The sequence below is a fragment of the Flavobacterium sp. HTF genome (genome assembly GCF_003105115.1).
Taxonomy (GTDB): domain Bacteria; phylum Bacteroidota; class Bacteroidia; order Flavobacteriales; family Flavobacteriaceae; genus Flavobacterium.
In genome coordinates this window covers 1-57,671 of record NZ_QETH01000002.1, presented here as the reverse complement: position 1 = coordinate 57,671, position 57,671 = coordinate 1, and the positions used below count along the sequence as shown (strand labels likewise).

General features: G+C 36.6%; 47 protein-coding genes (1 of these 47 running past the window's edge). 19 read left to right on the top strand and 28 right to left on the bottom strand.

What is annotated here, in order from left to right; genetic code table 11:
* From DCO46_RS01020 to DCO46_RS00970, 11 genes are all read right to left on the bottom strand, one after another.
* Positions 1–1,256, bottom strand: partial view of an arylsulfatase gene (locus DCO46_RS01020; protein WP_116750737.1) — the 5' portion only. The gene continues 397 nt to the left of window position 1, outside the view; the window shows 1,256 of its 1,653 coding nt (coding positions 1–1,256); its start codon is at positions 1,254–1,256; its stop codon lies beyond the left edge, outside the window.
* Between the two features lie 21 nt (positions 1,257–1,277).
* Entirely contained in the window at positions 1,278–2,540 is a 1,263-nt protein-coding gene (locus DCO46_RS01015; RefSeq protein ID WP_116750736.1) for a YeiH family protein, read from the bottom strand.
* Between the two features lie 262 nt (positions 2,541–2,802).
* The gene (locus tag DCO46_RS01010; RefSeq protein WP_116750735.1) at positions 2,803–4,419 is read right to left on the bottom strand and encodes a sulfatase-like hydrolase/transferase; all 1,617 of its coding nucleotides are present in this window, start codon (positions 4,417–4,419) and stop codon (positions 2,803–2,805) included.
* A gap of 29 nt (positions 4,420–4,448) precedes the next feature.
* A complete protein-coding gene (locus DCO46_RS01005; RefSeq protein ID WP_116750734.1) occupies positions 4,449–5,165 on the bottom strand; it encodes a thioredoxin domain-containing protein in 717 nt (238 codons plus the stop codon).
* A gap of 88 nt (positions 5,166–5,253) precedes the next feature.
* On the bottom strand, positions 5,254–6,321 hold the full coding sequence (locus tag DCO46_RS01000; protein ID WP_116750733.1) for a sterol desaturase family protein: 1,068 nt from the start codon (positions 6,319–6,321) through the stop codon (positions 5,254–5,256).
* A 238-nt stretch (positions 6,322–6,559) separates the two neighbouring features.
* Positions 6,560–7,153, bottom strand: a complete 594-nt coding sequence (locus DCO46_RS00995) for a DUF1214 domain-containing protein (protein ID WP_116750732.1) — start codon at positions 7,151–7,153, stop codon at positions 6,560–6,562.
* A 25-nt stretch (positions 7,154–7,178) separates the two neighbouring features.
* The gene (locus tag DCO46_RS00990; protein WP_116750731.1) at positions 7,179–7,730 is read right to left on the bottom strand and encodes a DUF1254 domain-containing protein; all 552 of its coding nucleotides are present in this window, start codon (positions 7,728–7,730) and stop codon (positions 7,179–7,181) included.
* 60 nt (positions 7,731–7,790) lie between these two features.
* Complete coding sequence (locus tag DCO46_RS00985; protein ID WP_116750730.1) at positions 7,791–9,713, bottom strand: arylsulfatase; 1,923 nt, start codon at positions 9,711–9,713, stop codon at positions 7,791–7,793.
* Between the two features lie 112 nt (positions 9,714–9,825).
* Positions 9,826–11,745 (bottom strand): arylsulfatase, encoded by a 1,920-nt coding sequence (locus DCO46_RS00980; RefSeq protein ID WP_116750729.1) that lies wholly within the window; start codon positions 11,743–11,745, stop codon positions 9,826–9,828.
* Between the two features lie 29 nt (positions 11,746–11,774).
* The gene (locus DCO46_RS00975) at positions 11,775–13,247 is read right to left on the bottom strand and encodes a RagB/SusD family nutrient uptake outer membrane protein (protein WP_116750728.1); all 1,473 of its coding nucleotides are present in this window, start codon (positions 13,245–13,247) and stop codon (positions 11,775–11,777) included.
* 16 nt (positions 13,248–13,263) lie between these two features.
* Positions 13,264–16,389, bottom strand: a complete 3,126-nt coding sequence (locus DCO46_RS00970; RefSeq protein ID WP_116750819.1) for a SusC/RagA family TonB-linked outer membrane protein — start codon at positions 16,387–16,389, stop codon at positions 13,264–13,266.
* A gap of 909 nt (positions 16,390–17,298) precedes the next feature.
* On the opposite strand from DCO46_RS00970, the gene DCO46_RS00965 reads away from it, so the two are divergent.
* The 16 genes from DCO46_RS00965 to moaA all read left to right on the top strand — a co-directional run bounded on the left by DCO46_RS00965 (position 17,299) and on the right by moaA (position 32,843).
* On the top strand, positions 17,299–18,771 hold the full coding sequence (locus DCO46_RS00965; RefSeq protein ID WP_116750727.1) for an MFS transporter: 1,473 nt from the start codon (positions 17,299–17,301) through the stop codon (positions 18,769–18,771).
* 17 nt (positions 18,772–18,788) lie between these two features.
* The gene (locus DCO46_RS00960) at positions 18,789–20,381 is read left to right on the top strand and encodes a magnesium transporter MgtE N-terminal domain-containing protein (RefSeq protein WP_116750726.1); all 1,593 of its coding nucleotides are present in this window, start codon (positions 18,789–18,791) and stop codon (positions 20,379–20,381) included.
* Positions 20,382–20,410: 29 nt separating this feature from the next.
* Positions 20,411–21,460, top strand: coding sequence for an MFS transporter (locus DCO46_RS00955; RefSeq protein ID WP_116750725.1), 1,050 nt, complete (start codon positions 20,411–20,413; stop codon positions 21,458–21,460).
* A 108-nt stretch (positions 21,461–21,568) separates the two neighbouring features.
* Entirely contained in the window at positions 21,569–23,785 is a 2,217-nt protein-coding gene (locus DCO46_RS00950) for a molybdopterin oxidoreductase family protein (RefSeq protein WP_116750818.1), read from the top strand.
* Between the two features lie 18 nt (positions 23,786–23,803).
* The gene (locus DCO46_RS00945; protein WP_116750724.1) at positions 23,804–24,373 is read left to right on the top strand and encodes a 4Fe-4S dicluster domain-containing protein; all 570 of its coding nucleotides are present in this window, start codon (positions 23,804–23,806) and stop codon (positions 24,371–24,373) included.
* Positions 24,374–24,383: 10 nt separating this feature from the next.
* Positions 24,384–24,896 (top strand): ubiquinol-cytochrome c reductase iron-sulfur subunit, encoded by a 513-nt coding sequence (locus tag DCO46_RS00940; protein ID WP_116750723.1) that lies wholly within the window; start codon positions 24,384–24,386, stop codon positions 24,894–24,896.
* 15 nt (positions 24,897–24,911) lie between these two features.
* Positions 24,912–25,160 carry a DUF6755 family protein gene (locus DCO46_RS00935; protein ID WP_116750722.1) on the top strand — a complete coding sequence of 83 codons (249 nt, stop codon included), beginning with the start codon at positions 24,912–24,914 and terminating at the stop codon, positions 25,158–25,160.
* A 166-nt stretch (positions 25,161–25,326) separates the two neighbouring features.
* Positions 25,327–26,499, top strand: a complete 1,173-nt coding sequence (gene glp / locus DCO46_RS00930) for a gephyrin-like molybdotransferase Glp (protein WP_116750721.1) — start codon at positions 25,327–25,329, stop codon at positions 26,497–26,499.
* A gap of 167 nt (positions 26,500–26,666) precedes the next feature.
* Positions 26,667–27,413 carry a sulfite exporter TauE/SafE family protein gene (locus DCO46_RS00925; protein WP_116750720.1) on the top strand — a complete coding sequence of 249 codons (747 nt, stop codon included), beginning with the start codon at positions 26,667–26,669 and terminating at the stop codon, positions 27,411–27,413.
* Between the two features lie 305 nt (positions 27,414–27,718).
* Positions 27,719–28,291, top strand: a complete 573-nt coding sequence (locus DCO46_RS00920; protein WP_116750817.1) for a molybdenum cofactor guanylyltransferase — start codon at positions 27,719–27,721, stop codon at positions 28,289–28,291.
* A gap of 7 nt (positions 28,292–28,298) precedes the next feature.
* Positions 28,299–29,078 (top strand): uroporphyrinogen-III C-methyltransferase, encoded by a 780-nt coding sequence (cobA, locus tag DCO46_RS00915; protein WP_116750719.1) that lies wholly within the window; start codon positions 28,299–28,301, stop codon positions 29,076–29,078.
* A gap of 2 nt (positions 29,079–29,080) precedes the next feature.
* Positions 29,081–29,320, top strand: a complete 240-nt coding sequence (locus DCO46_RS00910) for a MoaD/ThiS family protein (RefSeq protein ID WP_116750718.1) — start codon at positions 29,081–29,083, stop codon at positions 29,318–29,320.
* A 9-nt stretch (positions 29,321–29,329) separates the two neighbouring features.
* Positions 29,330–30,406 carry a HesA/MoeB/ThiF family protein gene (moeB, locus tag DCO46_RS00905; RefSeq protein ID WP_116750717.1) on the top strand — a complete coding sequence of 359 codons (1,077 nt, stop codon included), beginning with the start codon at positions 29,330–29,332 and terminating at the stop codon, positions 30,404–30,406.
* Positions 30,407–30,493: 87 nt separating this feature from the next.
* The gene (locus tag DCO46_RS00900) at positions 30,494–30,925 is read left to right on the top strand and encodes a molybdenum cofactor biosynthesis protein MoaE (RefSeq protein ID WP_116750816.1); all 432 of its coding nucleotides are present in this window, start codon (positions 30,494–30,496) and stop codon (positions 30,923–30,925) included.
* A gap of 9 nt (positions 30,926–30,934) precedes the next feature.
* Entirely contained in the window at positions 30,935–31,849 is a 915-nt protein-coding gene (moaCB, locus tag DCO46_RS00895; RefSeq protein WP_116750716.1) for a bifunctional molybdenum cofactor biosynthesis protein MoaC/MoaB, read from the top strand.
* Positions 31,836–32,843 (top strand): GTP 3',8-cyclase MoaA, encoded by a 1,008-nt coding sequence (moaA, locus tag DCO46_RS00890; RefSeq protein ID WP_116750715.1) that lies wholly within the window; start codon positions 31,836–31,838, stop codon positions 32,841–32,843. Before moaCB ends, moaA begins: the two co-directional genes overlap by 14 nt.
* A 239-nt stretch (positions 32,844–33,082) precedes the next feature.
* Here moaA and DCO46_RS00885 read toward each other — a convergent pair whose 3' ends face one another.
* From DCO46_RS00885 to nirB, 12 genes are all read right to left on the bottom strand, one after another.
* Complete coding sequence (locus tag DCO46_RS00885) at positions 33,083–33,643, bottom strand: hypothetical protein (RefSeq protein ID WP_116750714.1); 561 nt, start codon at positions 33,641–33,643, stop codon at positions 33,083–33,085.
* Between the two features lie 250 nt (positions 33,644–33,893).
* Positions 33,894–35,321, bottom strand: coding sequence for a rubredoxin (locus DCO46_RS00880; RefSeq protein ID WP_116750713.1), 1,428 nt, complete (start codon positions 35,319–35,321; stop codon positions 33,894–33,896).
* Between the two features lie 298 nt (positions 35,322–35,619).
* On the bottom strand, positions 35,620–39,135 hold the full coding sequence (locus DCO46_RS00875) for a nitrate reductase (RefSeq protein WP_116750712.1): 3,516 nt from the start codon (positions 39,133–39,135) through the stop codon (positions 35,620–35,622).
* 296 nt (positions 39,136–39,431) lie between these two features.
* Positions 39,432–39,797 (bottom strand): hypothetical protein, encoded by a 366-nt coding sequence (locus DCO46_RS00870; RefSeq protein WP_116750711.1) that lies wholly within the window; start codon positions 39,795–39,797, stop codon positions 39,432–39,434.
* Between the two features lie 137 nt (positions 39,798–39,934).
* Complete coding sequence (locus DCO46_RS00865) at positions 39,935–41,194, bottom strand: alginate export family protein (protein ID WP_116750710.1); 1,260 nt, start codon at positions 41,192–41,194, stop codon at positions 39,935–39,937.
* Between the two features lie 75 nt (positions 41,195–41,269).
* Entirely contained in the window at positions 41,270–42,748 is a 1,479-nt protein-coding gene (locus DCO46_RS00860; protein ID WP_116750709.1) for an MFS transporter, read from the bottom strand.
* A 166-nt stretch (positions 42,749–42,914) separates the two neighbouring features.
* The gene (locus DCO46_RS00855) at positions 42,915–43,574 is read right to left on the bottom strand and encodes a response regulator transcription factor (protein WP_116750708.1); all 660 of its coding nucleotides are present in this window, start codon (positions 43,572–43,574) and stop codon (positions 42,915–42,917) included.
* A 154-nt stretch (positions 43,575–43,728) separates the two neighbouring features.
* A complete protein-coding gene (locus DCO46_RS00850) occupies positions 43,729–44,052 on the bottom strand; it encodes a hypothetical protein (protein WP_116750707.1) in 324 nt (107 codons plus the stop codon).
* 372 nt (positions 44,053–44,424) lie between these two features.
* The gene (locus DCO46_RS00845; RefSeq protein ID WP_116750706.1) at positions 44,425–46,236 is read right to left on the bottom strand and encodes an ATP-binding protein; all 1,812 of its coding nucleotides are present in this window, start codon (positions 46,234–46,236) and stop codon (positions 44,425–44,427) included.
* 6 nt (positions 46,237–46,242) lie between these two features.
* On the bottom strand, positions 46,243–46,827 hold the full coding sequence (locus DCO46_RS00840) for a DUF4202 domain-containing protein (RefSeq protein ID WP_116750705.1): 585 nt from the start codon (positions 46,825–46,827) through the stop codon (positions 46,243–46,245).
* A 137-nt stretch (positions 46,828–46,964) separates the two neighbouring features.
* Positions 46,965–47,342: a nitrite reductase small subunit NirD gene (gene nirD, locus DCO46_RS00835; RefSeq protein WP_116750815.1), complete on the bottom strand. Its 378-nt coding sequence runs from the start codon at positions 47,340–47,342 to the stop codon at positions 46,965–46,967.
* 221 nt (positions 47,343–47,563) lie between these two features.
* The gene (gene nirB / locus DCO46_RS00830) at positions 47,564–50,077 is read right to left on the bottom strand and encodes a nitrite reductase large subunit NirB (protein ID WP_116750704.1); all 2,514 of its coding nucleotides are present in this window, start codon (positions 50,075–50,077) and stop codon (positions 47,564–47,566) included.
* Positions 50,078–50,342: 265 nt separating this feature from the next.
* Here nirB and DCO46_RS00825 point away from each other — a divergent pair, with 265 nt between their 5' ends.
* Positions 50,343–51,125: an META domain-containing protein gene (locus DCO46_RS00825; protein WP_116750703.1), complete on the top strand. Its 783-nt coding sequence runs from the start codon at positions 50,343–50,345 to the stop codon at positions 51,123–51,125.
* A 115-nt stretch (positions 51,126–51,240) separates the two neighbouring features.
* Here DCO46_RS00825 and DCO46_RS00820 read toward each other — a convergent pair whose 3' ends face one another.
* Positions 51,241–52,524 (bottom strand): DUF2130 domain-containing protein, encoded by a 1,284-nt coding sequence (locus DCO46_RS00820; protein WP_116750702.1) that lies wholly within the window; start codon positions 52,522–52,524, stop codon positions 51,241–51,243.
* A 138-nt stretch (positions 52,525–52,662) separates the two neighbouring features.
* Positions 52,663–53,547 carry a LysR family transcriptional regulator gene (locus tag DCO46_RS00815; RefSeq protein ID WP_116750701.1) on the bottom strand — a complete coding sequence of 295 codons (885 nt, stop codon included), beginning with the start codon at positions 53,545–53,547 and terminating at the stop codon, positions 52,663–52,665.
* 150 nt (positions 53,548–53,697) lie between these two features.
* Between DCO46_RS00815 and DCO46_RS00810 the strand changes: the two genes are divergently transcribed.
* Complete coding sequence (locus DCO46_RS00810) at positions 53,698–54,405, top strand: class I SAM-dependent methyltransferase (protein ID WP_116750700.1); 708 nt, start codon at positions 53,698–53,700, stop codon at positions 54,403–54,405.
* 111 nt (positions 54,406–54,516) lie between these two features.
* On the opposite strand, the gene DCO46_RS00805 is transcribed toward DCO46_RS00810, so the two are convergent.
* The 3 genes from DCO46_RS00805 to DCO46_RS00795 are packed head-to-tail and all read right to left on the bottom strand — an operon-like array spanning position 54,517 to position 56,450.
* A complete protein-coding gene (locus DCO46_RS00805) occupies positions 54,517–54,795 on the bottom strand; it encodes a putative quinol monooxygenase (protein WP_116750699.1) in 279 nt (92 codons plus the stop codon).
* 2 nt (positions 54,796–54,797) lie between these two features.
* Entirely contained in the window at positions 54,798–55,403 is a 606-nt protein-coding gene (locus DCO46_RS00800; protein ID WP_116750698.1) for an NAD(P)H-dependent oxidoreductase, read from the bottom strand.
* Between the two features lie 60 nt (positions 55,404–55,463).
* Positions 55,464–56,450 carry an aldo/keto reductase gene (locus DCO46_RS00795; protein ID WP_116750697.1) on the bottom strand — a complete coding sequence of 329 codons (987 nt, stop codon included), beginning with the start codon at positions 56,448–56,450 and terminating at the stop codon, positions 55,464–55,466.
* Between the two features lie 115 nt (positions 56,451–56,565).
* On the opposite strand from DCO46_RS00795, the gene DCO46_RS00790 reads away from it, so the two are divergent.
* Complete coding sequence (locus DCO46_RS00790) at positions 56,566–57,411, top strand: AraC family transcriptional regulator (protein ID WP_116750696.1); 846 nt, start codon at positions 56,566–56,568, stop codon at positions 57,409–57,411.
* Positions 57,412–57,671 lie beyond the last annotated feature (260 nt).

Below are 57,671 nucleotides of genomic sequence, written 5' to 3'. Positions count from 1 at the left end.
GCAAGGTCAATAATATGCCCGGTTCCTTTATCAATTCTTCCGGCCTTAATTTTCGATGGAAACCAAGCGATAAACGGCGAACTGAAACCGCCTTCGTGCATATTGTTTTTATATTGCTGTAAAGGAGTATTTGATAAATAAGCCCAGTTTTGTTCCTGATAATCAAATGATCCCGAAGTTCCTACAGGTCCTTCATTACGGACTAAACCTCTTCCTAACGGGTTATAGGTATTAAATCCGCCCTGGGCACCATTATCTGAAATGAAAATAATCAGCGTGTTTTTATCTTTTTTCAAAGCTTTCAGTTTATCTAAAACTTTCCCGACATTCTGATCCATGTTATCTACCATTGCGGCGTACACTTCCATTTTGGCTTTCCAGAATTGTTTTTCGTCATAGGTTAATTTATTCCATTCCGGAACTTCCGGGTCTCTTGGAGAAATAGTCTGGTTTTCCGTAAGGATCCCGTTTTCCTTTAATTTTTTGATTCTTTTGTCTCTCAACACATCCCAGCCTTCATCAAATTTTCCTCTGTATTTGGCAATATCAACGGGTTTTGCCTGCAATGGCCAGTGTGGCGCAGTAAATGCCAGATATAGAAAGAAAGGCTTGTTTTCTTTGTTTTGTTCGTCTAAGAAAGTCACCGCATTATTCACGATTTCATCTGTAAAATAATACGAATCGTCTTTTGGATGCAGTTCTTCGTTATTGCGGATTAATTTGACCGGATAAGGCGTTTTGCCGAAAGGCAAAGGTTTGGTGTCAAAATAATTCGATGCGCCTTTTAAAATGCCGTAAAACTTGTCAAAACCTCTCTGGTTTGGCCATTGTGCTTTGTCTTCTGAGCCAACATGCCATTTTCCGGAAATTAAAGTGCTGTAACCACCTGATCGGAAAACTTCTCCCAAAGTCAGCGATTCTTTATTTAAATAACCCTGGTAAGCGGGTAGTCCTAAATTTACGTCAAAAAAACCAACACCGGCCTTATGCTGATATTGTCCGGTCAGGAGGGAAGCCCTTGTGGGTGCGCAAATCGAATTATTGTAAAATTCGCGTAAGCGCAAGCCTTCATTGGCCAGTTTATCCAGATTTGGAGTTTTAATCTCAGAACCGTAATTTCCTAAATCAGAATACCCCATATCATCCACCAAAATCAGAATGACATTTGGTTTTGAGTTTTCGGCAGTTTTGTTTTGTGCCTGAAGTGCAAATATTGGGAGTAAAAAAAGAGATAGCGTAATAAGTGTTTTTTTCATTGTATTTGAATTTGATACCCTTTATTTGCCGAAAAGCAAAAAGGCAATTAAAAGGGTAATGATGATATTGAAAAACTGAGCCGTTAAAAAAGCATACAAAGGCTTTCTGCTGGTATTAAGAAATAAATCTTTAAAATTGGTTTCCAGGCCAATACTGGTAAAAGCCAGGGCAAACCAAATTCCCTGCAGGTTCTTTAAACTGTCTTTTACTTCCTCTCTGGTTTCGGGTGCAATCAGAAATGAAAAAATCAGGGAAGCAGCAATAAATCCGATTACAAATTTAGGAAAACGTTCCCAAATGACTTTCAGCGTTGGTTTAGAGGCTACAACTTCCGAAGATTTATTATGGGTGTAAGTCCAGTAAACCGAAATTGCAAAAGCCGCCAGTCCCAACAAAACATTCTGTGAAAACTTTACAATGGTACTGATTTTCAAAGCTGTTTCGCCGACCAAAGTTCCGGAAGCCACAACCGCGCCCGAGGTATCGATACTGCCTCCGAGCCAGGCACCGGTTACTTCTTCGGGAAAATTGAAATATTTGGCAATTATCGGCATGAAGATCATCATTGGAATTGCAGTCACCAAAACCATCGAAATGACATACGACAGTTTTTTGGAATCTCCTTTTATGGCGCCCGAAGTTGCAATTGCGGCAGAAACCCCGCAGATTGATACGGCACTCGAAATCATCATGGTTAATTCGTCATCAACCTTTAATTTTCGGCAGAGCCAAAAAGCAAAATACCAAACAGACAAAACCACAATCAAAGCCTGAATTAATCCTAAAGATCCCGCTTTTAAAATATCCGAAAAGATAACACTGGTTCCTAAAAGCACTAATCCGATTTTTACAAAAACTTCTGTAGAAAGTGCAGAACGAAACCACTCCGGAAGTTTGAAGAAGTTTCCGATCACTAAACCAATAATAAGACTAAAAATGACTGCTTCAAGATTGATCGATTTTATTGCTGAATTTCCGGCCAGAATAAGTGCAATCAGGGTTAAAAGATAGACAATCGGAAAAGTAACGAGAAAGTATTTAACTGATTTTCCAATTAAAAAAGCACCAAGTGTTCCGACAGCAATCAGATATAAAAATTGAATTAAAAGGATTTTAAGGTTTGCAAAAGCGAATACTTTCGTAAATAAGTCCGGGCTGTCTGACCAGGCAAAAACAGGAACTTGTGGAAGAAAAATAAATAACGAAATTCCGATAATGATGAATCCCAGAATGACGACGGTCCAGTCTTCGTGAATATTAAATTGTTTGGGTTGAGTTGACATATTTTTGATTATTCTAAGAATTATTCCATTGGCTCCAGCTTTAGCCGGAGGTAACCAATTTGCGAATAGAAAAGACTTTAGCCGAATAAAAAGTTTGGCTAAAGCCTTTTGCCTTCAAATTTTAAACCTCCAGCTAAAGCTGGAGGCAATTTATTATTGATGTCCTGCAAGGTTTCTAAAACCTTGTAGGTATTAATTATTGATATTGTATAAAAAAGTAAACTTACAAGGTTTTCAAAACCTTGCAGGAATGTTTGTTTAATTATAAATCGACAAAGTATTTTTGTTTTCCAAAATCGAATTCATAATACGTCAGATTAGGCCAAAGAGGTTTAATTAATCCTTTTTCCCAATTTTGTAAAGCAGTCTGAAGTTCTTTTACTTTTTCAGGATTTTTAGCAGCCAGATCTGTCGTTTCAGATTTGTCTTTTGATAAATCATAAAGCCATTTTTCATGCGTTATTCCGCTGATGATTAGTTTCCAGTCACCGCTTCTGATCGCTTTTGCATCACCCGAACGCCAGTACAAATCTTTATGTGCTACTTTGTTATTATTGACCACATCAACTAAATTAACCCCGTCATAAATCCTGTCTTTCGGTAAACCGGAATGGGTTACGGCTGCAATGGTGCTAAAAATATCCAGAGTACTTACGGGAGTTTTATAAATGGTATGCGGCTTGATTTTTCCTTTCCACGAAAGTGCAAACGGAACATTTACACCGCCTTCAAAATGAGAAAATTTACCTCCTTTAAGCGGTGCGTTTGTTGTAGCAAAAGTATAATCGGCGCCACCGTTGTCACTGGCAAAAAAGATAAGCGTATTCTCTTCTAAACCTTCTTTTTTTACTTTTTCACGTATTCTTCCAATCGCATCGTCCAAAGCGCTGATCATGGCAAAATACACTCTTTTGTTTTCGTCTTTTACATTCGGGAAACGATCGTAATATTTTTTACGAACCTGAAATGGCGTATGTGGAGCATTAAACGGAACATACAATAAAAACGGTTTGGTTTTATTTTTATCGATAAACGCTTCCGCTTCTTCGGCAAACTTTTCGGTTAAATATGCTTTTTCATCAATAATGGTAGAATCTCTGCGGATTTGCCCGATTCCGACACGCCCTTTGCCCCAGATTGTTTTATCGGTAAAATCTTTGTGATGGTGATTGATAATATCCGGATTATCGTCTTCGGGAGCAAAAAGCGAAAATGCCTGATAAAACCCGTAATGATAATCGAAACCGCGGTCTAAAGGGAAAAATCCTTTGTTGTGGCCCAAATGCCATTTTCCGATAATTCCGGTACTGTAACCCTGCTTTTTGGCTAAATCGGCAAAAGTAATTTCAGATTTCGGAAGTCCCTGAGTAGCAATCGAAGCATCATTGGGATATTCGATTTTTGAGTTAAGTTTCCAGTTATCTGTTTTGATTAAATATTTAAAGGCATAATATTCCAGGTTGTTTTTCGGATAACGGTCTCCCGGCTGATATTCATGTCCAAAACGTTCCTGATAACGGCCTGTGATTAATCCCGCACGGGAAGGCGAACAAATAGAAGACGAAACATATCCGTCTGTAAAAGTCACCCCGGATGCCGCCAAAGAATCTATTTGCGGTGTCGGAGTCAATTTTCCTCCGTATAATGAAATATCATATTTACCCAAATCATCGGCAAGGAGAATGATAATATTGGGCTTTTTTGAAGTACCAGACGTGTCTTTTTGTGCCAGAAAAGCTGCTTTTCCTTCTGCTAATTTTTTATCAGTTTCGACTAATTTCCCATCGGTATTAATCGGCCAGAAAAGAAATGCTGCGATAATAAGTAGCACTGTTAAAACGTATACTACAATTTTGGTTATTTTTTTATAGGTTGCCATTATGGGTTAGTTTTTTTGGAATTAAGCTATTATTTCGAAGCCAAAGCAGTATCAACATCGTTTTTTAAATCGCCCAAACCGTCTTTTTTGAAAACAATTTTACCATTCTGATATAAGATCAGGGTTGGAAAACCTTTGATGGTTTTTAAGTCAGCAATGACCTGCGGGCTGGTTTCTAATTCAATTTCTACTATTTTTAGATTTTCGCCATATTGATTTCTGATCGTTTCTAAAACCGGTTTTACTTTGGTACAGGCTCCGCAATATTTCGATCCGATATCAACCAGAACGGTTTTGTTATCTGCAATGATTTTGTTGTATTCAGTCTGGGTTAGCTTACTTTTAGAATTGGCATAAAAAGGCTTTCCGTTGCCGATCCAGTTGGCAATACCACCTTCAAGACTATAAGCTTCTTTAAAGCCATTTTTCAATAAAGCATCGGCCAGCCAAACGCTTCTTCCGGCCCCAATCGAGTAGGTGAAAACAGGTTTGGATTTGTCTAATTTTGCCACTTGTTCAGCATAATCTTTTGACTCTAAATTGAAGTTTACCGCACCGTTAATATGATTCAGGGCAAATTCTTCCGCGCCTCGTGCATCGATAATCTGCGGTTTTTTTTCAGCCTGAATTTTGCTGTAAAAAACATCTAATGAAACGGTATTGGAACTTTTATTTTGCGAAAATCCTACGATTGTAAAGAGCAAAACTAACGTTGCTATGCTGTATTTAATGCTGTTATTTTTCATAATGGAAAGGGTTTGATAAAAACGGGCAGCGTATTCATGTTTAATTTGAATACACTGCCGCACTTTATATTTTTATTTACATTTTAGATTAAGCCTGCTCTAAAACCGGAGTTTGTTCTGGAGTTTCTATTACATTTTCTACCGGTTTGGCTTTTAATGGAAATGACAATACACCATCGGCAAGAGAACTTCCTTCTTTTTTAGATTTGAATATCGGCCATAAAAATTGTGCGTACCATTCTTCCTGTTTGTATGATTTGGTTCCGTAAGATTCCGGGAATTTACGAGTGATTAATCCCGTTCCGAAAATCATATCCCAAATAAAAAACATGTTTCCGAAGTTTCCTTTAAAGTGTCCAACACCGTCGCCGCTGGTATCTGCGTGGTGTGCGTGGTGTGTTGCCGGAGTAGAAATCAGTCTTTCTAAAACCCATGCAAATGGATGTAAAACTTTGTATTTGTAAAATGGCTTATCCCATGCAATGCTTGAATGCGCGCCCAAAGTGATGATACTTTTAATTACCAAAACAAATAAAGCCGGTAATCCTAAACCTAAATAGGTTAAAGTGGCAGTCAGATAAATTTGAGAAAAGAAAACCGTATATATAAAGTTTTGTCTTGACGCCATTGCCATTCCCATGTATGGAGCAGAATGGTGTGTTCTGTGAAAACGCCATAAAAATGGTACCTGATGATGTAATCTGTGGTACCAGTATTGTGTTAAATCATCGGCAATTGCGATTAGGAAAAATCCTCCCCAAAACGGAACCCATGACAATGCATTAGCAGCATTTGGTAATAAATACGGTAAAGCTGTTAAGCTGAAAAATGCAATTACCGGAGGTAAAAGTAATTTTGGCGCTAAGAAAGAAACAATATCTATTTTGCGTTCTTCACCTGTCCATTCGTCATCATAAAGACCTGCGGCAAATTCGACAATTCCTAAAACTATCATAAATACAATTAATCCCCAGGTTCTAATGTTTTGAAACACTGGTTGTGCAAATTCTAAAAATGGGGGTAAAGTAAGATGTGATTCGGTCACAACGTTATTGGTAAGTTTAAAATACAGGAAAATTGCCACTACCGGCAGACTGTATATAAATAGACTAATGATCAAGTCTCTTGTTAGTTTTTCTTTTTGAACTATTGCCATGATTTCTTATTTTAAAAATTGATTAATTAATACCAATCCTCCGGCTAAAATTACCAGCGGAACTAAAAATACAATTGCGCCAACGACAATCTTTTTTCCTATGATTTCATAATCTACTCGTTTCATATCGCTCTGTGTTTTAATACTTAATGTAAAACTAAATAATTAACTGCTAATTCTATGGATGTAGTAGAGTTTTATTTATTCGTTTTTCATTTATTTTGTTATAAAATGCTTTTTATTTTACTTTTTGAATAATCGGAAGTGTCTCAACTGTTAGATTTTCTCTCAGTTTTTCTGAAGGCAAATACAAACGAATGATTAAAGTCGTTTTTTCGACATTGTTTATGGGCAGCCAGTTTTCTTTTTTCTCTGAACCCGAAAGGTTGATTTTATAAGTAGTACTGTCCGATTCATATTTTACATCTTCCAGATTGTAGCTGTATTTATTGATTGGATTTTTGATTAAAAACCCGTTTTGGTCATACGCAGTAATGCTCCAGTATTTTGCATCGAGTTTTTTTCCGTTAATCACATAGTCCGATTTTGGGTCTAAAGGATTTCCGTCACTATCTGTACTGGTACTTAGATAAATAACCTCTTTTTTGGTTAAGGCATAAGGACCAAAAACAGCTACCTGCGCAATAGTCAGTAAATCGACAGTACTTAGGTCTTTGTCTTTATCAACAGTCTGCCAGTTGCCAATGGTGCGTTGGGAATCACTTTTTCCGGAAGTAATGTTGTAAACACCAATTCCGCTTCCTAAAACAACAGCCAAAAGAACTAATCCAAGTCCGATTGCTATTTTCTTTATTTTTTGATTTAAAGCCATTTTGATTTGATTTTAAAGTTGAAAATTAATTAGTCAGTTTTTCTACTGTTACACCATGCTGCAATTCTGCCAGCGTTTTTACCGGATACGCTTTTGAAACTAAATAACGAAACAGGATCAGGCCTTTTGTAGTCGGGCTGTAAATGATCTTTTCTTTCGGAATATTTTTTAAAGCTTCTGATGTGCTTCCTTCAGGAGCTAAATAATATTCAAATTTTGCTTTCACTTTTTCTTCGTTTTCAACAAAATAATTGGTTGTATTTTCCTGATAAGCCGAAATGGACCAATAGGTTGAATCAGGAACGATACCGGAAATTTTCAAAACATTTTCTTTTAAATCGTAACTGATTGTAGAATACAGGAAATCAGGATTTGGTAAAGGAACAACGCGGCTGTTTTCAGCATTTGGCTGCTCACCAAATCGTGGCGTATTGACATAACCTTCGCTCTTTGAAGCGAATTTATGCTGAACATAATACGGAGTTACCCATATAGTTAAGTAGTAAAAACTTACTGCAATTACTACAAGGATCAAAGCAAAAATGCCTTTCCTGATAAGTGGTTTTGTTGCTGCCATAATTTACTTTTTTTAATATCAGAGCTATTACAGACGTAACAGCTCTGACGGGGTTTTTATTTACTTTTTCTTGTGAATGCGCTGTCTTAACACGTCCTGCCAGTCAATCAAAGGATAGAGATTGTTTTTCTTTGCCTGATTATCAAATTCAGCCTGAAGTTCTTTTAATTTCTCCGGATTCTTTTTGGCTAAATCGACTCTTTCGTTGAAATCGACGTTGAGGTTATAAAGTTCCCAGACATCATTATCAAAATTGCTTGGTTCATCTTTTTGAGATAAAGCATCATTTTGTGTAATATCAATGTAATCAGGATGATGAGGTGCCGAAGCTTTCCATCCGTCCTTATAAAGTGATCTTGATCCAAAAATGTAATAATGCTGTATTTTGTGTCTCGAAGGCGCTTTTGCGTCCGCATAAGAATAGGCCAGGGAAGTCCCTTGTATAGAATCCTGAGCAATTCCTCTGATGGTTTCCGGAGCTTTAATTCCGACAGTTTCTAACGTTGTCGGTAGAATATCAATTACATGCCCGTATTGCGTACGAATTCCGGGAGTTTTGATTCCTTTCGGATAATATACAATTAACGGATTTCTTGTTCCACCTTCAGAATGTGCATCTTGTTTTAAATTTCTAAACGGAGTATTGGCTGCCAAAGCCCATCCGTGAGGATAATTTTCTTTGGTGGCTGCAGGCGTTCCCAATAAGGCTGTTTTAGATAAATTGGCTTTCAAAGATTCTTCTTTTGTTTTAGGATCAGAAAGTTTTCGGAATGATTCGTCTACCAGTCCAATTGAAGTTCCTTCTTTACTCGCTCCGTTATCTCCCAAAATAATATAGAAAATAGTATTGTCCAGCTGGTTAATTGATTTTAGGTGATCTACAATTCTGCTCACTTCAAAATCGGTATATTCTAAATACCCTGCGTATATTTCCATAAACTGAGCGTATAGTTTTTTCTCATCTACAGATAACGTATTCCACGCCGGAACATAAGAATCACGAACCGGAAGTTTTGCATCAGATGGAATCAGTCCTAATTTTTTCTGATTGGCAATGACTTTATCACGGTAGGCATCCCAGCCTTCGTCAAATTTACCTTTGTATTTATCACTCCATTGTTTTTCTACCTGATGCGGAGAATGTGTTGCTCCCGGTGCATAGTACAAAAAGAAAGGTTTGTTTGGTGCCGCATGTTTTTGGCGATTAATGTATGTAATTGCTTTATCAGTAATTAATTCGCTTAAATGCTTTCCTTTTAAATCCGTTACAAATTCATTTTTAGATTTGTCTTTTTCGGCACCGTTTAGTTTTGTATTTCCGTTTAACCAGGTCTGATCTTCCACCAAATCAGGATTGTACTGATCGGTTTGAGAACCAAGAAATCCGTAAAAATGCTCAAAACCTTTTCCGGTTGGCCATCTGTCAAAAGGCCCTGCATCTGTTGCATCTTCATCCGGAGTGACACCATATTTTCCAACAGCAAAAGTATTGTAGCCATTATCACGTAAAATCTCTGCAATAGTTCCTGCCGAAGAAGGAAGTCTTCCGTCCCAACCCGGAAATCCTGCCGACATAGATGTATGTGAAAATCCTCCAACATGAACGGCGTGCGAATTACGTCCGGTTAATAATGCCGAACGGGTAGGGGCACAAATGGCAGTGGTGTGAAAGTTGGTATAACGCAAACCGTTATTAGCCAGTTTTTCAAAAGTAGGAGTATTAACCAAACCTCCAAAAGCACTTGTAGCTCCAAATCCAACATCATCCAGTAAAATCCAGACCACATTTGGCGCACCTTCGGGAGCTTTTACGGGATCGATCCAATACTCTTTGGAGTCAGCAAGAGTTTTTCCTACTACGCCTTTATAATTTGGATCCGGTTTGGTTTGCCCAATTCCAAATTGAGTGACAAGTAAAGCCGTAATCAAAAGTCCTTTTTGTAGGCTTTTAATGTTTGCTGTATTGTATTTATTTTTTTTCATTGTTTACGAGTTGATTTCCTGCAAGGTTTTCAAAACCTTGTAGAATTTGATGATTTTTGCCGGAATAGATTTAAACCTGCAAGGTTTTAAACCTTGCAGGTTTTGGTAATCATTATTTAGTTTCTGTATCAGCTGGTTTAGTTACTTGTTTCACTAAATCCTGCAAAGTTTTTCCTTTGTCAGCTCCGGTATTATGAATTCTTCTGTTGTAAACATCCTGCCAGTCAATCAACGGGTAAACATTGTTTTCTTTTGCCTGCTCATCAAATAATTTCTGAAGTTCAGCCAGTTTTTCAGGATACTTTTTAGCCAGATTGTTACGTTCGTTAAAATCTTCGTTTAAGTTGTATAATTCCCAAACATCAGTGTCAAAATTGCTTGCAACCGGTTTTTCGTTTTTACCTAATGATTGTTTTACAGCAAATGAATCCGGTAAATGTGCCGCCGCAGCTTTCCATCCGTCTTTATAAATAGCTCTGTTTCCGAAGATATAGTAGTACTGAACTTTGTGTAAAGATTCTGCTTTTGCATTATCCAAAGAAGCCTGAAATGAAGAACCCTGAATAATATCCTGTTTAATTCCTTTGATATATTCCGGTGCTTTGATTCCGGCAATTTCCAAAGTTGTAGGCAATAAATCCGTTACGTGGCTGTATTGATTTCTGATTCCGCCTTTGTCTTTTATTCCGTTTGGATAAAAAACAATTAACGGGTTACGGGTTCCGCCTTCAGAATGTGCATCTTGTTTCCAGTTTTTGAAAGGAACGTTTGTTGCCTGCGCCCATCCCAGAGGATAATTGGTATTTAAACCTTTTGCAGTTCCGATTTCGCCAATATTATTCAAATTGCTCTGAAGATTTTCTTCCTCTGATTTTCCCTGAGAAAACAAACTTTGGTTGATTGTTCCCTGCAAAGTTCCTTCTTTACTGGCTCCGTTATCTCCAATGGCAACAAAGATCAAAGTGTTGTCAAGCTGGCCGCTTTCTTTTAGGTAATTAACCACTCTTCCAATTTCAGCATCTGTATACGTCAGGAATCCGGCGTAAACTTCCATGAATCTTGCATATACTTTTTTCTGATCCGGAGTTAATTTTTTCCATTCGGTAATAAGCGGATTGCGTTCCGGTAAAACGGCATTGGGAGGAACAGTTCCTAATTTCTTTTGGTTTGCCAATACTTTTTCACGATAAACATCCCAGCCCTGATCAAATTTTCCTTTGTAAGGTTCAACCCATTTTTCGGCAACCTGATGAGGTGCGTGAATCGCTCCCGGCGCATAGTATAAAAAGAATGGTTTTCCGGGTGCTGCTTTTTGCTGTTTTTGAATATAGCTGATTGCTTTGTCGGTAATCAATTCATTTAAGTGACGTCCGTCAGGTTTAATATGTACCTGATCTTCCACTAAATCAGGATTGTACTGATCGGTTTGAGAACCAAGGAATCCGTAGAAATGATCAAAACCTTTTCCGGTTGGCCATCTGTCAAACGGCCCCGCATCTGTAGCGTCTTCATCCGGAGTTACACCATATTTACCAACGGCAAAAGTGTTGTATCCGTTTTCACGTAAAATCTCAGCGATGGTTCCTTTATCAGAAGGAATTCTTCCGTCCCAGCCGGGAAAACCTGCCGATAAAATAGTATGCGAAAATCCGCTTACGTGTACTCTTCCTGAATTTCTTCCGGTTAGTAAGGCAGCACGCGTTGGAGCACAAATTGCCGTTGTATGGAAGTTGGTGTAGCGTAATCCGTTGTCCGCCAGATTATCAAAAGTCGGAGTGTTGATTAATCCTCCAAAAGCACTTGCCGCTCCAAAACCAACATCATCCAGTAAAATCCAGACTACGTTCGGAGCGCCTTTTGGTGCTTTTACAGGTTCAGGCCAATATTCTTTAGAATCAGCCAGAGTCTTGCCGATTGTGCCTTTAAACTCTTCTTTTTCTTGTGCAATTCCCAGTTGTGCCACTAGCAATGCAGTAATCAAAAGCCCTTTTTTAGGACTTTTGATTGCTAAATTATTTTTAAAATTTTTCATAATTAATAGTTTTTTTGGTAGTTTTCTAGTTAATACAGAGGGTTTTGTGGTAAACCATCCGGGTCAATATTTCTTTCGCTTTGCGGAATAGGATAAAGATTATTTTTTGCTGAAACTGAATTTTTTGCTGTCACTTTTTTCACTTCGGTAACCAAAGTTCCCCAACGTACCAAGTCGAACCATCTTTGTCCTTCCTGAACAAATTCTTTTTTGCGTTCTTCCTGTATGGCAGCCCTGAAACCGGCCTGATCTAAACCAACTAAATCTACTGTTGCATCTGGTGTCGTGATCGGTTTTCCGTAGGCTCTTCTTCGTACCTGATTGATCAGTTCAAAAGCTTCCGGTGTTGGAGTTCCCTGCTCATTGATCGCTTCCGCTAAAGACAATAAAATGTCAGCATAACGAATCAGCGGAAAATTGATGGCAACATTCCCGGGAGTTGCCAAATTGCTCAGATCCAGGTATTTTTTGAAGATTGGTTTTGGAAATGTATAAAGCGTTCCTGTTGTCGGATTAAGCAATTGTTTAGCATAACTAACATCTCTTCTTGTATCTCCGGCTTCATAAATGTCATAGAATAATGCCACATCAGAGATAATATCAGCAGGTTCTGTTGCTGTAAATCCGGTAAACGATGTTGCCTGAAAAGTACTTCCGCTAGATCCGTTTCCGGCCTGATTCGGTTCAAACTGAACAGAGAAAATATGTTCCTTTCCGTTCTTTTTTGTTTTAGTAAATATGTCCTGAAAGTTTTCGAAAAGAGCATATCCGTAACCCCCATTTATTACTTCTCTTGATTTTAAAATGGCATTTGGCCACTCTTTTCTCGTCAGGTAAACTTTTGCTAAAATTGCCTTTGCAGCTCCTGATGTTGCTCTTCCTGTGTCTGCTGCACCATAAGTGGCAGGCAAAGCTTCGGCAGCGGTTAAGTCTGAAATAATCTGCGCATAAACGTCCTCTGCACTTCTTCTTTTTGTTTTCAAACTTTCAAGTTCAATAGTAGTCGGTTCGTGCAAAACAATCGGAACTCCGCCCCAAAGACGAACTGCCTGAAAATAAAGTAAGCCACGGATAAATTTAGCTTCGTTGATTAATCTTGTTTTTACCACTTCAGATCCCGATACTTTCGGGATATTGTCAATAGAAACATTGGCTCTGTTGATCCCCGCATAAATTTGTCTCCACGCTACCTGAACACGGTCTGAGGTTGCATCATGCGTTAAACTGCTCAAAGCCCTTACCTGTGGATTCGTAGCAGAAACTCCTGCCGCAGCATAATCTGAAGCCATATCGGTTAAGAAATAAAGATTTCTTCCAAATAAACTCTGCTCTCCCGGATCAACACTCAAAGAGGCATAGACTGCAGTTACACTCGCAACGGCATCATCCTGGGTGATAAAGTAATTATCTTCGGTTACAAAAGAGGTTGGTGTTACCTCCAGATCTGTGCACGATACAAATAGTCCGGCACTTAAAAGGAATGTTATTATTATCTTTTTCATTTTATATATTTTTTACTTAAAAAGTTACGTTCAGGCCTGAGATGAATGTTTTTGAGTTTGGATAAGAACCAAAATCAATTCCGGGATATAAGTTGTTTTGTTCGTATGAACTTACCTCCGGGTCATAACCAGTGTATTTTGTCCAGGTAACCAGGTTTTCTGCAGAGACATAAAATTTCACACTTTTTGCGCCCAGTTTTTTAGACACGCTTTTTGGTAGAGTATATCCAAGAGTGATTAATTTTAATCGTAAGAAAGAAGCATCTTCTACATAACGCTCAGAAACGATTCCTAATGGAGAACTTGTTGCTCTTGGAATTTCGTTGCTTGGGTTTGTCGGTGTCCAACGATCTTCTAAAGTCACATTGGCATTGGTTCCAAGAGTAGAAATTTCTAACTGCTGATTTAAGGCATTGAAGATTTTTCCGCCGTAAGAACCCTGAAAAGAGAAACTCAAATCAAAATCATTATAAGAAACCGTATTGCTGAAACTTCCAACAAATTTTGGTTGTGAAGAACCTAAGTTTCCTTTATCAAGAGCAGTGATTACACCATCTCCGTTTGTGTCAACATATTTTCTGTCTCCAATTTTTGTATTTGCTAAACTGTTGATTTTTGGTTGTGTATTGATCTCTTCCTGAGTCTGGAAAATTCCGTTTGTTTTGTATCCCCAGAAAGTTCCTAAGGGTAAACCCACTTTTACGGTAACCGGCTGTTGTTGCAAAAGAGAGCCGTTTGGTACTACAGGAAAGAACTGATCGACTCCGTTTCCGATTGCTACCACTTTATTTCGGTTGGCAGAGAAAACAATATTAGAGTTCCATGAGAAGTTTTCTGTTTTCAGGTTTTCAGTTGTTAAACCAATTTCGATCCCTTTGTTTTCAACACCTCCAATGTTTTGAAGTATAGTTGCATATCCGGAAGTCAATGGTACTGGTACACTGATTAATAAATCGTTTGTCTTTTTATAATACACATCAAAAACAAAATTGATTTTTCTGTCTAAAAGAGATAAATCTAAACCAACATTATACTGGTTTGTTTTTTCCCATTTCAAATCCGGATTTGCCAGTCGGGTAGGGGCAAGACCAGTATATAAAGTTCCTCCAAAAGAATAGTTTACAGAACCCATTGAGGCCAAGGCAAGATAATTTCCAATTTCCTGGTTTCCTGTTGTTCCGGCAGTAATTCTAAGTTTAGCTTCGGTTACACCTTTGATATTGTTTGCAAATTCTTCGTCGGTAATATTCCATGAGAAACCGGCAGAAGGGAAATACCCCCAAAGTGATTCAGATCCAAATCGTGAAGAACCATCCGCACGTGCAGAAACCGTAAAATTGTATTTTCCCTTATAAGAATAATTTACTCTCGTAAGCCATGATTTTAAAACACTTTCGAATGCATCGCTATACGGCTTTACAGGAACACCATCCTGAAGAGCATTATAAGTATTAGAATCATTTATAAATGTATTGGCACCGGCATTAACCACTTCGCCCTGAGTGTATTGAAGTGTATAACCTCCTAAAGCTGAGAATTTGTGGTTTTCACCAAAGTTGGTGTTATAGTTTAAGGTATTTTCATTTAATACGGAGCTTACCAGTCTGTCCCCAACAGAAGCCAAACCTTTTGTTCCTGCACCATTTGATGTATTTGCAGGCGCATAATAATTTTGTTTTGTATTGATAACGTCACCGCTTACAGCCACTTTTGCAGTCAGTTTTTTAGTGATTTTGTACTCCCCAAATAAACTCGTTAGGATTCTGTTGATTTTAGTTTCATTAACAGTATTTTCCAGATCATTAATCGGATTCGGAACATAACCGTTTACAGAAGTTGCATACGGATTGTTGGTTACATTATAACTTCCGTTTTCATTTCTAATTGGTACTACAGGAGCAGTTAATAAAATACCGGCTATAGGGTTTGGATTTCTTCCACCGCTGCTGCTGGCTCCTAAACCATTGGAAAGTGAATTACTATAATTGGCATTGATACCGAATTTAAAGTTTTGAGAATAGTTTCTTTCGTAATTCGCACGAAGAGAAATACGTCTGAAATCAGATCCCAAAACAATACCTTCCTGATCAAAATATCCTGCAGAAATAGAATATCGTGATCTTTCGTCCCCGCCTGAAAAAGACAACTGGTGATTTTGCACCGGAGCGGCAGTCCTGAAAGCAGCATCCTGCCAGTCGTAGCTTCCTGAAGTTTTAAAAGCTTCTATCTGCGCTGCGGTAAAAGAAGGAGCCTGGCCAATACTGGCCTGAACATCATTTCGTAAACTTGCCCATTGGCTGGCATTCATTACATGAAGTCTTTTAGAAACATTCTGAAATCCAAAATAACCCTGGTACGAAATATTATCCTGTCCCTTTGTTCCTTTTTTGGTGGTGATAATTACAACACCGTTTGCTCCACGTGAACCATAAATTGCAGTGGCAGAAGCATCTTTCAATACTTCGATAGATTCAATATCGGCCGGATTTATGGTTGATAAAACATTTAAACTCGCTCCTGCAAAAGATACCCCCGCAGAACTGTTTGAGTTGTCATTGTAAATCAAAATTCCGTCAACCACATATAACGGTTCGTTACCCGCTGTAATGGAGTTTCCTCCACGAATACGCACGCTGGAAGAAGCACCCGGACGACCGGAACTTTGCGTAACTACCACACCCGCAACAGCGCCTCGCAGTAAGTTATCTGCCGATGAGGTTACCTGAGATAAATTTGCTTTTGGTACAGAAGCTACAGAACCTGTAATATCTTTTCTTTTCTGCGTTCCGTAACCCACAACTACCAATTCGTCAAGTTCCTGTCTTTCTTCTTTTAAGTGAATAATCACCGGATTTTTTTCGACTATAACTTCAGCTTTTTTGTATCCGATATAGCTTACTATAAGGGTGTAAGGAAATTTCTGACCGGTCTGAAAATAAAATTTTCCTTCTGCATCTGTCACAACTCCGTGCGTTGTTCCCTTAATGGTTACAGATGCTCCTATAATGGGCTGATTAGTAATGTCATCAACGATTGTTCCGTCAAGTTTGGATTGTATAAGAGGGGTTGTATTCTGGGCATTAATTCCTGCCGAAAAAAACAGGAGAAAAAGCAATGAGTATATGTTTAATATTTTTTTCATTTCTTTGTAATGGTTTAAATAATTAACAAGGAGTCCTGAGGGCTGATTTTTCAACTCTCTATTTTTGTTCCTTTATTTCACGATAAATGTTTTTAAGCCTCGCCATTTCTGTTGCCGCAGAAATGGCTTTTTTTTTATTTACAACAGCAGCGATGCATTTTTTTCATTTTTAGTTTTTTTAGTTATTAATTTTTTTTTTGGAATATAGGTGTTATTTCAACAATCAATTCAATACACATAAGTTCATTAAACAGACTTTTGTAATTTTCAATAAATAAATTCTGGTGGTGAATTTTAAAAAGATTCGTTTTTAATATGTGTTTTTGGAAATTCAATTAAAACGAATTAGGAATAAGAAACTAACAACACATACACATACAACAAGAAGCGCTATAAGTGTAATTTTTAAGAAGAATGCAAGACGTATTTCTTTCGGTTGTTTTCAAAATATAGTTTTTTATGGTTTTAAACTCTACTAATCCTATAGACAAAGTTAATTTTAATATAATAAAAACCAAAAGTTTCCTTCATTTTTTTCAAAAAAATCTTTTCTGAATATATAGCTTAGTGTTTAATGTATTGATTTTTAATTACTTATGTTAAATATTTTTTCCTACTGATGTTAATTTTTTCTTTTTCTGATTAAGGAAAATGTAATCTTTTTCTATTTAATTTCCTTATTTATAATGGTTTAGAGTAAACTAAAGTGGGCTTAAAAAGGAAAAAAAACGCCAGAAGAGAACTAAAAAACAATTTTATCAAAAATAGGACAGGCTACAGTTGAATTAAAGACAAAAAAGTCTTTAATATGATATATGTCATTCTTTGCCCTATACCAAGACTGTAATTTTGTTCTGTAATTAAGATGTAGCCTCTTAATTATTTGAAGTATATTTTAAAAAGTTCTTTATGGGCAGTTTATCAAAATCACACAGAATTTTATTTCTTAATACACTTGCTTTTACGGTTTGTTTTGCCTGCTGGACACTAAATGGTGTTTTAGTTACCTATCTGGCAGATAAAGGAATATTTAATTTTACAGTCGTTGAAACGGGCTGGCTGTTAGGGATTCCAATACTTTCCGGTTCAGTTTTTAGACTCCCAATCGGAATATTAACGGACAAATATGGTGGCAAAATTGTTTTTGCAACTTTACTATTCGTATGCGCTGTGCCGCTTTTTTTACTGTCTTTTGCCGGTTCGTTTTGGAGTTTCGCTGTTTTAAGTTTTTTCTTTGGTTTGGTCGGAACAAGTTTCGCAGTCGGAATCGGTTATACCTCCATCTGGTATCCGAAAGAATGGCAGGGAAGAGCCTTAGGAATTTTCGGAATGGGAAATGCCGGAGCTGCAATTACCACTTTTATAGCACCAACATTATTAAATCATTTATCTGAAAAAGATCCGGTAAACGGCTGGAAAATGCTTCCTGTTATTTACGCCGCCGCGCTGGTACTAATAGGAATTCTTTTTATTGTTTTTGCAAAAAATAAAACCAATCCCGGAGTTTCTAAAACAATTTCAGAATTAATGTCACCGCTTAAAAATGTACGTGTCTGGCGTTTTGGCGCTTACTACTTTTTAGTTTTCGGTTTTTTTGTGGCGTATTCACAATGGCTGCTTCCCAATTTCATGAATGTGTACAGCACAACATTAGTTATGGGCGGAATGTTCGCAACACTATTTAGTCTGCCATCGGGTGTTATCAGAGCTTTTGGCGGATATCTCTCAGATAAATTTGGTGCCCGAAAAGTGATGTATTGGGTTTTAGGATCCTCAATTGTAATCAGTTTTTTACTAATGTTTCCAAAGATGGAAATCTATACCGCCGGCCCGGGTGTTATGGCAATGAATAATGGAGTTGTAACAGAACTCTCAGCCGACCACATAATCGTAAGCGGTAAAACATATCAAATCAGCCATAAGAAAGATTCAGAAATGAATGGCGAATCTGTTTTTCCGGTAAAGAAATCCTGGCAGGAAATTGTTGTAAAGCAAAATCAGGAAGTAAAAAAGAAAGAATTATTAGCAAAGGGAATTACACAAATTAATTTCAGTGCCAATCTCTGGGTTTATGTAGTTCTGGTAATCCTAATTGGTATTTCGTGGGGAATTGGAAAAGCAGCTGTTTACAAACATATTCCGGAATATTTTCCAAATGAAGTTGGAGTCGTTGGCGGAATGGTTGGTTTAATTGGCGGACTCGGTGGATTCTTCGGGCCGATAATCTTCGGATATCTTCTCAACTACACCGGACTATGGACCAGTTCATGGATTTTCATTTTTATAGTTTCTGTTCTTTGCCTGTTATGGATGCACAAAACAATTATCAATGCCATGAGAAGCAAATCACCCGATTTTACAAGAGAAATAGAAGATAAATAATTTAATACATAAAAATAATGAAAACTTGGTTAGACAAATGGGAACCGGAAGATGAAGCGTTTTGGAATGCTGGCGGAAGTAAAATAGCATGGAGAACATTAACAATTACAACATTAACATTAATCTTGTCTTTTGCCTCATGGTTTATGATGAGTGTAATAGCGGTTAAATTACCAGGCCTTGGATTTAATTTCTCCAAAGACCAGCTCTTTTGGTTAACCGCAATTCCCGGATTAGCAGCCGGATTTCTCCGAATAATTCACACTTTTATATTGCCCATATTTGGAACCCGTCATGTAGTTTCTTTTGCAACAGCAATTAAATTAATTCCCGTAATCGGAATAGGTTTTGCCGTTATGAATGTAAATACTCCTTTTTGGGTATTTGCTGTTTTAGCATTTACAACAGGTTTTGGAGGAGGCGATTTTTCATCTTACATGCCAAGCACGAGCCTGTTTTTTCCAAAAAGATTAAAAGGTACAGCACTGGGAATTCAGGCCGGAATAGGGAATTTTGGTGTTTCGATAGCACAGTTTGTTACACCGCTTATTATAAGCGTCGGAATCTATGGCGCGTCAACGGTATTTACGAGTATTGATTCTAAAGAAGCCGTAACCGTTTTTCAAAACACAACTGTAGAAAAACAAAAAGAAGTTTTTGCAGCACTTGATGCCGAAATACAAGCTAAAATACTTTCTAACGTAAAACAAAACATACTTGATTCTGTAACTACTGCGATATATTCTAAAGATAAAACAATTGTTTTTGCTTCATTGCCGGTAAAAGCAAAGGCCAAAGCAATTGCGGGTGCAAATCCGAAACTGGCAGAAAAAATATTAAATCAGATGAGTCCGGAAAATACAGCCGTTAAAAATACACCCATCTATTTACAGTCAGCGGCTTTTTGGTTTGCACCATTTTTAATTCTTTTAGCTATTGTAAGCTGGTTTTATTTGAGAAGTATACCAATGAAAGCCTCTATAAAAGAACAGCTGGATATATTTTCGAATAAACACACTTGGTATTGCACGATTACTTACGTAATGACTTTTGGAACATTTGCAGGACTTTCAGCAGCTTTTCCATTAATGATTAAATTTTTGTACGGAGATTTTCCAAACGCACCGGATCCGTTAGTATATGCATTTTACGGACCGCTAATTGGTTCAGCCAGTAGAATTGCCTTTGGTTTTGTAGCTGATAAAGTAGGCGGGGCGATATTAACCACCATTACAGGTTTAGGAATTTTAACGGGAGCCATAATTTTGGTAACGCAGGGATTAGTGGCGCCAACAAGCATGGATCAGTTTCCGCTCTTTGTGGCCGTAATTCTGTGTATGTTCTTCTTTACCGGAGTTGGAAATGCAGGAACCTTTAGACAATACCCAATTATTTTTGCCGAAAACCAGCGTCAGGCAGCAGGCGTAATTGGATGGACAGCCGCAATTGCAGCATTTGGTCCTTTTATATTTTCTAAACTAATTGGGAATAATATTTCGACTAATGGTACTGTAAATCAATTCTTTATTGGTGTTTGTTTTTTTACTATATTAGCTACAGGTATCAATTGGTGGTTCTACAATCGTAAAAATTGTGAAAAACCAAGTTAAAGGAGTAATCATTAAATTAAAAATTAAGGATGAAAGATAAAACATTTAATACCAAAGCTTTACTTGTTGCGACACTGGTTTCTATACTTACGATTGTACTGGTGTTTTACGGATCAAGAGAATTACAAAATTTTGATGCAGCATTAGTCACTTATTTATTCGGAACCGTTTTTGCTTTCTTTGGAATTGTGTATAGATATACCGTTTGGCTGCAAAGACCTCCAACATGGATGTATTTTAAAAGAAGCCTTAAATTCCTTTTTACCGGAAAAGTATTTTCTCATTTATGGTTTTTGGGGAAAGAATCTGTACAGAATATCGTCGTTCAGAAATTTATTTATCCGCGAAGCAAGTACAGATGGTTTGCCCATTTTTGTATCGCTTTGGGATGTATTTCTGCTTTTGCGATTACCATACCGCTTACGTTTGGGTGGATTCACTTTACACTGGCACCAAATTCAATTTCCATTTACGAAGCCCATTTCTTTGGATTTAAAATGATGGATTTTAAAATAAATTCATTTCTGGCTTTTTTAATTTTTCATGCCCTGAACTGGTCTTCGTGGCTAGTAATTATTGGATCTGTTTATTATTTAAGAAGAAGATTAACCAATCCCGGATTAATCGCAACGCAGACTTTTGAAGGTGATTTATTGCCGCTGATTTTATTGATTGCGATTTCTGTTACAGGGTTATGCCTGACATATTCCTATCAATTCATGAAAGGTTTCGCCTATGATTTCCTGGCCGTAATTCACGCTGTGACGGTAATTATGTTTCTGATCTGGATTCCGTTTGGAAAATTCTTCCATATCATTCAGCGTCCGGCTCAAATCGGAGCCCATATCTACAAACAGGAAGGAATTAAAAAAGGAATGGCCGTTTGTCCGCATACCGGTGACGAATTCGCAACAAAACTTCATATCGAGGATTTGAAAATTGTAACCAAAGAATTAGGTTTTGATTTTACCCACGAAGACGGAACTTCTCACCTCGATTTAAGCCCCGAAGGGAAAAGATCCCGCTTAGCACAAGCACACCTAAAAGCCAGACTGGAAGGCGGAAATTTATTTGGATAATTTAAAAAAGTTTCAGGTTTCTCCCGAAGTCTTGGGATTACGTTCTATGAGCAAACTTGATCCCGAGACTTCGGGAGAAACTTGAAACAAAAAAGAACAAAAAACAAAATGGCAAAACTACCCGTATCAACTGAAAAAATAATTGAACAATTTGGTCCGCATTTAAATTATGCCCCTGTAGACGGCTATGACGGAAGAGACGAACCAGATGAGGTTGTAAAAACGCACTGCTGTTTTTGCGGGATGCAGTGCGGCATTCAGTTATTAGTAAAAGAAAATAAAGTAGTAGGTTTTGAACCCTGGATGGAATTTCCTTTTAATGAAGGCCGTTTATGCCCAAAAGGAGTTCAAAGATATCTTCAGAATAATCATCCCGACAGACTTTTACATCCAATAAAAAGAGTAGAAGGAAAAGGTTTTGAGAAAGTTCCCTGGGATGACGCGATGGATAAAACCATTTTTGAAATAAAACGCATTCAGAAAAAATACGGAAAACACGCTTTTTCCATGTTATCCGGAGTTTCATTAACCAACGAAAAAAGTTATTTGGTTGGAAAATTTGCCCGTGTTGCCTTAAAAACAAGAAACCTCGACTATAACGGAAGACTTTGTATGGTAAGCGCAGGTGCTGGAAATAAAAAAGCATTTGGTTTAGACCGCGCTTCAAATAATTATTCTGATTTAGAATATGCAGAAGTCATTATTGTAGCCGGAGCCAATATCAGCGAAACTTTCCCAACCCTAACCCATTGGATCTGGAAAGCCAGAGATCGCGGCGCAAAACTCATTGTTATTGATCCGAGAATGATTCCGTTGGCAAGAACGGCTGATATTCATTTAGACGTAAAGCCCGGAACAGATTCGGCTTTATACGGTGCAATGCTTAAATATCTGGTAGATCATGACATGCTCGATCATGATTTTATTGATAATTACACTTCCGGATTTCAGGAAACTATTGATGCCGTGAAAGATTATACGTTGGAATGGGCAGAAGAAGTTACCGGAATTGACAAGGAAAAAATAAAAGCAGCCGCCGAATTATGGGGAAAAGCAAAAACTAGCTTTTTACTGCATGCAAGAGGTATCGAACATCACTCAAAAGGAGTTGATAATGTTTTGGGCTGTATCAATCTGGTTTTAGCCACCGGAAGAATTGGAAAACCGTATTGCGGTTACGGAACCATTACCGGACAAGGAAATGGTCAGGGCGGAAGGGAACACGGACACAAATGCGACCAATTACCGGGAAACAGAGATATAGGAAATCCGGAACACCGAAAATATATTTCTGAAGTTTGGGGTATCGACGAAAAAGATTTACCCGGAAAAGGACTTACCGCTTATGAAATTATAGAAGCCATTCACAGAGACGAAATCAAAGGATTAATTTCAATTTGTTTCAATCCTTTAGTATCGCTTCCAAACAATAATTATGTGCGTTCGGCACTCGAAAAATTGGAGTTTTACGTTTGTATTGATTTCTTTTTGAATGAAACAGCCCGTCATGCCGATATTGTTTTGGCTGGATCTTTACAGGAAGAAGAAGAAGGAACCACCACTTCTGCAGAAGGTAGAGTAATCCGAATCAGACAAGCCGTTACGCCACCGGGCGACGCGCGAACCGATACTTCGATTTTATTAGAAATAGCAGAACGTCTGGGCGAAAAAGATAAATTTACCTACAACAACAGCGAAGAAATTTTCAATGAATTGCGTATCGCTTCAAAAGGAGGAACAGCAGATTATTTCGGAATCACCTATAAAAAAGTCGAAGACAATATGGGCATTTTTTGGCCTTGTCCAACAGAAGACCATCCGGGAACACCAAGATTATGGGAAGACAAAAAGTTTAAAACCCCTGATGGAAAAGCGCATTTTAATCCTGCACCTTATAAACTCCCAGGAGAAGTTACGGATGAAGAATATCCGGTAACCTTAACAACAGGCCGTGTCGTTTCGCAATATTTAAGTGGTACCCAAACACGCAGAATAGGAAAATTAGTAGATCAGTTTCCGGAACCAATGGTAGAAATTCATCCTGAAATGGCTACAAAATATGGAATCAAACAACGTGAACTGGTTAGAGTGGTGACGAGAAGAGGAGAGGGAATTTTTCCCGCCAATATTGTAGAAACGATTAGAAAGGATACTGTTTTTATTCCGTACCACTGGCCGGGAAACAAATCGGCGAATCAATTAACACCGGGAACTTTGGATCCAATTTCAAAAATTCCGGAGTTTAAAGTCTGTGCCTGCCAATTAGATCCGCAAGGAAAAATCGCTGCGCCGTCTAAAGAATCTGAAGCGTATGCAAGTGTTTAATCTATAAAAAATGACCTTATGAATTTGACCAATTTTAATACAAACGAAGAGTTTTTTGTAGATATGCAGCGCTGCATTGGCTGTAAAGCCTGCGAAATGGCCTGCGCCGAATGTGAAACAAATGGGCAGCAGACTTTAATAAGTGTCAATTATGTCGATCGTGCAGCAACAATTCAGACTACAGTGCAGGTTTGTATGCACTGCGAAGATCCCGTTTGTGCCAATGTTTGTCCGGCAGATGCTATTTCACAGGATGAATTTGGCATTGTACACACGGCAAGTACAGAAAGATGTATTGGCTGTTCGAACTGCGTGATGGCCTGTCCTTTTGGTGTGCCCAAAAAAGTCGAAGAATACGATTTGATGATGAAATGCACCATGTGTTACGACAGAACAAGTGTAGGTAAAAAACCAATGTGTGCAACAGTTTGTCCAAGTGGCGCTTTGTTTTATGGTACCAGAGAACAAATAGAAGAAATGAGGCCAAACAGTACACCCATTAATAATTTTATTTTTGGAAAGGAAAAAGTAAAAACAAAGGTCAACATTATGATGCCAAAAGGCAGTACAGAATTACGAATTTATTAAATGACAAGTCATGTCTAAAGAAGATAATTTAAATGAAAACTGGAAGAAAGATTTTCCAATAAAAAAACAAGAATCAACCCAGGTCAGCCGACGCGATTTTGCTAAATTCCTGACTTTTGTTTCCGGAGGATTAATGGTAGGAAGCGGATTTGTAACAGCAAAGGCCTTTTTATTACCAAAAGAAGAAGTTCAGGGAGAACATTTTATCTGCAATAAAGAAGATGTTCCCGTTGGAGGAACAAGAGGTTTTGTTTTGGAAGGAAGTACCATTCCGTATATATTAATTCATCTGGAAAGCGGAGAATTCAGGGCTTATGAACAAAAGTGTACGCATCTTTCCTGCTCTGTATTTTACAAACCCGGGACCGGAATCATTCATTGTCCATGCCACGAAGGTTCTTTTGATGCCATGACAGGAGATGTAATCGCCGGACCGCCGCCAAGAGCTTTACCGCAACTGGAAGTGGTTTTTAAAGAAAATGCTGTTTTTGTAAAAGCACTTATTGAGAAAAAAGAAAGTTAATTTAAATCCTGAATTATGAGTACGTTTAGACGAAGCCAGAACCGCGCAAACCCCAATAAACTGAATAATATACTTTCGACACTTATTTTTATCCTGATTTTAAATGTCAGCATTCAGATTTGGCTTTTATATGCTTCTTTGAATAATGCATTAGATAATAATAAGGAGATTTTAATTCCTGCTTTTATAGCTTCCGCTGTCCTTTTTTTTATAGGTTTTGCGTGGCTTTATTATCTTCCGAAAGGAAATTTCAGAAAGAAATAAAATGAAATCGTTAATTTAAAAAAGCTATTTTGGTTTTTTCTGAATCTAATTGCATGAAATGCGCTAAATTTATATTTTTTAAAGAATTAAGATTATTAAAAATTTTAACTAAGTAAAAATACTTATATTTGTGATAAGTATTTTTTGCTTTTAATAAATAGCCGTAATGATTAAAGTTGAAGAAGCCATAAAGATTATTGAAGCGAATAGTACTAAAATGCCGGTGAAAAGTATTTCAGTACACAAATCCTTAGGATATGTTTTGGCAGAAAAAGTGATTTCACCAATTGATATGCCCCCGTTTCGGCAATCAGCAATGGATGGATATGCTTTTACGCACAGTATCAGACATCAATATGATGTAGTGGGTATTTCTCAGGCTGGAGATCATTCGAATGTAAAATTAAATGCAACCGAAGCAATCAGAATTTTTACTGGTGCTTATGTTCCGGATGATGCAGATACCGTAGTCATGCAGGAACACGTATTGGCTAATAAAGATTCAATTCTGATTGCTACAATGCCTGAAAAACAGGCAAATGTTCGTCCAAAAGGAGAACAAATCGGCAAAGATGAAATTGTTTTTGAAGCCAATACTTTGATTACGCCGGCAGCAATAGGATTTCTAGCCTGTTTAGGAATCACAGAAGTTGAGGTTTACAAAAAACCGAAAGTGGCTATTCTGGTTACAGGAAACGAATTAATACAGCCGGGAAAGAAACTGAAAAAAGGAAAAATATTCGAAAGCAATTCGGTTATGCTTGAGGCAGCGCTTCAGACAATCGGAATTGAAAAAACGAAAGTTTACCGCGTAAAAGATAATCTGAAAGCAACAAAAAAAGCATTAAAAGGAATTTTAAAAAAATACGATATCGTTCTTATTTCGGGTGGAATTTCTGTTGGGGATTATGATTTTGTAAAAGAAGCATTATTGCAAAACGATGTAAAAGAGCTTTTCTATAAAATCAATCAAAAACCTGGGAAACCAATGTTTTTTGGATCAAAAAAAGAAACTTTAGTTTTTGCACTTCCGGGAAATCCTGCTTCATCGCTGACGAATTTTTACATTTATGTTGCTCCGGCCGTAAAGAACAGAATGGGATTTTCTGAAATTCATAAACCAAAAGTAGTCCGGAAATTAAATTCGGAAATAAAGAATGACACTGGAAAAACATTGTTTTTAAAAGCAAAATACGACGAAACAAATGTTACAGTTTTAGACGGCCAAAGTTCCGCAATGTTGAACACATTTGCAGTTGCCAACAGTTTATTGATCGTTCCTGAAGAAATAGAAAATTATAAAAAGGGACAATTGGTAACTTTATTGCCGATAGATTAATTTTAGATTTTAGAATTTAGATTGTTGATTTTAGATTTTTAGAAAATAGAATAAAGAGTGTAGAAAATAGATTTTTGGTATTAAGGATGAAAAGCAGTGTGTAATATAAAACATATAGCTTAGCAACTTGAAACCTGAAACAAAGAAAACCTGAAACAAAATAAAAAATGAACCTATTAAGTTCCGAAAACATACTATTATTCAGTTTCGCATTAATTGTAATTGCGTTTTTATATTCAAGCGTCGGACATGGCGGAGCTTCAGGATATCTGGCTTTGATGAGCATTTTTGCTTTTCCTGTTTCGGTGATGAAACCTTCGGCTTTATTGTTGAATTTGTTTGTTTCGAGTATTTCATTTCTGTTTTATTACCGAAAGAATTATTTCAGGCCAAAGCTCTTTTATCCGTTTGCGATTGCGTCGATTCCGGCAGCATTTATAGGAGGGTTTGTCACTTTAGATAATACAATTTATAAAATAATTTTAGGAATTGTACTGGTTTTTGCAGCGCTGAGATTGTTTGGAGTATTTAATTTTAAAGAAAAAGAAGAAGTAAAAATCAATCTTCCTTTTGCATTGGCCATTGGTTTTGCCATCGGATTATTATCAGGAATGCTGGGAATTGGCGGAGGAATAATCCTGAGTCCTATTTTATTATTTCTGGGATGGGCTTCAGTAAAAGAATCTGCGGCAATTTCGAGCTTATTCATTTTTGTAAATTCATTTGCAGGAATGCTGGGATTTCTATTAGGAGGAAAAACAATTCCGATGGAGAGTTTTTACTTAGTTCCAATTGCAGTTGTGGGAGGAATATTGGGTGGTTTTTACGGAAGCGGTTCGTTCTCCAACAGAACACTAAAAATGGTTTTGGGAACAGTGATTTTAATGGCGAGCATCAAATTGATTTTTCCCTGAAAATAGAAAACAGGAAATAATCCCGCGCTCCCAAGGTTGAAACCTTGGGCAATGTTTGAAAAAAGAATGTAAAAAATTTCAATATAACATAGCATGGTTTTAACTGTTAGAACAAGGAATAATATGCTATGTGTTCCCAAGGTTGAAACCTTGGGCTATATTTGAAAATGAATGTAAAATGAATGTTACATAAACATAGCCAACGGTTTCAACCGTTGGAGACAAAGATTGGCAAAACATGAAACATGAAACATGAAACATGAAACATGAAACATGAAACAAAAAAAAACCTGAAACAAAAAACTATGAAATCACTAACAGTATTTATTCTTTGTGGCGGAAAAAGCTCCAGAATGCAGTCAGAAAAAGGATTGGTTTTGTTTCAGGAAAAACCATTTATAGAACATATTATTCAGGCAATTTTGCCTATTACAGATAAAATTAAGCTGATTACCGGATCAAAAGAATATGATGAACTGAAGTATGAAAAAATACCGGATTTAATTGCTGACAAAGGTCCTTTAGGTGGAATTTACACGGCATTATCCCATTCTGAAACCGAGTTTAATCTGATTTTGAGCTGTGATATTCCGTTAATTTCAACTGAATTATTACAGCAATTGATTTCAAAACATACAAAGGAAGCCGGAATTACGGTTTTTGCTTCCGAAACCAAAACACATCCGTTAATTGGGATTTATTCGAAAAATATTGTTCCGGTTATTAAAGAAGCAATCGAATCGGACGAATTAAAAATGATGGATTTACTGGCAAGACTGCCACATCAGATTATCCATATAGAAGAAAGTGAAAACGTTCATTTAACCAATATTAATTCCGCTGACGAATTAAACGACCTGAATATGAATCTAAGTTAGAGTAGCTATGAAAATCCCAAAATTAACAGTTGTAGGAGCAGGTCCCGGAGATGTGGACTTGATTACACTTAAAGCAATAAAAGCTTTAAAAAATGCCGATGTAGTTTTGTATGATGCTTTGGTAAACGAAGAATTATTGCAATATGCAGAACAGGCAGAGATTCTTTTTGTTGGGAAACGCTTGGGCTGCCACGCTTATACACAGGATCAGATTAACGATCTGATTGTTTCAATGGCAAAAAATTACGGACATGTGGTACGCTTAAAAGGTGGTGATCCGTTTATCTTTGGAAGAGGAAGTGAAGAAATCGAGTTTGCAGAACAATTCGGAATCGAAACTGCCATTGTTCCCGGAATTTCTTCGGCTTTGGGTGTTCCGGCCTCGGTTGGCATTAGTCTCACACAAAGAAAAGTTGCCGAAAGCTTTTGGGTAATTACCGGAACAACGTCGGATCATAAATTATCAAAAGACGTTCATTTGGCTTCAAAATCGGCGGCGACTGTTGTGATTCTGATGGGAATGCATAAACTGGATGAAATTATTTCGATTTATCAGGAAAACAGGAAAGACGATCTTCCGATTGCGATTATTCAGAACGGAACTAAAAATTCCGAGCAAAAAGTGATCGGGACTATCGGTACAATTACTAAATTGGTTTCCGAAAAAAAGATTTCGTCGCCTGCCATTATTGTAATCGGAGAAGTGGTTAGAAATACGTCAGGCTGGATTTCCTATTTTCAGGAGCATTTTGATGATGAATTCATTTTTCAGAATTTAAATTTATAAAAATGATTGAGGTTAAATATTTTGGAGCCGTCGCAGAAAAGACAAAATGTGAGTTCGAAAAATTATCTTTTTCTGAAGAAGTATCGCTGCAAAAACTATTGCAGAATTTAGAAGAAAAATACCAATTTGAATCGCTTACTTTCAGCGTAGCCGTAAATCAAAAAATAGTATCAAAAGCTGAAAATTACACTTTGCAAACAAGTGATATTGTGGCTTTGCTGCCTCCGTTTGCGGGAGGTTAATTAAAGATTATGAAGGAATCAACGAGATATAACCGACAAATAATTCTTCCTGAAATAGGGGAAGAAGGTCAGCGCAAATTATCAAAATCAAAGGTTTTGGTCATCGGAGCGGGCGGTTTAGGCGCAGCAGTTTTACCGTATCTGGCTGCGGCCGGAGTTGGCGAAATCGGAATTATCGATGATGATGTTATTGAGGTTTCCAATCTGCATCGTCAGGTGATTTACAAAACCTCGGGTGTTGGAAAATCTAAAGCCGAAGAAGCTAAATTGATGATTTCGGAATTGAACCCTTTGGTTAAAATCAATGTCATTTCAGAAATGTTATCCGGCAAAAATGCGCTTTCCTTATTCGAAAAATATGATATTATTGTAGATGGAACAGATAGTATTTTTGTTAAATATCTCATTAATGATGCTGGTTTAATTGCAAATAAACCAATAGTTTACGGCTCTGTTTTTAGGTTTCAGGGACAAGTGTCGGTTTTTAATTATCAAAACGGACCAACCTACAGATGTTTATATCCGGATGAAAATACCAACGCTTTAAATTGCGAAGATGCCGGAGTAATCGGAATTACGGTTGGGATTATTGGAATGCTTCAGGCGAATGAAGTCATAAAAATGATTCTTGGAATCGGAGAAGTTTTAAGTGGGAAAATATTGGTTTATAATATTTTAAATAACGAACAGCAAAAGTACGATTTTGACAAAAGTGATTTTAAAGCTATAAGCAGAGAAATATTTGAAGAAAAATATAATGATTCAGATAACAATCAGATTGAGGAAATAAAGTTTGAATCAATTTTAGGTGAAACAGAAAATGATAAGATTCTTTTTTTAGATGTTAGAAATGAAGATGAATTACCAAAAATTAAATTTAAAAACAGTATCCAGATTCCATTATTGCGTTTAGAAAATGAATTTGAAAAGCTAGATAAAAACCAAACAATTTACATTTTTTGTCAATCCGGAATTAGAAGTAAAATTGCAGCAGAATTGCTTCAGAAACATCGGTTTAAAAATATAAAAAGTATTGCTGGCGGAGCTTTGAAGATTAAACAATTAATTGAAGAAATAAAAATATAGCCACAGATTGCAATGATTGAAATGATTTTTTAATATGTTGAAAAAAACGTTTAGCATGAATAATCAGTGGTAAAAAAACATAAAAAAATGAGTAAAAATGTATTTGTAGAAGGCCCAATTTCTCCTGAATTTATTGCGGAGTCGATTGCAAAACACCAATCCAAACATACGATCGGGGCACACAATATCTTTTTGGGACAGGTTCGTGCCGATGTGATCCACGATAATACTGTCGTAGCAATTGATTATTCAGCTTATACTGATATGGCAAATGAAGCACTTTATACGATTAGAGAAAAAGCATTTGCTAAATTTGATTTGACCTGCATGCATATTTATCACAGTTTGGGTGTTGTAAAAGCAGGTGAAATCTGTTTGTTTGTGTTTGTTTCGGCAACACGTCGCAAACAAGTTTATGAAGCAACAGAAGCCATTGTAAACTGGATCAAAACCGATGTGCCGATTTTTGGAAAAGAAATGTTTGAAAATGATTCATTCACCTGGAAACAAAATACCTAAGAAAATAAAATGGTAGATATTACGCATAAAATAAGCACTTTAAGAGTCGCAACCGCAACCGCAATTGTAAAGGTCAGCAGACAGGAAACAATTGATGCGGTTGTCAATAATTTAGTGCCAAAAGGGAATGTTTTTGAAATGGCAAAAACGGCCGGATTATTTGCGGTAAAAAACACGCATTTATCCATTCCGGATTGTCACCCGCTTCCCATTGAATTTACATCGGTAGAGTATAATATTGAAGGATTGGAAATCCATATTATTTTCAAAGTAAAAACCGTTTACAAAACCGGAGTTGAGGTTGAGGCCATGCACGGCGCATCAATTGTAGCGCTGACCATGTATGACATGCTAAAGCCTATTGATAAGGAAATCGAAATTTCAACGATCAAATTAATCAATAAAGAAGGCGGAAAATCTTCTTTTAAAAACAAATTTCCGAATGTAATCAAAGCAGCAGTTTTTGTCTGTTCCGATTCGATTTTTGCAGGAGATAAAGAAGACCGCTCAGGAAAAGTTATAGTAGAAAAATTAGAATCTTACGGAGTTGAAACTTCGCATTATGAAATCATTCCGGATGAATTGGATGTTATTCAGGAGAAAACAAAAGCTTTTGCTAAAGAAAACCAACTGGTTATTTTTACGGGCGGAACAGGTTTGTCTCCAAGAGATGTAACGCCCGAAGCACTTTCTCCATTATTAGAAAGCAGAATTCCGGGAATTGAAGAAGCAATCCGTAATTACGGACAGCAAAGAATGCCTTACGCCATGCTATCCAGAACCGTAGCGGGAACTTTGGGCAAGACAGTGGTCTTGGCTTTACCGGGCTCTGTAAACGGGGCAAGAGAATCTATGGATGCTGTTTTTCCACATTTGCTGCACGTTTTTCATATTTTAAAAGGAAAAAATCATGACAGCCTCTAACACTATTTTGACGGATGATTTTGGACGAAAACACAATTATTTGCGTATTTCGTTGCTGGAGAAATGCAATTTGCGTTGTACGTACTGCATGCCTGCCGACGGAATAGCCTTGTCTCCAAAAGCTGATCTGATGACGGCTGATGAGATTTTTGCTATTGCCCAAACTTTCGTAGAAAATGGTGTTGATAAAATCCGGTTGACAGGTGGTGAACCGCTTTTGAGAAAAGACTTTCCGGAAATTGTTTCTAAATTATCCGATTTAAATGTTTCGCTTTCGATAACAACAAACGGAATTCTGATTGATCGCCATATTGAGGTTTTAAAGCAGTTTAAGGTTAAGAAAATCAATCTGAGTCTGGATACGCTTATTTCATCCAAATTTCATTCTATAACGCTCAGAAATCAGTTTGAGAAGGTAATTGATAATCTTCATCTCCTTCTGAATAACGATTTTCAGGTAAAAATAAATGTAGTTTTGATAAAAGGATTTAATGATAATGAAATCATTGACTTTGTCAAACTAACCCGCTTTCTGCCAATTTCAGTTCGGTTTATAGAGTTTATGCCCTTTGCAGGAAACGAGTGGGACAGAAGTAAAATGGTTTCGCAAAATGAAATTTTATCGCAGGTTGGAAATGTTTTTCCGTCAGAAGAAATTGAAAAACTGGAGGATGAAAAAAATTTCACCGCCAGAACTTATAAAATAAAAGACTTTCAGGGTGATTTTGGAATCATAAGTTCGATTACAAATCCGTTTTGTGACAGCTGCAACAGAATCCGCCTGACAGCAAACGGAAAAATTAAAAACTGTCTTTTTTCTAATGCTGAAACCGATTTGCTGACCGCTTACAGAAAAGGCGAATCCATTACCAGCCTGATTTCCGAATCGATACAAAACAAGAAGAAAGTACGCGCCGGGATGGTGACGATTTCTGAAATGGATGATCCTGCAAAACATTTTGACAATCGCAGCATGATTGCGATTGGGGGATGAAAATTAATTAATAATTAATTGTGAATTGTTAATTATCAGGCTGAGCAAATTTCAAGCCTTAAACGTACAGTTTGTCATTCTGAGGGACGAAGAATCACACTAGAAATTCCCATATAGTAATCTCCAATCTTTGTCTATTTACGAGTGTGATTTCTCCTTCGTCGAAATGAAAGACTTTATAAAAACGATGTTGAAATAAAAAAAGGTTCAACTTTTTAAAGTCAAACCTTTCCTGAATATTATTTTTTCTTTTTCGCTTTTATCTTCTTTTTAGACTTTGCTTTCTTTTTAGCAATTTTTTTCGCTTTTGCTTTATCCTTCGCTTTTTTAGCTTTTTCTTTTTTCTTGGCAGCAGCTTTTAATTTTGCTTTCTTAGCTTTTTCTTTCTTTTTGTCTTTTTTAGCTTCTTCTTTTTTCTTAGCTAATTTCTTTTTGGCTTTGTCCTTTTCTTTGTCTTTCACTTTTTTCGCTTTTTTATCTTTAGATTTATTTTTAACGGTTTCTTCTGTTGCAGCAACTTCGGTTGTTGTTTCTTCCTTTGGTTCAGTAATTGGTTCTGTAACTATTGGTTTAACTAAGGGAGCTGTTACTTTTTTAGCAGGAGTTCTGCGTACCGTTGGTTTTACTGTTCCAACCGGAGCTGTTTTTGCAGTAGTTGTTGCAGGTTTTGCAGGCGCTGTTTTACGAACCGGTGCTTTTGCAACAGTTGAATTTACAGGCTTTTCTGCAACCGGTTTTGTAGTTTCTGTTGCAGGAGAATCAATTTTCTCAGGAGTAGTTTCTTCGGTTTTGTTTTCCATATAGAATGTACTTAAGATGAGTATATTAATAACAATGTAACTAAATTGTTAATTTTCGGTTAAGTAAAGATAATTATAAAACAAGCTTCCCAATGTTAAGCTTTTTATTAAATTTTAAGTCTAACTCTTTGAAATTAAAATACTTGATTTTTTTGATAAAATTAAAAACCAAAATCTCTTAACAATTCTACACGAAAAAAAAGAAGAAATTGCTGAATAATGAAGACAGTTTTTCCTGAGTAGAGATAATCTAATTCACTGCAATTTCTAAAATCTTAAAATTGCTTTTTGGTGCTTCGCATAAAGAACAGCAATAGGTTTCCGGAAGGTTTTCAAATAAAATTCCTTTTTGAATTCCCTGACTTTCATCCCCGTATTCCGAATTATAGAGTGTCAGACATTCCTGGCATTGGTAAATATCCAATTGTGGTTTTTCTTTTTTCTGTACATTTTCTGTCTCCGGAATAGAATTTCCGAGTTCTTCAAAATATTTCCTGCTTAATTCAATTAAAATCGTAGGCAGTTCGAGTTTGTCAATGTCCTGAGAATGCACAATGTATTCGCGCGTATTAGAATCGAAATTCTTCGCAAACAATACATTATAAGTATCTCTGATTTTAATAGATTCCAAAGCAGCCGGAAGTTCATTTTTTTCAATTACGATTGAGGTAAAATAGTGTCCGTCGCGATTGTATTCAGAAATTCCGAAATTGAGTCCATAGGTGCTGATGTCAAATTGATCTAATGTTCGGACCAAAAATGTTTTAAGGTTTAAGGACCATTCTGTAGCAACCGGCAAGTGCCAGTTTAATTCCAGTAATGAATGACGGACGTTGATTCCTTTTTTTCCTAAAAACTTCTCCCATTCAAGTTTTCGGTCTTTTGGAATTCCTTTTACGATAAAAGATTTCCAGGGTGTGATACAGATTTTTCCGATTTTGCATTCAAAACACAAATCACACATTTCCTTTAGAAAATCTAAATCGTATTGATTATTTCTCCAGTATAAACCCAGCCAATATTGATCGATACCCATTCTGTTCATTCCTTCATAATAGGGAAATGGATAAAAAGGAACATTGAGCGGTTTGTCAATGGTTCTGTTATTGGTGTCTAAAGCTTCGCTGACTAACGTAAAAAGCATTTCGATCCCGACAGATTCTTCTGCGGTAATTTTTTCTATTTCGTAATATATTTTGGCTAAATCCCAACTGTAAATCAAAACCGGATAAACTTCCATCTGTTCCCATTTGGGCAAACGAATGTACAAGTACCAGTAATCTTCATGCTCTGAAGCAATAAAATTTAAATGTCCCGTAAATAAAGGAACCAGCTGTTGCTTGGGATCTGTGATATTGACTTTTAGTTTCGGCTGTTCTTTAAACTCTTCTAGAACATACAAAAACCGATTTCCGGTAAGCCAGTTTGTATTTCTGAAAATATCCGTAGAAACATATGAGGAAACAATATTATTGCCACTTTTCTGATCCGGATAAACAAAATGATGCTTTCCAAAATCTTCTTTATGAAATGATTTAAAACCTTTGGGAAAAATAATATCCTGTCTGGATCCAAAAGAAATAGAATCCAGTCCCTGATCCATTGCCATATTTACAATTTCTCTAAGTTCTCCCGGCGAGATTACGCCTCCTTTTACTATTAATCTTGTTAACTCCATAATTTTAATTTGTTTCAGGTTTCATTTTCAAGTTTGTCAGGCTGAGCGGAGTCGAAGCCCGACTCCAATTGGAACGCCCTTCGACTCCGCTCAGGGTGACATTGCGTTGTTTCAGGGTTAGCCTCAATCTTGTCATTCTGAGGAACGAAGAATCTTCGCAAGTTATTCCACACAGTACTTCGCCAATCTTTGTAGAGCTGCTAACGAAGATTCTTCATTCCTCAGAATGACAAGCTAATTGTTAGTTTTTTGTTTCGTGTTTCAGCAACTTGAAACCTGAAACCTGAAACAAAAGAAACTATTTACATTTCGCTAATATCTCTTTAACCTCTGTTTTACAACTGCCGCATCCTAATCCTGCGCCGGTATTTTTGCACAAATCTGTAAAATTATTTACACCGCTTTTGATTGTTTCTTCTATATTTCCGGCTCCAACCTGACTGCAGGAACACACTAATTTTCCTAAAACAGGTTTGGCTGTTGAACTTCCTCTGAGCAAGAGATTTCGTTTGTCTGATAATTCAATTTTGCTTTCGATCATCGTTTTAAATTCGGCAAATTCGTTTTTATCGCCCATTAAAATCGCACCGACAAGTAAATCATTTTTCACGATGCATTTTTTGTAATACCGCTGTTTTAAATCGGTAAAAACAATTTCCTCGTAAGAATCATCATTTTCGGGAATCTCAATATCTCCGATACTGCAGAGGTTGATATCTTCTAATTTTAAAATATTCATTAGAATCGAACCTTTGTAATAACTGCTGATATCGCCGGCTAAAAAGTTGGCCAGAATATCGGCCTGTTCTTCGGCAGCAGAAGTGATTCCGAATAGCTTGTTGTTGAATTCGGCTATTTCTCCAATCGCAAAAATATCCGGATTTGAAGTTTGTAAATACTGATTTACCTTGACACCACGCCCGCAGGAAAGGCCGCTTTCGCGTGCAATTTCGATATTCGGAATGGTTCCGATTGTGTATACAATGGCGTTTGCCGTAATGATTTTACCACTTTTCAGGGCAATTTCAATTTCATTCGGCTGATCAGTTTCAAAAACGGTACTGACTTCATTATCAAAATAAATCTGAATATCACGAAGCTGTACTTCTTCGGCCAGTAATTTACTCGAAATCAAATCCAGTTGGCGTTCCATTAAACGTGACGCTCTTTGAACAATTGTCGTTTTTACTTTTTTATGTTTTAATGCCGCAGCCAGTTCTAATCCTAATAAACCTCCGCCGATAATCACAACATGCTGTTCTTCTGGCGGAAGATTAGTGCTGTCCAAATGTTTTTTCAAACGGTCAGCATCCTCTTTTCGTCTGACAGTAAATCGGCCCGGAAGATGAAGCTGTGCATTTTCCGGAACAAAAGGGCGGCTTCCTGTCGCTAAAATCAACGAATCAAAAGTGTGAACTTCGCCCTGGCTGTCCAGGATTGTTTTTTTATTTGTGTCTAATTTTTCAATCGCAACTCCGGCTTTCATGGTAATTTTTAGTTTATTAAAAGTTTCTCCATCTTTTACTTTTAATAATTGTTCCCAGCTGAATTCTCCCGTCATATATTCAGGAAGTAAAACGCGATTGTAAAACGGATTTACTTCATTTGAAAAGACAATAATTTCATCGGTTGTGTTGAACTCACGATAATTCTGAATGAATCGGAACGAAGCGGTTCCGGCTCCCACAATGGCAATTTTCTGAAATGGCTTTACATATTTGGTAATCGAAACAGTTGTGTATTTAAAATCTGGTTCTTTTGAAATGGGATCAACAACTGTATTCGTTAAATTGTTAGTCCTGTTCAGATCATTTTCAAGCTGTTTCCCCCAGTGCATAGGCAGGAAAACGACTTTTTCTTTGATAGAATCCGTCACTTTTGCTTTTACGCGAACTTCACCGTTTTTACTGGTAACCGTAACAATATCGCCATTTTTGATTTCGTTTTTGAAAGCATCAATTGGATTTATTTCTAAAACCGGGCTCGGAATATGCGTGAGTAATCTCGATACTTTTCCGGTTTTTGTCATCGTATGCCACTGGTCGCGAATTCTTCCTGTGGTCAGGATAAAAGGAAATTCGGCATTTGGCTGAACGGATGTATTTTCTATTGAAACCGGAAGATTAAAAATAGCTTTTTGCGAAGGCGTATAGAATTTTTTGTCAGTGAATAATCTCGGTGTTCCGGGATGCCCATAATCGGGAACAGGCCATTGAAAAGTTCCTTCGGTTCTTAAACGATGATAATTCAGGAATGAAATATCAATATTGGTGTTTTTGGTAAGCGCACAATGTTCTTTGTAAATTTCCTCGGCACTGTTGAAGTTAAAACCGTTGAAATTCATTTTTTTAGCAAAGCGAATTAGGATTTCAATATCCGGCAATGCTTCTCCCGGTGCATTAATTCCTTTTGGCAGATAAGAAATACGACGCTCAGAGTTCGTCATTGTTCCTTCTTTTTCTAACCAGCCGGCTGCAGGCAATAACAAATCGGCAAATTTGGCTGTATCGGCATTATGAGAAATATCCTGAACTACAACGAATTTAGCATTTTGAAGTGCTTTTTCGATGCGTCTGGAATCGGGTAAACTCACTAAGGGATTGGTACAAATAATCCAAACGGCTTTCATTTTTCCTGATTCCAAAGCTTCAAACATTTCTGTGGCTGTTAAACCTGGTTTGTCTGAAATCTCGTCAACACCCCAAAAATCAGCCACTTCTTTACGATGTGTCGGGTTTGCAATATCTTTATGCGCTGCCAGAAGTGTCGCCATTCCGCCCACTTCACGTCCGCCCATTGCATTGGGCTGACCTGTTAATGAAAATGGTCCGGAACCTGGTTTTCCGATTTGTCCTGTTAGTAAAGACAAATTCAGCAATGCGGTATTTTTATCTACCCCAACCGCACTTTGGTTAAGTCCCATTGCCCAAAGAGAAATAAAACCTTTTGCTTTGCCGATAATATCAGCGGCAAGCTTAATATCGTTTACCGAAATTCCGCACAGCTTGGAAGCTTTTTCAAGCGAAGTGCTTAAAACTAAGTCTTTATATTGTTTAAAGTTTTCTGCGTGATTTTTTACAAAATCATGATCTACATATCCTTTTTCGATAATACGTTTTGCAATGGCGTGATACAGAATAATATCAGAACCCGGAATAATCTGTAAATGCAAATCAGCGAAAGCGGCAGTATCTGTGCGGCGCGGATCTATACAAATAACTTTTATCTTCGGATTTTTCTCTTTGTGCTTTTCCAGTCTTCTGAAAAGAATAGGGTGACACCAGGCAGGATTTGCTCCTGTAATTAAAAATGTATCGGCCAGTTCAATATCATCATAAGCAATTGGCACAGAGTCTTCTCCGAAGGTCTTTTTGTAGCCGACAACTGCAGAGCTCATGCAAAGCCTGGAATTTGTATCAATATTATTGGTTTTCAAAAAGCCTTTTACCAGTTTATTGACTAAGTAATATTCTTCTGTTAAGCATTGACCCGAAATATAAAAACCAACGCTGTCCGGTCCATGTTTTTTTATAATCGAAGTAAAAACCGCTGCGGCACGGTCAAGTGCAGTGTCCCAGCTGACTCTTTCGAGAGGGTAGGATTTACTCCCGCGCATCTCAGGATACAGAATCCGGTCTGAAGTATCATTGACTACGTAATGCAAATTCATTCCCTTAGAGCACAACATTCCTTTATTTACAGGATGATCTTTGTCGCCTTCGACCATTACACCATTTTTAGCATCGTTGGTTACGATTATACCGCAGCCAACGCCACAATAGGAACAGGTAGTTTTGATTTTGGTGTTTTGCATTACAGGTTTGTTTTAGTAGTACAATCTGAATTTACTCTGCTTTTAATAAAGCACGTAATTTTACTAAAACAAAAATACGTATTTTTACGTATAAATACTTAATTTTAGGAATTTATTTTAAAGTTTTCTTTATAAAACAATTTTTTCACTTCGGAGTGTTATTTGGATTACTCTTACCCTCCTTCATAATCAAATGTATTAAAATTCAATAGGACAAAAAAATCTCCTTCATTATTAGCGAAAGAGATTCGGGGAATTGTATAAATTAGATTAAATATGATTTTGCTTTTTTTAATTTAACCAATAAGTTTTGTACTACCACTGTTGATGTCAATTTCTGCAAAATTATGTTTACCGATAACGATAAGTAGTTTGTTAGTATTATATCCTACATATCTTATTTCAGGTTCTCCTACTTTTGGTTTTCCGCAAACAGAAATTACATTTGTTTGCCATTTCAATTTGCTTTTTTTGTAGGCAGATATTGTTTGTAAGTCATTTTCAACATAGTAAATAATGTTGTTTTTTTTGATTCCTCTTTTTTGTGTTTTTGCAAAATTTATTTCTGAGTTTTTTGAAATTAAGGCATCATTGTATTTTTGAGCGATACCTGTTTGCGTTACAACAAAGGTTAACATTGATAGTTTTAAAAATTGTTTCATTAGGATAGAATTGGGGGTTCTTAATTGTTTCAAATATAGATAATTAAAGTATATAATAGTTTTTTATAAGTCAAAAAAAAATACCCTTATCCGAAATAGGAAAAGGGTAAAATATTGATGTGAATTTTGAATAAAAACTATTTTTTCAGGCTAAAAATTCTAGGATTAACAGAAATCATTAACCAGGCCCAATTGTTGGTGTGGCTTGCATCTCCGTTTTTAATAAATTCTAAAGTTTCAGAGCCAAACATCTGAGAATAACCGCCTGTTAAAACAATGTCTTTTTTGAAGTTGAAAGTCGCCATAAAATCGACTTCGGTTCCTAAATAAGAATCCAGTTCTTCGTTAAGCGGGGTGATAACTTTGGAAGGAGCCAAAAACACATGCGGACTCAAAGAAAACTGCCATTTTTTTACGGTATAGTTTAATTTCAGAAAGGCATCTTCAAGACCAACGTTGTTTAAGTGATTTCCAACATAAAAATAATCCATGAAACCATTAAATCCGTGATTTGTTCCAAAAATAGGGTTGAAAGATTTGATAACCGTACTGCCGTCATTCATGTCTTTTCCGGATAAAAACTCAAATCCTAATCCTGCTTTAAAAGCTTCTGTAAAAGCATAATTTACATTTGCTCCTGCATTCCACGCACTTACTTGCTGGTCAGTACTTTTTCCTGTCTGTCCGTAAACCCAAAGATTAGAATCAAGTTTTCCTGGTTTGAAGGTCAGGTAAGGCCCAAAAGTTTGTTTGTAGTCAATTAGTAATTTAGCATCTGCGTTTGCATATTCGTAACCTGTATTTAATAACAAAAAGCTAGCTTCAAGAGTTTCAAATTTTCTGTGATACCAGGCAAATTGCATTGCTTTATAATTCGCTACAGTATATGGAGTCTGAAGTACATTTTCTGCTGTAGAATTATAAGCACCTCCAAAATCCAGTTTTTGGTTTTCTGTCTGAAATGTCACTGTAGCGGCATCATGGCTTTGTGCCTGTTGTCCCCAATCCTGTTCACCCAAAATACGCTGATTGTCATAAGAAAGAACTTGTCTTCCTAATTTGGCGCTCCATTTTTCGGTAAAGTTATATTGTGCCCAGGCTTCAAAAACCGCAATCCCATTTTTATCCGTAGTCGAAGCCGGTACTACGTCTCCCCAGGTTCTGGTATTCTGAAGTGTTAATTTTACTTTTAGCTCATCTTGTTTATAATCGAAATTTAATCTTGAACGCTGCGAAATCTGAGACGTTCCTTTCTGACCATAAGGGAGTAATGTTTTGTAGCCGTTTCGGTACTCAAAACGGGGTCTGATTTGTAAATTTACATCCAATTCCTGAGCCTGCATTTCAGTGCTGATAACTCCTAAAAGGAATAAAATGATAGTTTTTAAGTTTTTCATAATTGACTTTTTGATGGTTCAAATTTAAAGAATAAATTTTCATAAATATTCTGACAAAAATCATTTTATTGAATTTTATTGTCTGTCAATTACCTTAGATAAAACGGGTTGTTTTTCGTTCATAATTTTTGTGATTGTGTAATGCATCCAAATCAGGCAAATAGAAGAAAATACCAGTATAAAGATCCAGGAACTCGACCAGATTCCGGTCGCCGTAAGAAGATATCCAAAAATAATAGGTCCGAAAAAACCTCCCAGTCCGCCGATCATGCCTACCATGCCGCCGACAACACCCACTTCTGTTGGAAAATATTCCGGAATATGCTTGTAAACAGCAGCTTTACCAATTCCCCATGAAATTCCGATCAGGATAACCAAGACTAAGAATACCCACATATTGGCATCAAATTTAATCACGGTTATACCTTTTGCGATCAATTCTTTTTTGGCTACATTTTGATTTTGAGCGACAACAACATTTTGCCAGCTTGAGCTTGTCGGAAAAATGGTATTTTCATTTACGATAGATGATTTTTGGAGTACAGGATATTCTTTATCGCCGACTTTTACAGTGTTTGAACTAATTTCTTTAACAACGCCTTTTTTAGCAGCTAAAATTCCGGGTCCGGCAGTTATGATTTCCATTTTTGGAACCATTAATAAAGCACTCAGAATCACAGATGAACTTAAGACCCAATACATGACTTTTCGGGCTCCGAATTTATCAGACAGATAGCCTCCAAAAGCCCTTATGACACCTGACGGCAAGCTAAACATGGTGGCAAATAAACCGCCCATGACCAGACTGGTTTGATAGACGTTCATGAAATTGGGTAATAGCCATTGTGAATAGGCTACAAAACATCCGAAGACCAGAAAGTAGTACGCTCCAAAACGCCATACACGGGCACTTTTTAAGGACTGAAGCATTTGAGAAACTGTTTTTGTCTGGTTTTCTATTTTCTTGTTTTTAGCGAAAATTAAAAACGCAACCCCGATAACGAGAAGCGAAACTGCGTAAATTACGGGAAGGATCTTCCAGCCGTTTTGAGGATCCGTAACAGAAAAATGATTTAATAAAGAAGGAGCCAGGAAGGTAGTGATGGCAGCACCGGCATTTCCCATTCCGAAAATTCCCAAAGCGCGTCCCTGCCATTCTTTTGGATACCAGATTGAGGTATAGCCAATTCCGACTGCAAAACTTGTACCGACCATTCCGAAGAAAAAACTCAGTAAAGCAAACATAAAAAAACTGTCTGCCAGCGGTAATAAGAATAAAGGAACAGAGCAGAGGAGAAGCAAAAGTGAAAATACGTATTTGCCTCCAAATTTATCCGTCAGGATTCCGATGGGTAAGCGCATTATGGAACCTGTCAAAATCGGAATTCCAAGCAGCCATCCTACTTGTACGACGCTCCAGTGAAAAATTCCGTTATCTACTAAAAAAGTAACTAATACTCCATTTAAGGTCCAGCATGCAAAACATACAGTAAAGGCCAAAGTATTCAGGAATAAAATCTTGTGTGATTGCGATAAAGAGTTTGTATTTTTCATAGTACCTAGATTTGTTTTATCAAATATAAGTACTTGTAAGTATTAATACGTATTTTTAAATTAAGTATTTTTATCTAAACCGAAAGATTTACCGACATGATAAAAATGATTGTTTATTTTGTTAAAATACTATTTTAAGAATGTGATTTTTATCTTTTAGATATATTTAAAGAAGGGAATATTCTGTTGCTTTATTAGAAAGTTCCATTAAATTCTTTACTTTCAGCTTTTTCATCAAATTAAAACGGTGAACTTCTGCAGTTCTTTTGCTAATATCAAGGGCTTCTGCAATTTCTTTGTTTCCTTTTCCGGATAATAAAAGTGTCAGGATTTCTTTTTCCCTTTTGGTAATCATCATTTCATCGCCTAGATTTTGCTTAGGTTCTAATGAAGCTGCCGGATTTGTCAATTGGCTGATTAGGATGGAAGAAATATCACCGCTGAAGTATTTTCCGCCGCCGGCAACACTGTGGAGTGCTTTCAGGAATTCTTCTTTGCTTGAGCCTTTTAGTAAATAACCGTCGGCTCCGGCTTTTATGGATTTCAAAACATATTCTTCCGATTCGTGCATCGAAAGCATGATAATTTTTACGTTATTATTCTCGCTTCTAAGTTTTTCTACTACTTCGATACCGGTTAAGTTTGGCATACGAATATCTACTATAAGTAAGTCAGGTTTCGTTTCTGCCACAACTTCAAGCGCATCCGCACCGTCAATTGCCTCACCTGCAACCTCGATGTTTGCTTCGTTTTCCAATAAAGATTTGATTCCGTCTCTAACAAAAACGTGGTCATCTGCCAGCACTACACGAATGATATTACTCATAGTTTACTTAATTTTGATTCTCGATTTTTTACGTATATTCATCTAAAAAGAAGATGCTAATATACGTACTTTTTTTATTTAAAATTCCAATTTTTTGAAATTCCAAATTCCAATATTAAAAAATCATTAGAAATCCTTGAGATAAAATCTAATGTTAAAATGCTAAATTGAATATAGATTTGTCAGGCTGAGAGGAGTCGAGGCCATGCAAAGAAATTCCATAATCGAAATCGACAATCTTTGTAGAGTTAATTGCGAAGATTTCTCCTTTGTCGAAAGGACAAGATTGTTGGTAGCTATGGGATAACTTTGTCAAAGTTTGGTTTTCTATTGCCTCCGGCTTTAGCCGGAGGTTTTTGTAGACAAAAGAGAGGGCTTTAGCCAAATGCATAAGTTTGGCTAAAGCCCTTCCTGCTACTTTTTTGTAACCTCCAGCTAAAGCTGGAGGCAATTGATTGGTTTTTGCTTTAAATTCCAAATAAAATAAGAATCTCTTCTGAAACCAATTGCTTGCGAGAGGGATAGGAGGAAGCTACCGAAGTAGCCCGGATAGCCCGACAACATGCCGATAAGAGGGCGAATAAAGACAAAGTAGATTTGCCCTCTTATCGGGATGGTGGCTCGCCCTAATTATAATGTGGCAATTAGAAAATTAGAAAATTATTTTTGCGATTTACTTTGCGGGGCTTCGACTCCGCTCAGCCTGACAAGCGTTTAATTAGATAATTAGTCAATGTAGCAATTAGATAATTTTTAAGATGCTTAAGTAATTATCTAATTATCAAATTACCTAATTGACACATTCTCAAATTGACACATTACCAAATTGGCACATTACCAAATTGCCACATTATTTAAGTATCGGAATATTAAAAGTAATCCTCGTTCCTTCTCCCGGAATGGAGTTCATGAAAACGCGCCCGTTGATGTACTGGATTCTTTCTTTCATAAATAAAAGTCCCATTCCGGATTCACTGTTTCGTTTTTTGTCGACAGAATTGATGTCAAAACCTTTTCCATTGTCGTCAATAACGATGCTTAAAAGGGTGTCGCTATGTGAAAGGCCCACAATAATGTGCGAGGATTCGGCATATTTGATAGCATTGTTGATCGCTTCCTGCGTAAGGCGGTAAATATTGATTTCGATTAACGAATCTAAGCGCTGGTCAAAATCGGTTTTGTTGTAAAAAAGAATTTCTTTTCCGGTCAGTTTGGAAAGTTCCTGAGCTAGCTTTGCAAGTGAGGAAACAATTCCGTGATCGCTCAATTCCGGTGGCATCAGGTTAAAAGTTGCTGTTCGGACACCTTTGATAATATCAAGCGAAAGTTTCTTTAAATACTCGATTTTTTGTTCCGATTTTTCACGATCATCCAGATTGATACTTTCCAGACTGAACTTTAAGCCTGTAAGCATCTGGCCGATTCCGTCATGAATTTCTTTGGCAATGCGGTTTTGTTCGTTTTCCTGATTTTCAACAATTTTGCTCGAAATAATCTTTTGCTGATTGATTTTTTCGTTTGTGTTTTCAAGATTTAATCGTTCGACTTCACGCTGTGCTTTTTTGCGTTCGGTGATGTTGAAACACACAATTAAAAGTTCCAGCTCGTCTTTTTTGATCATTACGGGAACCATCGATAAATCGAGCCAGATATCTTTGTCTTCTTTAGTAACAATTTTAATTTCGCCCTGCCAGCCGCTGCGTTGTTTTTCGAAAATCAAACGGTCAAAATTAACCTGTTCTTTTTCGTCAGCCGTTAGTACTTCAGAGAATTTTTTGTTGGATGAAAACTTGGTGTAATTTAAAAGTTTGGCAAATTTTTCTCCAATATGAATGATCGAGCCATCAGGTGAAATTCGACAGTACAATAGCGTATTTTCCATCGCATAATTGAGCGATTTCAATTCTTTTACGGAGTTTTCTTTTATTTCGCTGATGATTTCGGTATCATATGCCAGTTTCAAAGCTTTCTTTTCAGAAGATAAAAGCTTGGCAATTAACCGTTCGATTTTCTTGTTGGTTGGTTTAAAAATGAAGAAGAATTCTAAAAGAAGAACAAGTAAAGTGAAACCGAAAATCCAATATTCGATTCGGCGTTGTTCTGTAACTTTTTCGTGCGCTTCGAGATCGTATTGGGTTACAATCTGGTTCATTTTAGAAAGGAAAGTGCTTTCGTTTTTAAGAATGAATTGAACCAGTTTTTGGTTTTCGACTTGCTTATTTTGAGCTTCTAAATTGGAAATAAATATACGAGCTGCATTAGAAATATTAGTAAAACTTGGTTCTATTTCAAGATATAATTGATTGAGAATCTCGCTTTTTTGATGTGGAAAACCCAGACTGTCACTGCCATTTTCAAGAGCAAAATGATTCTTTCTCCAATTGTATAAAACCTCTTTTAAGTGTGAAGCTTTTTTGGCTGTAGCCGAATCAGAAACATAATGTAAAATCAGTACTTCTTTTACGATTTTCTGGCTCAGCATTCTTTGTTTACCAGAGAAATTGATGATTTTAGAATCGCTTAACTGCTGGTTAAGATTGTATTGTACTAAAAACTGACTGATAATTATCGTTAAGGCAATAGTAAGAAGTGCAAAAAAATACAGACGGCGTAAGTTTTTGAAAGTGATTTTTTCTGCGGCTTCCTGATTGCTTTTCTTCATATTTTTTTACAATCCCAAAGAAGCTTTTATTAAGTTTAAGTTTTCTTCAGAATAATTAATTTTTAAGGCTTCCTGATGTCCTTTGTCAGACATTTTATCCCAGGTTTTTTTGATGATGTTTTTTAGTTTTTCCTCATCATGTTTTTGAACGAAAGGTTCGAGATAATAGTCTAAAAATACAAGACAGATAACGTCTTCAAGCAATTGAGTTTCGGTATCTTTTTTAAGTAATTTCTTTTCAATTAAAAAAGAAACACGGTCAATAAAAGTTTGCTCATAACCTGCTTTTTCCAAAATTTCGGCAGTAGTTTTGGCGTGGAATTTTTTTAGTTCTTCTCTCCATTTTAAATAGCCTACACGATCCATCGGATACGACTCTCGGGCCACTTTCCATCGGCAGATGTGCTGTGCTTTTGAGGCAATCTGAACTTCTTCTGAAGCATTGGGTTCAAACTGCAATAATTTTTCGTACATCCTGTTCGAATACAATAATTCTTTTGGATATTCGGTGTTTTGATCTAATTCAATATTAGGATCCTGAGCATTTTCAGCATCAATCCATTCGCTTGCTTTTTGGAAAGGTGTAGTCATTTTTTGGTTTGATAATAGATTTCAAAGATACGGAATTAGTAAATATGTGAAATGTGAAATGTAAAAAGTAAAAAAATGAAAAAGTAGAAAATCAGAATAGGCATTTCACATTTTACATTTCACTACTCACAATTTTTCTAATCTACAAACCCAACAAAAACTTCATTTTCAACTACTCTAATTGGATATGTTGCAATTTTAAAATCTTCGCCGTTTAAGTTAGAGCCATCAACAAGAGAAAAAGTTTTTTTATGCATCGGGCAGGCGATTTTCGGAATATCGTCGGCAGAGCCTGTCATTCCTCTTGATAAAACCATTTCCATTTTGTGCGGGCAGGCGTTTTGGCAAGCGTACCATTCGTTGCGTCGTGCAAAATTGAAAATCGCAATTTGTTTGTTTTTGTATTTGATGCATCCGCCACGGTTTGTTGGAAAATCTTCTACTTTGCCGGCTTTAAACCAAATTGTAGCATCATTTGCGTGTACAGTTTCGTATTGACTTAAAATTTCTTCCATTTTGAGTTTGTTTTTGTTCCTGTTTCTTAGCCCTCTTTTTACAATCAAGAGAGTTGATGGCGCAGTAAAAAAGAGGGTAAGAAGGACAGCAAACGTTTAATGATTTTTTTTCTTTTTTTGGAGCTTGTGGTGTTTTGCCGCGAAGGCGCGAAGGCGCAAAGTTTTTTTTAAGTTTTATAATTTGACTTCGTGACTTTGTGTCTTTGTGACAAAATATTTTTTTAAGTCCAGGCTTTTGGCATTTTTTGATCTCTGAGAGGAACAAAAGCAATATTATCGTCTTTCTCTTCAGAATTCACAAAATGATTGAAACGTTTTAATAATCTTGGTTTTTCTAAAACTTGTTTCCATTCGCATTCGAAAGTATTTACCAAAGTCTGCATTTCAGCTTCTAAAGTTTCGCAGATTCCCAAACTGTCTTCGATAATTACCTGTTTCAAATACTCCAAACCGCCATCTAATTTTTCTAACCAGGTTGAAGTTCGAATCAGCGGGCCGGCTGTACGGATGTAATACATTAAGAATCTATCCATATATTTGATTACCGTTTCTTTGTCGATTTTTTCGGCTAATAAAACCGCGTGTTTTGGGTTGGCACCGCCATTTCCTGCGATGTATAAATTCCATCCGCCTTCAACGGCAATTAATCCGAAATCTTTTCCGCGGGCTTCGGCGCATTCGCGAATGCAGGCCGAAACACCACCTTTTAGTTTATGAGGAGAACGGATTCCTTTATATCGGTTTTCGAGTTCGATGGCAAATCCGGCGCTGTCGTCCATTCCGTAACGGCACCAGGCATTTCCAACGCAGCTTTTTACGGCACGAAGCGATTTTCCGTAGGCATGACCGCTTTCAAAACCGTTATCGATTAAGATTTTCCAGATTTTCGGTAAATCACTCAAATGCGCTCCGAATAAATCTACTCGCTGTGCTCCGGTAATTTTAGTATATAAATCGAATTGTTTGGCTACTTCGCCTATCACGATTAGTTTCTCGGCAGTAATTTCTCCTCCGGCAACTCTTGGAACAACAGAATAGGTTCCGTTTCGTTGAATGTTGGCTAGAAACCTGTCATTTGTATCCTGAGTTGTAACATGTTTATTGGCTGTATCGTTGTAAATACTGGAAAAAATAGAAGCGACAACGGGTTTGCAGACTTCACAGCCATCGCCTTTTCCATGATGATCCAGAACATCGTAGAAATTCTCATATTTGTTGATTTTTACCAAATCAAATAATTCCTGGCGCGTATAGCTGAAATGCTCACAAATAACCTCTTTTACTTCTTTTCCTAAAGATTTCTGAGCTGCTTTTACTAAATCTGAAACCATTGGTTTACAGCCTCCGCAACCTGAAGTTGCTTTGGTTGCTTTGACAACATCTGAAAAAGTAGCGCAGGATTCGTCTAAAATTTTGCAGCAGATGGCGCCTTTGGTTACATTTTCGCAGGAACAGATTACAGCCGTATCCGGTAAATCCATTGCGCTTCCCATAGAAGAACCTTCAGAACCGTCGCGGGAACCTAAAATCAGATCTTCAGGATTTTTAGGCAAAGCCATTCCGTTATTATAAATCTGAAAAAGTGAATTGTAATCACTTGAATCACCAACTAAAATTCCGCCTAATAAGGTTTTGGAATCTTTTGTAACGTTGATTCTTTTGTAAACTCCGCTTAATTTATTCTCGTAAACAATCGCAGTAACATGTTCATTTTCGATAAAAGGATCACCAAAACTAGCCACTTCAACACCAATCAGTTTTAACTGTGTTGACATATCGATGGTTTCTCTCATGGTTTTGGAACCATTTAAGATTTGCTCAGCGGCTACATCGGCCATTTCGTAACCTGGAGCAACAAGTCCGTAAATGTTATGATTATAAAGTGCCGCTTCGCCAATCGCAAAAATAGAAGGATCTGATGTCTGCATTTGATTGTTTACCACAATTCCGCCCCTTACGCCAACTTCGAGTCCTGAAACCCTTGCCAGTTCGTCGCGGGGTTTAATTCCGGCAGATATAACCAACATGTCTACTTTTAACAATTCGTCGTTAGCAAACATCATTCCTGTTATGTTTTCTTTCCCGTCAATATATTGCGTTGCTTTGTTAAGATGAATTCCAATATTTAATTCTTCAATTTTAGATTGCAGCATATCGCTCGCGCCCTGATCCAATTGTCTTGGCATCAAACGTGGTGCAAATTCTACCACATGCGGATTCAATCCTAAATCCCTAACAGCTTTTGCAGCTTCAAGGCCTAATAAACCGCCTCCTAAAACTGCAGCTTCTGTGGCTCCTTTTTGTTTTATTTTTTTAGCGTAAGCCATGATCGCATCCAGATCTTCGATGGTTCTGTATACAAAAACGCCTTCTTTTTCTACTCCATCAATTGGTGGTACAAAAGCAGAAGAGCCTGTTGCCAAAACTAAGTAGTCATACGTATGTGTTTTTCCCAGATGCGTATGGATTGTTTTTTCATTGCGATTAATATCTGTAATTAATTCTGATGTATTTAGAATAATATTGTTTTGTCCGTACCAGTCAGTAGTTGATAGTGCTAAATCATCTGCTGTTTTTCCTCCAAAGTATTCACTTAAGTGAACACGATCGTAAGCACGTCTTGGTTCTTCACCAAATACCGTTACCTGATACTTTTCCTGTCCTGATTTTGCAACGAATTTTTCGCAAAATTTATAACCAACCATGCCGTTTCCAACTACTATTACTCTAATCATGATTTCTTTAATTAAGTATTACTACGCAAATATAAGTATTTATACTTATAAAAATACGTATTGTATTTCTTTTTTTAAGTAGATGTGGAATTTGTAGAATACGTATTTCATCTTAATCTTTTACGTAGTGCGGGTTTTTGGCAAAACAGGCTAGTGAGAATTATTTAAATTTGAAAAGATTCTAAATAAGAATTTCAAAAAAATATCGTAAATTGATAAGAATTTTACTTGTGTTTTACTTAAAACGGTACTAAATCAAAATGTTATGAAAAAGATATTTTCATTATTGCTATTACTCTCCCTGATAGTAAGCTGTAAATCTACGGCAGGCAAAACTTCGGATACAAAACAAATTACTTCTGAATATGGAAAGCAAGAAGACGAAATGAAGTACTTTTTTATCGGCACCGGAAACGAACCGTTTTGGGGAATTAAAATAGGAAATGAAGAAATCGTTTTTACTTCGTTGATTCCAGGGAAAGAAAAATTAATTTTTCCTGCTACTGAAGCGATAAAAGCGATGGATGCCAATGTAAAAATGTACAAAGTTAGTAATGAAACTTCGACAGCGACAATTACAATTCAACAGTTGGAATGTCAGAATTCAATGTCGGGAGCTATTTCGCCTTATAAAGTTTCGATTGAAATTAAAAATAACTCAGAATTGCAGTCTAAAAAAGTAGAAGGATGCGGAAAATACAATACAGATTACCGACTTCATGATATTTGGGTTCTCGAAGAGATGAACAGCTTTAAAGTTTTTGCTACTGATTTTCAAAGGGAGTTGCCAAGAATTGAAATTAATGCTTCAGAAAACAGCTTTATGGGTTATGGAGGCTGTAATTCTATCAGCGGGTCTATTTTTTACGAAAAAGATTTGCTTCGTTTTTCAAAAGTGATTTCAACTTTAATGGCGTGCGCTCCTGGAAATAAGGAAGGCGATTTTACCAAAGCGTTACAAAATACTACCACTTATTCAATTGAAAATAATAGATTGACATTATCGAATCCTTCTGGGAAGCTTTTGGTTTTTAGGAAGGTGGATTGATTGTATTTATTGTTTCAGGAAAAAAAAATCCCACGGTTGAAATCGTGGGCTATGTCAAAAATGCATATAAAATATTGCCCGCGGTTTCAACCGCGGGATCGCTGTTGATATAAATTTATTCCAATAATTCTTTAGGATCTTCCTCGTTATCCTCTTCAATAAAATCGAGTTCCAGAGCTCTGACAGTCTGTACTGCATTTCCTGCAATGCCACGAATCGAGCCGTACATTCCTAACGTATTGTGAACCACTTTTTCGATTTGTTTTTCGCGTTGTTTCCAGATTCTCTGCATCGCTCTTTTTTCAGAATCCAGATCGCTTTGCATTTGAGTGAAACCTTCAACAATTCCTTCAATCTGCAAACGGAATTCGTTGCTGGTTAAAAAATCGTACAACATAGACATTTTATCGCCTTTGTTTTCCTGCGCCTGAACTGCCTGGCTAACCTGAATTAGAGACTGACGCAGCACAGCGCTTAAACCTTTAAATTCTTCATAGGTACAAATCCAGATACCGTCTCGCATGCCCATTCTTTCCATTCCGGAAGGCATAACTTCTGTTACCAAAACACCAATATTGGCTCTTTTGGTCCTGATATCGTTTTTGAATTTTTCAATCCATGAAGGCTGAAATGCCTTTGTTCTTTTGCTTTCGTAATAAATAGAACCGCAGTTTTGCAATTCGCGCGTGTTTACAATCTGAAGACAATCGGCACCATTTGCGCCTTTTTTGACTTCGTCAATGCTGTCAAGCAGGAAATTATTGGCCAGCCATTCCTCAATTGCCAGTTCCATTACTTCGCCCTGTAACTGCATTGAACCTTGTTCCTGCTTGCGTTTCATTTCTTCAGTCAGCTTTTTTTGTTCTTCAAGCTGTTTTTGAAGTTCTTTGAATTTTAATTCGTTTTTATCGTCTTCCTGTTTTCTGATTTTTTCACGTTCCAGTGTCAGAGTTACATTGAGCTGTTTTTCGGCTTCGGCCTGGATTGCATCTTTCATTTCCAGTTTTTCACGCTGCAATTTTGCAATTTCACCTTCCATTTTATTTAGTTCCCTGATTTTTTCAGACTTTTCAGAGAGCTCTTTTTCCATCAATAATAAGCGGTCTTTGTTTTCTTCTTCCAGTTTGGCTTTCAGCTTTTCAGAAATTTCTTTTTCGGCTATTTTTCTTTCCCGGTCCAAACGCTCTGCAAAAAGTTCGTTTTCCTGTTTTTTCTTCGCTTCAAATTCGGCTTTGGCTTTTTCGAATTGCTCGTTTTTAAGTTCTATTTCTTTATTCTGAATAGTAGCTTTTTGTTGAAATTCTTTACGGATGCTATCTTCCAGCTGATGTTTCAAAACATCATTTACGTCGATAGGAGTTCCGCAGTTTGGGCACTGAATTGAAGATTGCTCAGCCATTTGTATTAATTTTTTTGTGTAGAATTATAATTTGCTAAGGTATTTAAAAGTTCTGTTTTTATGATGTGGATTTCTGTACTAAATTGTAACGATTTTTTCTTATAGCCAACAATTATTCGCATTTTTGTCATGGTTAATCTAAGTTGAACTTTTCTTCAATAAAAACTCAACAGCAGATTGCGTGATTTCAGAATGATCCTCTTTTGAAGTAATTAATGACACATTCGTATATAAATTTACTTTTTTCAATTCGATAAAGCCAAGCTCAGCATCCTGATTGTTTTTTGCAATATTTGATGGAACAATCGAAATTCCCAATCCGTTTTTGACTAATTGTACTATTGAGTTAATGTTATTGGCTTCGTGAATGATTTTCGGTGTAAAGCCATAAAAAGCACAAAGTTCCAGTAAAACTTCATGATAATGTGGTGCGTAGTCTTTATTGAAGAAAACAAATGTCTCGTCTTTCAATTTTAAAATCTCATTTTCCGATTTTATCCGGACAGATTTTTTATTGTAAACCAATGAAAATCCGTCTTTAAACCACAGATGCGATTTTATTTTCGGAGACTGAATTGGTGATCGAATAATCCCCATTTCAATTTTTCCCTGTTCTAAAGCATCGATTTGTTTGGTTGTTGAAACCTCGAAAAGTTTGAAATTTACATATGGAAATTGCGTTTTCAGATGTTTTATTAAATCTGAAATAACAGACGAATAGATCGAACTGATATACGCAATCCTGAATTCGCCCGAAACATTTTCAGCAATCTTTTTTGTTTTCAACGAAATACTTTCCAGATTCAGAAAAAGATCTTGTATTTCTGTTTGAAAATATTTGCCCGCTTCGGTCAATTCTACTTTTTTATTGTTCCTAATGAAAAGTTTCGCCTTAAGTTCTTCTTCTAATTCAATAATCTGACGGCTCAACGGCGGCTGCGATATAAATAGTTTTTCAGAAGCTTTTGTGAAGTTCAGTTCTTCGGCTACAGCCAGGAAATATTTTAAGTGACGTAATTCCATGATACTTTTAAAGTATTGATGAATGACAAAATAAGTATTTTTAAAGTATATATCAAAGAAGTAGTTTTGATTAAAGTTAAATGTTAGAAGTTAAACGTTACTTGTCAGGAACGAAAAACTAATGACACATAACCTATAACTTAAAAAAACATGAAAAAGTCAACTATTACAGAGATTAAAGAAAGATTCGACAATGACGTCGAACGATTTTCAAATTTAGAAACAGGGCAGGTAGCCACTATCGATGCTACGATTTCCTTAGAATTAATAACGGAAGCTTCTAAACGAATTGTTCCGGATGCCCGGAATGTTTTGGATGTTGGCTGTGGTGCCGGGAATTATACTCTAATGATGTTGTCAAAAGTTCCAAATTTAAACTGCACTTTGGTCGATTTGAGTTTGCCCATGCTGAATAAAGCTTTTGAAAGGGTTTCGGCAGCAACAAACGGTAAAGTAGAAATTAAACAAGGAGATATACGCGAAGTAGATTTAGAGGAAAACAGTTTTAATGTTATTTTGGCCGGAGCGGTTTTGCATCATTTGCGTGATGATCACGATTGGGAAACAACATTCATGAAATTATTCAGATTATTAAAACCAGGCGGATGTTTAATGATTTCTGATTTAATTACTCAGGATACCGAATTGTTAAACGAATATACCTGGCAGCGTTATGGTGATTATCTGGAAGGAATAGGAGGGGCAGAGTACCGCCGGAAAGTATTTGATTACATCGAGAAAGAAGATACGCCAAGATCGATGAATTATCAATTGGATCTGATGAAAAAAGTTGGTTTTTCAAAAGTGGAAATTTTACATAAAAACATGTGTTTTGGTGCTTTTGGAGGGATTAAGTAGAAAAAAAATCGCCACGAATTACACGGATTTACACGGATTTACACGAATTAATTTTTAATACGAAAGAATAAAAATTAGTGTTAATTGATGTAATTCGCGGCAAAAAAAACTTTATAATATTTGTGCTGTTTTGTAAACCTGAATAGTGTTGGCAACCAGGCTTTCGGTTTTTTGAATGAATTCCTGCAAATAAGGCTGATTGTTATGTAAATCAAGCCCGATCTGATCTTTCCATTCTTCCCAAATGATAAAAACATTTTCAGAAGTATGTAAGTCGTAACGAATGCATGCAGCTTCTTTTCTGGTTTCTGTAACCAGATGAGTCAGCATATTTTGAACTTCTATTAAGTTTTCTGTTTTGCTTTTGATGATGGCTGTAATCGAGATCATGATTATAAGTTTTTAAAAGTTTGTTCTAAATGTCTTGTATAATCGTCTTTAAAGATAACAATATTTTCTGCAGTTGCACCTTTTTCAACATCATGAAAATGAAAACTATCCAGTTTTTGCATTCCCGTAAATTTATTCATTTTATGAAAACCAAACATTGCGCCGTCATCAACAGACGTTTCTTCGAAGAATTCCCCGGGTAAAGTAAAAGCTGTTTTTGGTGCATTCCAGCTTGTGGTCAGCATGTATTTTCGTCCATGCAGAAGCCCGCCGGTTCCGTAATTGATGTCCGGATTTACACGGCTTCTTCCGTCGCTTTTGTAGATTCCGTTGTTGTGTCCTTCGGTAAAAACATCATCAATGTATTTTTTGAAAAGATTTGGTAACTGAAACCACCAAACAGGTGTGTGATAGATGATTAAATCTGCCCAAACGAATTTTTCTACCTCTTCTTTCAGGTTGATTTCGTTTTCGATATGAGTTGTTTTTATTTCGTAATTATTGTTTTTAGAAAGAAAATCAACTGTCCAGTCCTGCACTGTCTGATTGAATTTTCCTCCCGAATGAGCGAATTTTTGTCCGCCGTTGATTATAAATATTTTCTTCATGTCCTGAATATTATTTTGAAAATGATTGATTCGCCGAAACGAACATCACATGTATTTTTATTATTTTAATTTTGAAATTGCCTGATCTATAAATTCTAATTCAGAACCTGAAAGATCAAAATTCATTGCTTTTGCGTTTGAGATGGCTTGTTCTGCATTTCTGGCACCGGCCAAAACAATTGAAATTCCTTTTTGTAAAGTCGTCCAGCGTAAAACCAATTGCGATAAGCTGGCTTCTTTTGCATGTGCCAAAGAGGTTAATTCTTCAACTAATGTTTTTACTTTTTGAAGATCAAACTGATTAAAATATCCGTTTCTGTGATCGTTGTCTTTTAATTTGCTGTCTGTAAAATATTTTCCGGTCAGTAAACCTCTTTCCATCGGACTGTAAGCTATAATACCGATATTTTCTGCTACTGTAAAAGGAATTAATTCCGCTTCGATCTTGCGGTTCAGCATACTGTAGGCCACCTGATTTGATGCGATCTGAATTGTTTTCTGTGCTTCCTTAATTTGTTCTGCGTTGTAATTACTTACTCCAAAAGCCCTGATTTTACCTTGTTGAATTAAGGATTCTGCAGCTTCCATAGTTTCAGAAATTGGAGTAGTGGAGTCTGGCCAGTGGATTTGTAATAAATCGATATAATCGGTTTGAAGACGTTTTAAGCTTTCTTCTACTTCTTTTATGACGTTGTTTTTTGAAGAGTATTTATAAACGGGCACTTTTCTTCCGTTATCATCGGCATCAAAAAAGAAATCGCCTTTGCCCTGATTGCTTCCGTCCCAAACCAAACCAAATTTTGTTAATAGTTGTACTTTAGAACGATCCTGGCTTTTTACAGCTTCGCCAATCATCTCTTCGCTTAAACCAAATCCGTAGAAAGGAGCTGTGTCTATAGTGGTTACACCATTGTCTATTGAGGCATGAATAGAGTCGATTGATTCTTTCTTTTCTGTACCACCCCACATCGTTCCTCCAATTGCAAATGCACCATAAGTTATAGCTGATAATTCGAGATTGCTGTTGCCTAATTTTCTATATTCCATAAGTTTAATTATTTCGTTTAAAAATGATTTGGCAAAATTATACTGTTTTTAGGACAGTTAATTGGTATATATTTGTGTTTTTTAGGTATATTTGCATCTTCAAAATAAATCAAAAATGAAAAAAGAAAACCTGTACGAACCTTTTACGGTTTCATTTGAAACTTTAGACGAATATCCGGATGTTGGGGATCGTCATAATTTTTTTGAACTGGTTTACATTTTGGGAGGAACGGGTTCACAATGCATCAACAAAAATATTTTTACGTATGATGCCGGTCATTTGTTTTTATTGACACCGGATGATTGCCATAATTTTACAATCGAAACTCAGACGGAGTTTTTCTTTTTGAGATTTAATGATATTTATTTAAAGAATTCAAGCCTTCAAAATGAAAATGTACAACGGTTAGAATATATTTTGCAAAACGCCAATCATCAGCCGGGTTGTATTTTGAAAAACGATGCAGATAAATGTCTGGTAAAAGTGATGGTCGAGGCAGTTATCCGCGAATATCAGGATAAGGATGTTTACAATCAGGAATTGATTCAGCAACTGGTGAATACATTGATTATTATCGTGGCGAGAAATATTGCAAAATATCTTCCGGAGCAGGTTAATATCGGTACGGAGGCAAAGGCGATGGATATTTTACAATATATTCAGAACAATATCTATTATCCGGAAAAAATCAAAGCAGAATCAATCAGCGATTATTTTGGAATTTCGAATACCTATTTAGGACGTTATTTTAAGAAGCATGCCAGCGAAACGATGCAGCAATATATCAGTAATTACAAAACAAAACTGATTGAACATCGTCTGCAGTTCAGCGATAAGCGAATTAACGAAATTGCATATGAATTTGGCTTTACGGATGAAAGTCATTTTAATAAGTTTTTTAGAAAGCAAAAAGGTTATAGTCCGACTGAGTTTAGGAAGACGATTCGATTGAGTGCTTAAAAACGAATTATACTAATTAGCACGATTTTTTTTCGACACTTCCGATAGATATCGTTATATAATGATTAAAAGGATTTTTTTTTCACGCAGATTTTATTTGATTTAGGCAGATTTAAAAACGATTGTTTTATATATATCTGTACGATCTGCAAAATCTGCGAGAGAAAATTAATTATCCTGGTTCATACTAAAATCAAAATGTTATGTATTACATGATTTTAATTTGTTGATTTCCTTCTGAATTAATTCTTATAGTGAAT

Excerpts from the sequence above, each read along its gene's own strand:
- DCO46_RS01015 (WP_116750736.1), bottom strand. The coding sequence starts at position 2,540 with ATGTCAACTCAACCCAAACAATTTAATATTCACGAAGACTGGACCGTC.
- DCO46_RS01010 (WP_116750735.1), bottom strand. The coding sequence starts at position 4,419 with ATGGCAACCTATAAAAAAATAACCAAAATTGTAGTATACGTTTTAACA.
- DCO46_RS01005 (WP_116750734.1), bottom strand. The coding sequence starts at position 5,165 with ATGAAAAATAACAGCATTAAATACAGCATAGCAACGTTAGTTTTGCTC.
- DCO46_RS01000 (WP_116750733.1), bottom strand. The coding sequence starts at position 6,321 with ATGGCAATAGTTCAAAAAGAAAAACTAACAAGAGACTTGATCATTAGT.
- DCO46_RS00995 (WP_116750732.1), bottom strand. The coding sequence starts at position 7,153 with ATGGCTTTAAATCAAAAAATAAAGAAAATAGCAATCGGACTTGGATTA.
- DCO46_RS00990 (WP_116750731.1), bottom strand. The coding sequence starts at position 7,730 with ATGGCAGCAACAAAACCACTTATCAGGAAAGGCATTTTTGCTTTGATC.
- DCO46_RS00985 (WP_116750730.1), bottom strand. The coding sequence starts at position 9,713 with ATGAAAAAAAATAAATACAATACAGCAAACATTAAAAGCCTACAAAAA.
- DCO46_RS00980 (WP_116750729.1), bottom strand. The coding sequence starts at position 11,745 with ATGAAAAATTTTAAAAATAATTTAGCAATCAAAAGTCCTAAAAAAGGG.
- DCO46_RS00975 (WP_116750728.1), bottom strand. The coding sequence starts at position 13,247 with ATGAAAAAGATAATAATAACATTCCTTTTAAGTGCCGGACTATTTGTA.
- DCO46_RS00970 (WP_116750819.1), bottom strand. The coding sequence starts at position 16,389 with ATGAAAAAAATATTAAACATATACTCATTGCTTTTTCTCCTGTTTTTT.
- DCO46_RS00965 (WP_116750727.1), top strand. The coding sequence starts at position 17,299 with ATGGGCAGTTTATCAAAATCACACAGAATTTTATTTCTTAATACACTT.
- DCO46_RS00960 (WP_116750726.1), top strand. The coding sequence starts at position 18,789 with ATGAAAACTTGGTTAGACAAATGGGAACCGGAAGATGAAGCGTTTTGG.
- DCO46_RS00955 (WP_116750725.1), top strand. The coding sequence starts at position 20,411 with ATGAAAGATAAAACATTTAATACCAAAGCTTTACTTGTTGCGACACTG.
- DCO46_RS00950 (WP_116750818.1), top strand. The coding sequence starts at position 21,569 with ATGGCAAAACTACCCGTATCAACTGAAAAAATAATTGAACAATTTGGT.
- DCO46_RS00945 (WP_116750724.1), top strand. The coding sequence starts at position 23,804 with ATGAATTTGACCAATTTTAATACAAACGAAGAGTTTTTTGTAGATATG.
- DCO46_RS00940 (WP_116750723.1), top strand. The coding sequence starts at position 24,384 with ATGTCTAAAGAAGATAATTTAAATGAAAACTGGAAGAAAGATTTTCCA.
- DCO46_RS00935 (WP_116750722.1), top strand. The coding sequence starts at position 24,912 with ATGAGTACGTTTAGACGAAGCCAGAACCGCGCAAACCCCAATAAACTG.
- glp (WP_116750721.1), top strand. The coding sequence starts at position 25,327 with ATGATTAAAGTTGAAGAAGCCATAAAGATTATTGAAGCGAATAGTACT.
- DCO46_RS00925 (WP_116750720.1), top strand. The coding sequence starts at position 26,667 with ATGAACCTATTAAGTTCCGAAAACATACTATTATTCAGTTTCGCATTA.
- DCO46_RS00920 (WP_116750817.1), top strand. The coding sequence starts at position 27,719 with ATGAAATCACTAACAGTATTTATTCTTTGTGGCGGAAAAAGCTCCAGA.
- cobA (WP_116750719.1), top strand. The coding sequence starts at position 28,299 with ATGAAAATCCCAAAATTAACAGTTGTAGGAGCAGGTCCCGGAGATGTG.
- DCO46_RS00910 (WP_116750718.1), top strand. The coding sequence starts at position 29,081 with ATGATTGAGGTTAAATATTTTGGAGCCGTCGCAGAAAAGACAAAATGT.
- moeB (WP_116750717.1), top strand. The coding sequence starts at position 29,330 with ATGAAGGAATCAACGAGATATAACCGACAAATAATTCTTCCTGAAATA.
- DCO46_RS00900 (WP_116750816.1), top strand. The coding sequence starts at position 30,494 with ATGAGTAAAAATGTATTTGTAGAAGGCCCAATTTCTCCTGAATTTATT.
- moaCB (WP_116750716.1), top strand. The coding sequence starts at position 30,935 with ATGGTAGATATTACGCATAAAATAAGCACTTTAAGAGTCGCAACCGCA.
- moaA (WP_116750715.1), top strand. The coding sequence starts at position 31,836 with ATGACAGCCTCTAACACTATTTTGACGGATGATTTTGGACGAAAACAC.
- DCO46_RS00885 (WP_116750714.1), bottom strand. The coding sequence starts at position 33,643 with ATGGAAAACAAAACCGAAGAAACTACTCCTGAGAAAATTGATTCTCCT.
- DCO46_RS00880 (WP_116750713.1), bottom strand. The coding sequence starts at position 35,321 with ATGGAGTTAACAAGATTAATAGTAAAAGGAGGCGTAATCTCGCCGGGA.
- DCO46_RS00875 (WP_116750712.1), bottom strand. The coding sequence starts at position 39,135 with ATGCAAAACACCAAAATCAAAACTACCTGTTCCTATTGTGGCGTTGGC.
- DCO46_RS00870 (WP_116750711.1), bottom strand. The coding sequence starts at position 39,797 with ATGAAACAATTTTTAAAACTATCAATGTTAACCTTTGTTGTAACGCAA.
- DCO46_RS00865 (WP_116750710.1), bottom strand. The coding sequence starts at position 41,194 with ATGAAAAACTTAAAAACTATCATTTTATTCCTTTTAGGAGTTATCAGC.
- DCO46_RS00860 (WP_116750709.1), bottom strand. The coding sequence starts at position 42,748 with ATGAAAAATACAAACTCTTTATCGCAATCACACAAGATTTTATTCCTG.
- DCO46_RS00855 (WP_116750708.1), bottom strand. The coding sequence starts at position 43,574 with ATGAGTAATATCATTCGTGTAGTGCTGGCAGATGACCACGTTTTTGTT.
- DCO46_RS00845 (WP_116750706.1), bottom strand. The coding sequence starts at position 46,236 with ATGAAGAAAAGCAATCAGGAAGCCGCAGAAAAAATCACTTTCAAAAAC.
- DCO46_RS00840 (WP_116750705.1), bottom strand. The coding sequence starts at position 46,827 with ATGACTACACCTTTCCAAAAAGCAAGCGAATGGATTGATGCTGAAAAT.
- nirD (WP_116750815.1), bottom strand. The coding sequence starts at position 47,342 with ATGGAAGAAATTTTAAGTCAATACGAAACTGTACACGCAAATGATGCT.
- nirB (WP_116750704.1), bottom strand. The coding sequence starts at position 50,077 with ATGATTAGAGTAATAGTAGTTGGAAACGGCATGGTTGGTTATAAATTT.
- DCO46_RS00825 (WP_116750703.1), top strand. The coding sequence starts at position 50,343 with ATGAAAAAGATATTTTCATTATTGCTATTACTCTCCCTGATAGTAAGC.
- DCO46_RS00820 (WP_116750702.1), bottom strand. The coding sequence starts at position 52,524 with ATGGCTGAGCAATCTTCAATTCAGTGCCCAAACTGCGGAACTCCTATC.
- DCO46_RS00815 (WP_116750701.1), bottom strand. The coding sequence starts at position 53,547 with ATGGAATTACGTCACTTAAAATATTTCCTGGCTGTAGCCGAAGAACTG.
- DCO46_RS00810 (WP_116750700.1), top strand. The coding sequence starts at position 53,698 with ATGAAAAAGTCAACTATTACAGAGATTAAAGAAAGATTCGACAATGAC.
- DCO46_RS00805 (WP_116750699.1), bottom strand. The coding sequence starts at position 54,795 with ATGATCTCGATTACAGCCATCATCAAAAGCAAAACAGAAAACTTAATA.
- DCO46_RS00800 (WP_116750698.1), bottom strand. The coding sequence starts at position 55,403 with ATGAAGAAAATATTTATAATCAACGGCGGACAAAAATTCGCTCATTCG.
- DCO46_RS00795 (WP_116750697.1), bottom strand. The coding sequence starts at position 56,450 with ATGGAATATAGAAAATTAGGCAACAGCAATCTCGAATTATCAGCTATA.
- DCO46_RS00790 (WP_116750696.1), top strand. The coding sequence starts at position 56,566 with ATGAAAAAAGAAAACCTGTACGAACCTTTTACGGTTTCATTTGAAACT.